Genomic DNA, 55,899 nt, shown 5'->3' with positions numbered 1-55,899 from the left:
CGGCTTTGGGGGCGCCCGGGGGGGCGCGGGGGCCCGCGTGCCATACATATTCTATGTCCACCCCCCCCCCCCACCGGGCGGGGGGGGGGGGGCGCCCCCCCCCCCCCCCACCCCCACCCCGCCCGCTTCACCCCTTCTTCATCCCTCATCAGCGACATCCCGTGCTCACGGAAACGGAGAACCCCCATGTTCACGAGCCCCTGGCAGCGTCCGCTCATCCTGGCGGCGGCCTCCCTGGCTTTCGTCACCGGTACGGCGTGCGCCGCGCAAGCTGCGCAGTCCCACAGCCCCGCAAGCTCCGTTTCCTCGGTCATGACCGGATCGCCCGCCCACTGCGGGCTCGGCGGCGAGGGCGGCGAGGGCGGCAAGGGTGGCGAGGGCGGCAAGGGCGGGGAACCCGGCAAGCCCGGTGAGCCCGGCAAGCCCGGCGGGGTCGGCTGCTTCCGGTTCGACGACCTGCCGGACAAGCCGAAGTCGGAGCTGACGGTGGTGGACAAGGTGCGCATCGTGGTGACCCTGCTGGCCGACGACTCCGACGAGACCAAGGAGAAGATCGCCAAGAAGTACAAGATCTCGGAACAGCAGATCGACTCCTGGAAGAAGAGCTACCTCGACGGCGACTGGCTCGCCCTGATGGGAAGCAACTCCCCCTTCTCCTCGCTCTCCTCCTGAGGAACGGGCCCGTCCGGCCCCCGGCCGGCCGGGTCCTTTTCCGTCAGAATCCGCAATTCACCGTTGGTCATTCATGATTCGTAATTCATCGTTCATCGTTCATCGTTCGCCACATCATCGGCAAGGAGAATCCCATGCGCGTGCATTCCTTGAAGTTCCGTATCGGTCTGCTCATCTCGTCGACGTTGGTCGGCGCCGGTGCGATGGCACCCGCGGCCATGGCGGCCCCGGCTCCCGCATCGGCCGTCCGGACGGCCCCGGCGTCCGGAGGCTGGGGCGGCTTCGACGGCGGTGACAGCAGACCGGGCACGAGCCGGCTCGCCGGCAAGGTCAAGGTCGGCAACGGCAGCGTCCGGGTCGGGGACCGGGTCTGCGCGGGCAACTGCAACGGAACGGTCAACGGCACCAACGGGGGCCGCGGCGGAATCTGCGCCGGGCTCTGCAACGGCAGCGCCAACGGCGGCAACGGCACCCAGGGCCTCCCCTCCGGCAACGGTACGAAGGGCGGCAACGGCGGGATCTGCGCCGGAGTGTGCGGCGGCAGCGTCAACGGCGGCAACGGAGGCAACGGCGGCAACGCGATCCCCGGCGGCGACGGGGGCAACGGCGGCAAGGGCGGCACCGGCGGCATCTGCATCGGTGTCGGCTGCGAAAGCAGCGGCCGCGGCGGCAACGGCGGAGCCGGCGGCGACGACGACTGACAGCCAGGACCTCCCGGACAGCCAGGATCTCCCGGACAGCCCGGACCTCCCCGACAGTCCGGACCTCCCGGCCGGGACACCCACCCGTGGGGCGAGCACCGCGCTCGCCCCACGGGCGTGCGTGTGGACCGCTGACTAGACTGGCCGAGGGAGGCGCCTGATGGGCACGGCAGCGAACCGGGGCCTTTATACGGGCCGCGCCTCCGGCCTGATCGGGCTCCAGATCGCCGGTTACCGGATCGAGCGCATCATCGGCCGGGGCGGCATGGCCGTCGTCTACCAGGCGAAGGACCTGCGCCTGGACCGTACGGTCGCGCTCAAGCTGATCGCCCCGGAACGCGTCCGGGACGAGGTCTTCCGGCGCCGCTTCGCCCACGAGTCCCGCGTCGCCGCGAGGATCGAGCACCCGCACATCGTGCCCGTCTTCGAAGCCGGGGAGACCGACGGGGTCCTCTACATCGCCATGCGGTACGTCGCCGGACCGGACCTGCGGATGCTGCTGGACCGGGAGGGACCGCTGCCGGTCGCGACCGCGCTGCGCATCGCCGGCCAGGTGGCATCGGCGCTCGACGCGGCCCATGAGCACGATCTGGTGCACCGGGACGTCAAACCCGCCAACATCCTGGTCGCCGAGGGCACCGACAGCGAGCACCCGGAGCACGTCTACCTCACGGACTTCGGGCTGACGAAGAAGTCGCTGGCGCTCACCGGGTTCACCACGGCGGGCGAGTTCGTCGGCACGGTCGACTACATGGCCCCGGAGCAGATCGCCGGGCGCCCGGTCGACGGCAGGTGCGATGTCTACAGCCTCGGCTGTGTCGTCTACGAGTCGCTCGCCGGCGAGCCGCCCTTCGTGCGGGACGACGCCCCCGCGCTGCTGTGGGCGCACCAATACGACAAGCCGCCTCCCCTGACGGAGAAGCGGCCCGATATCGCGCCGGCGGCCGGCGGGGTACTGGCGAAGGCTCTGGCGAAGGTCCCGGAGGACCGTTACGACTCCTGCCTGGAATTCGTGGCGGCGCTGCGTGCGGCCACGGCCGTGGCACCCGCCCGGCGAACCGCTCTGCGGTCCGGGAGCCCGGGGGACGGGGATCGGGAGGCCGGGGGCCGGAAGGACGGTGAACCCGGGGACGGGACGCCGCCCAGGGAGCCGCCGGACTGGGCCCGGCCGGTGTTCACAGTCCCATCGAGACGGCCAGGCGGGTCATCTCCGCCGTGGTGTTGATGCCCAGCTTGACGCGGATGCGGCGCAGGTAGGCGTCGACCGTGTGCTTGGAGAGTCCCATGGAGCGGGCCGTCTGTACGTAGGTGCACCCGGCGGCGATGTGACGCAGCGCCTCCTGCTCGCGCGGGGCGAGGACGGCTGCGGGGGTCTCGGCTTCGGTGTGCGGCGCGACCAGTGTGAGGCTCATGGGACTTCCTCCGCTTCGGCTCGGTCATCACGGCTGCTCGCACCTTTGAAAGCAGAGGACATGTCCACGAATGTGAATGTATGTCCGTGTTAAAGAGCCTGTGGGTGGGAGTTCATGAGCCTGTCCGTCCTGTGTCACGGGCGTGTCACAGGGGAGGGGAGAAGGTCCCGGGACCGCTAGAAATCGACGAGGGACTGCTCGGCCCAGATGGTCTTGCCGAAGAGGGTGTGCCGGGTGCCCCAGCGCTGGGTGAGCTGCGCGACCAGCAGCAGGCCGCGCCCTCCCTCGTCGAAGATCCGGGCGCGCCGCATGTGCGGGGCCGTACCGCTCGCGTCCGAGACCTCGCAGATCAGCGTCGAGCCCTCGTGGATCAGCCGGAGCTGTACGGGGGCCTCGCCGTAGCGGATGGCGTTGGTGACCAGCTCGCTCACCACCAGCTCCGTGACGAAGGCGGCCTCGTCGAGCCCCCAGACGGTCAGTTGGTCGGTGGCGTTGCGCCGGGCCTGCGCCACGAAGGAGGGGTCGGAGGGCAGGTCCCAGACGGCGACCTTGTCGGTGTGCAGGGCCCTGGTCCGGGCGACGAGCAGCGCCACGTCGTCCTCGGGACGGTGGGTCAGCAGGGCCGTCAGCACCCGGTCGCAGACGGTGTCCAGGGTGGAGGCGGGCAGGATCAGGGCCGCGAGCATGCTGTCCAGAGCCTCGTCGATGTCGTGGTCACGGGCCTGGAGGAGGCCGTCGGTGTAGAGCGCGAGGAGACTGCCCTCGGGAAGCTCCACCTCGACGGTCTCGAAGGGCAGGCCCCCCAGGCCCAGCGGCGGCCCCGCCGGGACGTCGAGCAGGTACGCGGAGCCCTCGGGGGAGACCACGGCGGGCGGCGGATGACCGGCCCGTGCGGCGGTGCACCGGCGGGTCACCGGGTCGTACACCACGTACAGGCAGGTGGTGCCGATGCCACTGGCGTCGTCCCCGCCCGTCTCCGAGGCCGACAGGTGGAGGATCAGGTCGTCGAGATGGGTGAGCAGCTCGTCGGGCGGCAGGTCCACGTCGGCCAGGGTGCGCACCGCGGTGCGCAGCCGGCCCATGGTGGCGGAGGCGCGCATGCCGTGGCCGACGACATCGCCCACGACCAGGGCCACCCGGGCCCCGGACAGCGGGATCACGTCGAACCAGTCGCCGCCCACCCCGGCATCGCCGGCGGCCGGCAAATAGCGGGAGGCGATCTCCAGCGCCGACTGCACGGGCAGCGTCTGGGGGAGCAGGCTGCGCTGCAGCGTCATGGTGCTGGTGTGTTCCCGGGAGGTCCGGCGCGCCCGGTGGATGCCGGTGGCCGCCCGGGCCGCGAGCTCCTCGGCCAGTCGCAGGTCCTCCGGGTCGAAGGGCTCCCGGTTCCGGTGACGGCTGAAGAAGGCCAGGCCGATGGTGGTGCCGCCGTCGCGCAGCGGCACCAGCATCATCGAATGGGTGCCGTACTCACCGATCCAGCTCGCCGCGGGATCCTGCGCGACCCACCGGGCGACGGCCGGGTCGGCGGTCCCGTACACGGCGCCCCGCCCCGCGGCCAGACACTCCGCGGGGGGCGACAGCGCCGGGTAGACGGTCGTCTCCCCGACCGCGAACCGGGACTCCTGGCTCCCGCCGAGCACCGACCGCACGGCGCTGCGGGACACCGAGACCGCGCCCGTCCCGGAACCGGGGGCCGGGCCCTCGCCGCGCGGGGAGGTCTCCAGCAGGTCGACGATCGCGAAGTCGGCGAGCCGGGGGACGGCCGCGTCGGCCAGTTCCTGCGCGGTGTGGGCACTGTCCGGGGCGGCGGTGATGATGCGGGCCCCGGCGAGGGTCGGCGGGAGCGCCGCCCGCGGGGCGGTGTCGGCCGCGGCCTTTTCGTGCGCGGTCAGGAACACGGCCCGCACCCGGCCGTCCGGACCCGGTACGGGGGCCAGCGAGGTCGCCCAGCCGGGCGCCGCGCCCCCGCCGGGCGGCCGGACGAGCCCGTCCACGGACTGCGGATCGCCGGTCTCCAGCACCCGGCGCATCCCCCGCTCGGTCTCCTCGCTCACCGCGTCGGGGGCGATCTCCGACAGGCGCAGCCCGCGCATCTGGGCCTCCTTGAGGGAGAGCGCGCGCCGCATGCCCGCGTTCGCCCGCACCAGCCGCAGGTCCTCGTCGAAGACCGCCAGGACGCAGGGGGACCGGTCGAAGGCCCAGTCGCCCAGGGCCCCGTCCCAGGGGGCCTCGGGCTCCCCGTCCGCGGCGGACATCACGAACCATTCGGCCGCCCCGTCGGCGGCCGGCCTGCGGTGCGCGAGGAGGACGGCCTCCAGCCGCCGGCCGTCCCGGTGGCGCAGCGCGACGGTGCCGCTCCACCGCTCCTGCCCGGGTGCGAGCGGCCGCGCCGCAGGGCCCGTACCGCCGGATCCCGGCGACGGTTCCGCTTGCTCCGGTCCCTCCGCCCGCCCGGACCCGTCGGGCCGGTCCGCGAGCAGCTCCGCGGCGGGCCGCCCCACGACCTCCGCGGGCGCGTAGCCGAGCAGCCGGCGGGCCTCCTCGCTCCACCCGGTCACGATGCCCTGTTCGCTGACGGTCGCCGTGGCCGTGGCCGTGTGCGCCGTCCGGGGGGAGGCGTGCGTGGTCCGGGCGGGCCGCTCACCGGGAGGGGTGGGAAGTTGCTCCATCGCCGCTCATCTCGCCTTCGCTGGCCAGGGGCTCCACTGACAAGCATCGTCCGGCGCGGCAAGGAGCACCAACGCGGGGAGAGGGCCGGGGTCGGGGCGAGACCGCCCCGGCGGGCCACGAGGAGGACGGCGCCCCCCTCGGCGGTGGGACGCGACCCGGTGCGATCGGCGGGGAGCCGGCCGGGTACGTGAAGGCAGCGGCCGGGGGCGGGTCAGGTGGCCCGGGCCTCAGCCGTCGCCGGCGCGGCCACGGCCGAGGTCCAGCAGCCGGCGGTCGCCCTCGGCGATCAGTGCGCGCGGGTCGACCGGGGCGCCCAGGACGGCGAGCCGGGCGAGTGCCAGGACGAAGGTGCGTCCGTCGTCCGGCACCTCCCCGGTGACGGGGACGACCTGGACGTCGCCGCGGCCGGCGAGGTTGCGCCGGACCGAGGTGAGGAGCGCGCTCCCGCCGCCCACCTGGAGGAAGACGCGGGCCCCCTGGTCGTAGGCGGTGCGGACGGCCTCGTCGAAGCGGACCGGCGCGGACGCGTGCCGGGCCCACAGGGCGCGCAGTTGCTCGGGGTCGGCGCAGACCTCCGCGTTCACGGAGGAGACGAACGGGACGGCGGGGGCTCCGATGCGGCGGGTGGCGAGGTCCGCGCGCATGACCTCCTCGGCGCGGGCCAGCCGAGGGGAGTGGAAGGCGTTGGACACGTCGAGGGCCGCCGTGACGATCCCGGCACCGGCGCAGGCCTCGCGCAGGGCGGCGAGACCCTCCGGGGTGCCGCTGACCACGATTTGCCGGGGCTGGTTGAAGCAGGCGAGCCACACGTCGTCGATGCCGTCGGCGAGCCGGCGGCAGGTCTCCTTGTCGGTCTGCACCGCCAGCATCCCGCCACGGAGCCCGGTCCCGGCCCGCCGCAGGGCCGCACCCCGGTGCACCAGCAGCCGTACGGCGTCCACGGGGGTGAGCGCCCCGGCCGCGGCGGCGGCCGCGAACTCCCCGGCGCTGTGGCCGAGGGCGAGGCCGGGGGTGACCCCGCAGTCGGCGAGGACCCGGGTGGCGGCGATCTGGACGGTGCCGAGCAGCGGCTGGCACACCTCGGTGGCGGCGAGCCTGCGCCCGAGCTCCCCGTTGTCCACGGGGAAGGCCCGGCCGGCCAGGTCGGCCCGGGGCACGGAGGCCTCGCCGTACAGCAGGTCGGCCAGGTCGAAGCCGAGGCCGGACCGGGCCACGGCGCTCAGGACGCAGACGGCGGAGCGGTAGGCGGGGAACCTCGCGTAGAGGTCCCGCATCATGCCCGGCTGCTGACTGCCCTGACCGGGGAAGAGGAAGGCGGTACGGCGCCGCGCGGCCGGCAGTGGGGCATCGGCGGCGAAGGCCCCGTCGCCGAGGTCGCCGCGCGCTCCGGCGAGGAGCTGCTCGCGGGCGTGGCGCAGCCGCTCGACGAAGGCCTCCGTACCGGTGGCCACGATCGCGAGCCGGGCCGGGAGCGGCGGCCGCGAGCCTAGGGTGTGGGCCAGGGCCGCCAGCGGCGTACGGTCCGCCGCGTCGAGTACGTCGAGAACCTCGCCGATGTGCTGGTCCAGCTGCTCGGGGTCGCCGGCCGAGAGGAAGAGGAGCTGGGGCCCGGCGTCACCGGTGCTCCCGGTGCTTTCGGCGCCTCCGGCGCTTCCGGTGTCCGCCGCGCGGTGCCGAGGCCGGGCACGGACCGGTTCGGGGCGCTCCTCCAGCACCACGTGGTCGGTGGCTCCGCCGGACCCGAACGAGCCGGAGGCGGCACGTCGCGGAGCGCCGCCGCCCGGAAAGGGCCGTGCGGTGTCGGAGAACCGCAGGCCCGCGGCGGCGTCCTCGTAGGCCCGCCGCACGGCGCGCAGCCGGCCCCGGCCTTCGGCGGTGGGGACCAGGGGGCCGGGGGAGGCGCCGTCGTCGGCCGAGCCGATGCCCTTGATCTCCGCGTGGACGCGGTCGCCGGCGGCGAGGGCGTCGGCGAGCGGCCGCAGCACGACGACACCGGCGCCCTGGCCGAGGACGAACCCGTCGGCCTCCGCGTCGAAGGGGCGGCACACCCCGCTGCGGGACAGGGCGCGGAGCCCGGAGAACCCGGCCAGGCCGTCGGGGGTGAGGTCGAGGTGGACGCCGCCGACGACGAGGGCGATGCGGCAGGTGCCCCGGCGCAGCCGGGCCATCGCCCGGTCGAGGGCGACCAGCGAGCCGCAGCACGCGGCGCCGACGGCGAAGCCGGGACCGCCCAGGTGGAACGGCCGGTCGCCGGGGGCGTGGACGGTCTCGTGGTTCCGGCGTTCCCCGGGCACGGCGCCGCACTGCCGTGCCCCGCAGAGCAGGAGGTTCCAGTGGCCGGTGACGTCGGTGACGTCGGGGGCGTCAGTGACGCCGGGGGCGCCGGGAAGGCGGCAGCCGGTTCCGATGATGGCGATGTCAGTCATGGCGGGTCTGCCTCCGGTCCGGGTGGCGCACGGTTCCTGCGGTGTGCAGGACGGTCGCTCTCCACCGTGCCCGGAGGCGGCGCGGGGCCGTAGACCCGGCTATTCGTTACTTGACAGGGCTCCGGCGATGGCACCCGCCCGCGGCAGGTGCGGTCCGGGACCGCGGCGTACGTTGGGAGGGGGGAGGGGAGAGGACAACGGCCGCTGCAGGAAGGGCTGACCCATGGCACACACGGCTGGCGCCCACGGCACGAACAAGGCGGCGCAGTTCCTGGAGAGCCCCTTCGTCGGGCTGTCCCCCTGGATCGTCTTCGCCTTCGTGGTGGGGCCCGGACGCTTCGAATGGGCGGTGGGGCTGGCCCTGGCCATCTCCGTCTGCCTCGTCGTCGGCAGCAGGATGGCCCGCCCAGGATCCTCCCTGAAGATCCTGGAACTCGCCGACGTCGTGTTCTTCGCGATCCTGACGGTGGTCGGGGCCTTCGCCAGTGCCGGCACGCGCCGCTGGCTGGAGACCTACGCGGGCGAGATCTCGAACATCGCCCTCTTCCTCATCGCCCTCGGCTCCATCCTGGCCGGGGTGCCGTTCACCCTGCAGTACGCCCGGGAGCAGGTGGACCGGAAGTTCTGGGACTCGCCCGTCTTCAAGCGGACGAACTACCTGATCACCGGGGTCTGGGGACTGGCCTTCCTGATCAACGCGCTCGTCGGGGCGTACGGGGACCTCGTGCTGCGCGACCCGGACAACATGTGGACCGGCTGGATCATCCAGGTCCTCACCATCATCGGAGCCGTGCGCTTCACCGAGAAGTATCCGGAGGTCGTACGGGCCCGGGTCCGGGCCGGCGCCGAAGGGCAGACGCCGGCCGGTTCCTGACCCCGGCCGGTCCCTGACCCCGGCCGGTCCCTGACCCCGGCCGGTCCTTGACCCCGGCCGGTCCCTGATCCCGGCCGGTTCCTGACGCCGACCGGTTTCCGGCCCCGAACGCACAGCGGGGGCCGCCGCGGACGACCGCGACGGCCCCCGCTGCCGCGAGGCGGTGGATCAGCCGGTGAAGCCGGCCGTGATGGAGGTGAACTGCCAGTCGCTCTGGGCGATGCCGGAGCAGGTCTCCTGCAGGCCGCCGCCGGGGCAGCCGCGGTCGCGGTTCACCGACCAGAAGGCGAGGCGCGCGATGTGGTGGGAGTTGGCCCAGTTGCGGATGTCGGTCCAGTTCTGGACGGTGGTGGTCTCCTGGGTGTCGCTGAGGCCGTTCATGCCCGAGATGCCGATGTGGGAGTACGCGGTCGCGTCGTCCCAGCCGTAGACGGACTTCAGCTTGGCCTTGAGGCCCTCGGTGGCGCTGACGGTGCTGGCGTACATGTCCGTCGAGGCGTTGCCGAAGTCGAAGGGCATGATCGTGAAGACGTCGATGCCGGCGTTCAGCGCCTTGGACTGCTCGATCAGGCGGTTGCCCCAGCTGGTCGGGCCGGTGGTGGCGGTGCCGAAGGTCAGGATGGTCTTCAGGCCGGGGTTGTTCTGCTTGACGATCTTGAGCGCGCCGAGGATGCGGTCCTGGACCACGGCGTTCTCGAACTCGTCGGTGTTCTCGATGTCCACGTCGATGGCCTTGAGGCCGTACGCGGAGATGACCTGCTGGTAGGCCCCCGCCAGAGCCTCGGCGCTGGAGCAGTTGGGGCCGAGCTTGTTGCCCTGCCAGCCGCCGATGGAGGGGACGATGTCGCCGCCCGCCGCGCGGATCGAGGCGATGGTGCTCTGGTCCACGCCGCCGGTCAGCGGGCGCTGTCCGTCCCAGGACGCGTTGCAGCCGCCGGAGGAGAGGATGAACGCCATGGTGAACCACTTGGTGCCGGTCGCGTTCATCACCGTGGTCGGGCTCGGCGGGTTGCCCCAGCCGAGGTAGAGGTACGGCGCGGCCTGCTTGAAGCCGGTCGGCGGCGTGGTCCCGGTGTCGGTGGTGACGTTGACGGTGTTCGAGGCCGCCGAGGTGTTCCCCGCGGCGTCGCGGGCCCGCACGGTGAAGGCGTAGGCGCTGCTGGGGGTCAGGCCGCTGACGGTCGCGCCGGTGGTGGCGGAGGTCGCGACCTTGGTGGCGCCCTGGTAGACGTCGTAGCCGCTCACGCCCACGTTGTCGGTGGAGGCGGTCCAGCTCAGGGAGGCGGTGGTGGAGGTCTTGCCGGTGGCGGTGAGGCTGCCGGGCACGGTGGGCGCCTGGGTGTCGGCGCTGCCGCCCGGGCCGTCCAGGGTGATGTCGTCGGCGTAGTAAGTGCCCTGTCCGTACCAGCCGTTGAGGTAGACCTCGGCGCTCGTCTGGGAGGCGCCGGTGGTGAAGGCGACGGTCAGCTTGGTGTACGCGGACGCCGAGGGGGTCCAGGTGGAGGTGCCGCCGGTGACCCCGAGGTAGACGTAGCTGCCGCGGACCCAGGCGGAGAGCGTGTAGCTGGTGTTGGGCTGGACGGCGACGGTCTGCACGCACTTGGCGTTGTCGCTCGCGCTGGCCGCGGCGGCCAGCGCCTTGCTCCCGCCGTGCACCGGCGAGGCGACCACGGAGCCCAGCCCGCCGGAACAGGACCAGCCGGCCGTGGTGCCGGACTCGAAGTCGCCGTTCGAGAGGATGTTGGCGCCGAAGGCGGCCCCGGGGGAGGTCAGCACCGCGGCGGCGCCGAGCAGCGTCGCGCCGAGGCCGCAGGCCAGCCGCGTACGGGTTCGGGTAGGGGTACGCAAGGAAGTGCCTCCAGTGGGAATGGGGGGACGGCATGGAGCGCGAAGCCTGGGCGTGCGGCCCGCCGGGGGCGTGTGGGGACGGGCGGCGGGCCCGTGGGTGGGGGGCCTGCGGCCGGGCGGGCGTGGGCAGTTGACGTCGTATCCGCTTCGTGTGCGCTCCGTGGCCGGGAACCTAATCCTCCGGAAGGACCGCCGTCAACAGGTCTGGACCAACTGATAGGTGGTTATCTCAATCGGAAGGTTTACTAACCTTGAAGCTTGACAAGCCTCCCGCCCCTTCGGAAGCATGTCGCGGTGCCAGCTCCCCGCCCCCACCACGTCGCCGTACTCGTCCTCGAAGGGGCGAAACCCCTCGACGTCGGCATCCCCGCCCAGGTGTTCACGACCCGCGCGAGCATGCCCTACGAGGTCCGGGTCTGCGGCGCCGCCCCGGGACTCGTGACCGGCGGTGACGGCCTCTCCTACTCCGTCGCCCACGGCCTCGAAGCCCTCGCCTGGGCCGACACCGTCTTCGTCCCCGGCTACCGCTTCCCCGACCGCGAGGACCCGCCGCGGGCCGTCGTCGACGCGCTGATCGCCGCCCACGAACGGGGAGCCCGGCTCGCGGCCATCTCCACGGGAGCCTTCGCACTCGCCGCCACGGGCCTGCTCGACGGCAAGCGCGCCACCACGCACTGGCACTACACCCGGGCGCTCGCGGCGAAGTGGCCCCTGGTCCGCGTCGACGAGAACGTCCTGTTCGTCGACGAGGGCTCCGTGCTTACCTCGGCCGGAGCCGCCTCCGGCATCGACCTGTGCCTGCACGTCCTGCGCAGCGACCTCGGAGTCGCCGCGTCCAACCACACCGCCCGCCGGCTGGTCGCGGCCCCCTACCGCAGCGGCGGCCAGGCGCAGTACGTCCAGCGCAGCGTGCCCGAACCGCTCGGCCCGCGCTTCGCCGCCACCCGCGAGTGGGCGCTGCACCGGCTCGGCGAACCCCTCACCCTGGAAACCCTCGCCCGGCACGCGGCGGTGTCCCCGCGCACGTTCTCGCGCCGCTTCGCCGAGGACACCGGCTACACGCCGATGCAGTGGGTGATGCGCGCCCGCATCGACGTGGCCCGCGAGCTCCTGGAGCGTTCGGAGCGCAGCGTGGAGCAGATCGCCGCGGACGTGGGCCTCGGCACCGGCGCCAACCTCCGCCTGCACTTCCAGCACATCCTGCGGACCACCCCGAGCGAGTACCGCCGCACCTTCGCCCGGGGCGAGTGAGCCCGGATCAGCCGCCGCGTGGCGCGATCCTTGCGGACCGTGGCGATCGCGCCGCTGTCGCGGACCCGCCGCGGAGGCGAACCTGGTGGTGAACCCAAGGGACAGGGAACAGGGAGACACCATGACTCGCATCGCCATCAACGGATTCGGCCGCATCGGACGCAACGTGCTCCGCGCACTGCTCGAACGCGACAGCAAGCTCGAGGTCGTCGCCGTCAACGACCTCACCGAGCCCGCCACCCTCGCGCGGCTGCTCGCGTACGACACCACCTCGGGCCGGCTCGGCCGCCCGGTGACCGTGGACGGGGACGTCCTCGTCGTCGACGGCCGCCGCATCAAGGTGCTGGCCGAGCGCGAGCCCTCGCAGCTGCCCTGGGCCGAGCTCGGCGTGGACATCGTGCTGGAGGCGACCGGCCGCTTCGCCACCGCCAAGGCCGCGAGCGCGCACATCGACGCCGGAGCCAAGAAGGTGCTCGTCAGCGCACCGGCGGACGGGGCCGACATCACCCTCGCGTTCGGCGTGAACAGCGACTCCTACGACCCGGCGCTGCACACCATCGTCTCCAACGCCTCGTGCACGACCAACGCGCTCGCGCCGCTGGCCGCCGTACTGGACGAACTCGCGGGCATCGAGCACGGGTTCATGACCACCGTGCACGCCTACACGCAGGAGCAGAACCTCCAGGACGGTCCGCACCGCGACCCCCGCCGCGCCCGCGCCGCCGCCGTGAACATCGTGCCGACCACGACGGGCGCCGCCAAGGCCATCGGCCTGGTCCTGCCGAACCTGGACGGCAAGCTGTCCGGCGACTCGATCCGCGTCCCCGTTCCGGTCGGTTCGATCGTCGAGCTGAACACCACCGTCGCCCGCGACGTGACCCGCGAGGACGTCCTGGCCGCCTACCGCGCCGCCGCCGAAGGGCCGCTCGCCGGCGTGCTGGAGTACTCGGACGACCCGCTGGTCTCCTCCGACATCACGGGCAACCCGGCCTCCTCCATCTTCGACTCGCAGCTCACCCGCGTCGAAGGTCGCCACATCAAGGTGGTGGCCTGGTACGACAACGAGTGGGGCTTCTCGAACCGGGTCATCGACACGCTCGAACTCCTCGCGAGCCGCTGACCCCGGCTCCCCCTCACAGGGCGCGGGGGCGGGGGGGGGGGGGGGGGGGGGGGGGGGGGGGGGGGGGGGGGGCCCCCCCCCGCCCCCCGCCCCCCCCCCCCCCCCCCCCCCCCCCCCCCCGCGGGGGGCGCCCCCCCCCCCCCCCCCCCGCTGCCTTTTACCGCCCCTTACCGGCCATGCGCAAGGCTTGAAACAGAAAATCCTTGATGTCGCACTAGACTGGCGGGTTGTTTGGCGCTGGACCGGAACAACCTGGGCAGACCCGGGCTCCGCCCGGCGCCCCGGAGGCTTCCGGGAACACGACGCGAGGGCCGATGGCAGCCACACCAGAGCACGGTGAAGTCACTCTGCTCGACGACGGGACCGGGCTCGGCGAAGGGCACGCGTCCGACGCCGGCGAAGGACACGCGTGCGTCCCCGGCGAAGGACACCCGTCCGACGCCGCAGACGGACCCGGGGAGTCCGGCAAATCGGCCCGGTTCTCCGCCGGACCCGCCGCCCCGGCGCGCACCCTGATCGACGTCTTCGAGGCCTCCGTACGGGCCCACCCCGACGAGCTCGCCCTGGACGACGGAGCCGTCCGGCTGACCTACCGGGCCCTCGCCGCCGAGGTGGAGCGCCGGCGCCGGGCCCTCGCGGCCGCCGGAGTGGGCCTCGGCGACCGGGTCGGCGTACGGGTCCCGTCCGGGACCAACGAGCTGTACGCCGGCATCCTGGCCGTCCTCGCGGCGGGCGCCGCCTACGTCCCCGTGGACGCCGAGGACCCGGACGAGCGGGCCGACCTGGTCTTCGGCGAGGCCGGAGTACGGGCCGTGCTGGGCGCCGACCAGCGGATCGAGGTCGCCGACCCGGGCAAGGACGCCGCCCCCGCAGGCGCCCCGGCCGCCCGCCCCGGCCCCGAACACGACGCGTGGATCATCTTCACCTCCGGCTCCACCGGCAAGCCCAAGGGCGTGGCCGTCAGCCACCGCAGCGCCGCCGCCTTCGTGGACGCCGAAGCCGCGCTGTTCCTCACCGAGGAGCCGATCGGCCCCGGCGACCGGGTCATGGCCGGACTGTCCGTGGCCTTCGACGCCTCCTGCGAGGAGATGTGGCTGGCCTGGCGCTACGGGGCCTGCCTCGTACCCGTGCCCCGCTCCCAGGTGCGCAGCGGCGCCGACCTCGGCCCCTGGCTGGCCGAGCAGGAGATCACCGTCGTCTCCACGGTGCCGACCCTGGCCGCGCTGTGGGAGCCCGAGACCCTCAACGAGGTCCGGCTGCTCATCTTCGGCGGCGAGGCCTGCCCGCCCGAACTCACCCAGCGGCTGGTCACCGAGGGCCGCGAGGTCTGGAACACCTACGGCCCCACCGAAGCCACCGTCGTCGCCTGCGCCTCCCTGCTGACCGGCGAGGAACCGATCCGCATCGGCCTCCCGCTGAACGGCTGGGAACTGGCCGTCGTCGACGAATCCGGCGAACCGGTGCCCATGGGCGGCAGCGGCCAGCTCGTCATCGGCGGCGTCGGCCTGGCCCGCTACCTCGACCCCGCGAAGGACGCCGAGAAGTACGCCCCGCTGGAATCCCTCGGCTGGGAGCGCGCCTACCGCAGCGGCGACCTGGTCCGCGCGGAGCCCGAGGGCCTGGTCTTCCTGGGCCGCGGCGACGAGCAGATCAAGCTCGGCGGCCGCCGGATCGAACTGGGCGAGGTGGACGCCGCCCTCCAGGCCCTGCCCGGGGTCGCCGGCGCGGCCGCCGCCGTCCGCACGGCCCGCAGCGGCAACCAGCTCCTCGTCGGCTACCTGGTCACCCAGGACGGCTGGGACCACGCGGCCGCCGTGACCCGGCTCCGCTCCGAGCTGCCCGCAGCCCTCGTACCGCTGCTCGCACCGGTCGGGGAACTGCCCACCCGCACCTCCGGCAAGGTCGACCGCAACGCACTGCCCTGGCCGCTCCCGGAACTGGAGACCAGCGGACCCACCGAGCAGCTCTACGGGACCGAGGCCTGGCTCGCCGAGCAGTGGAGCGAGACCCTGGGCGTGGCCGTCACCGGCGCCGCCGACGACTTCTTCGCGATCGGCGGCAGCAGTCTCGCCGCCGCCCAGCTCACCACCCGGCTGCGCACCCGCTATCCGAGCGCGGCCGTCCTCGACATCTACCAGCAGCCCACCCTGCGCAAGCTGGCCCGGCACCTGGAGAAGTCCGCGCAGGACGACGGCGCGGTCCGCACCATCGCGCCCGTGCCGCTGCGGACCAAGGTCGTCCAGACCCTGCTGCTGCTTCCGCTGTTCACCCTGGTCGGCCTGCGCTGGACGGTGGCCGTGCTGGCCCTCGGCAACGTACTGCACTGGTTCGGGGCCTACCCGTGGGCGCCGGCCGCCTCCTGGTGGCTCGTCGCCGCGGGCGCCGCACTGCTCTTCAGCCCGCCCGGCCGGCTCGCGATCGCGGCCGGCGGCGCCCGGCTGCTGCTGCGCGGGGTGAAGGCGGGGCGCCACCCGCGCGGCGGAAACGTTCACCTGCGGCTGTGGACGGCCGAGCGGCTCGCCGAATGCTCCGGCGCGACCTCGCTCACGGGCTCCTGGCTGGAGCGCTACGCGCGCGCCCTGGGCGCCAAGATCGGCCCCGAGGTGGACCTGCACTCTCTGCCGCCCGTCACGGGCATGCTCAAACTCGGCCGCGGCTGCGCCGTGGAGTCCGAGGTGGACCTCTCCGGCCACTGGCTGGACGGGGACCGGCTGGAGATCGGCGCCGTCAAGGTGGGCGCGGGCGCCGTCGTCGGCACCCGCAGCATCCTCTTCCCCGGTGCCCGGGTCGGCAAGCGGGCCGAGGTGGCCCCCGGCTCCGCCGTGGTCGGCCAGATCCCGACCGGCCAGCGCTGGGCCGGAGCCCCCGCCGGGAAACTCGGCAAGGCCAAGCGGAACTGGCCCAAGGAACGCCCGCCGCGCGGCCTGCCCTGGCGCGCCGCCTACGGGGCGGCCGGCTTCTGCCTCACCTCCCTGCCCGTGCTCGCGGCCCTGCCCGCCCTCCTCGTGGCCGGCCGGTTCGTGCCCGCCGACGCCGGGCTCGGCCGGGCCCTGGCCGGAGCACTGCTCGCCGTGGTGCCGGGTGCGCTCGCCTTCGGGTTCGCGTACGCGGCCCTGATCCTGGTCTCCGTACGCCTCCTCAGCCTCGGACTGCGCACGGGCGTCCATCCCACGCACAGCAGGATCGGCTGGCAGGCCTGGACGGTCACCCAGCTCATGGACCTCTCCCGGGAGACCCTCTTCCCCCTGTACGCCGGGCTGATCACCCCGGTGTGGCTGCGGCTGCTCGGCATGAAGATCGGCCGGGGCGCCGAGGTGTCCACCGTCCTCGCGCTGCCGAGCCTGACCACCGTCGGCGAGGGCGCCTTCCTCGCCGACGACACCCTGACCGCCCCCTACGAGCTGGGCGGCGGCTGGCTGCGGATCGGCCACTCCGAGATCGGCCGCCGGGCCTTCCTCGGCAACTCCGGCATGACCGCGCCGGGCCGCTCCGTGCCCGACGACGGGCTCGTCGGCGTCCTGTCCGCCACCCCGAAGAAGGCCAAGAAGGGCAGCTCCTACCTGGGCCTGCCGCCGGTCCGGCTGCCGCGGTCCACCGCCGACTCCGACCAGAGCCGGACCTACGATCCGCCCGCGCGGCTGCTGTGGGCGCGCGGGCTGGTCGAGCTGTGCCGGCTCGTCCCGGTGTTCTGCTCGGCCGCACTGGGCGTCCTCACCGTGGCGGCGTTCTGCGCACTGGCCGGGACGGACGGGCCCGGCGCGGGGGCGACGGCCCTGCTGTCCGGAGCGGTCCTGCTCACCGCCGGGGCGGCCGCGTGCGCGGTCGCGGCGGCCGCGAAATGGCTGCTGGTCGGCCGGCACCGGACGGGCGAGCACCCGCTGTGGAGCGGCTTCGTGTGGCGCAACGAACTGGCCGACACCTTCGTCGAGGTGCTGGCCGTGCCCTGGCTGGTCGGTTCGGTGCCCGGCACGCCGGTGCTGTCCCTGTGGCTGCGCGCGCTCGGTGCCCGGATCGGCCGGGGCGTGTGGTGCGAGAGCTACTGGCTGCCCGAGACCGACCTGGTCACGCTGGGCGACGCGGTCAGCGTGAACCGGGGCTGCGTGTTGCAGACGCACCTCTTCCACGACCGGATCTTGAGGACGGATACTGTGGTCCTGCGTGAGGGCGCCACCTTGGGCCCGGGCGGAATCGTCCTGCCCGGGAGCACGGTCGGGGCCCGCAGCACACTGGGTCCCGCCTCCCTCGTGATGGCCGGGGAATCCGTTCCCGCCGACACCCGCTGGCTGGGCAACCCGATCGAGGCGTGGCGGTCCTGAACGGCGGGTCCGGGCCCGGTACCGGGCTCCGGAGCCCGGCGCCACCAGCACGTCGTACGAGCACAACGCAGGGAGCGGAAGCGGCAGTGAACGGCCAGAAGACAGCGGCATCGGACCCGTATTTTCCGGCCAACGGCGACCCCCGTTACCGCGTGCACCGGTACGAACTCGCTCTGGAATACCGTCCCGGCCCCAACCGGCTCGCCGGGACGGCCCGGCTCAGCGCGATCGCCGGCCGGGCGCCGCTCACCGAGTTCCACCTCAACCTGGCCGAGTTCAAAATAGGCCGGGTCCTGGTGAACGGCCGGGCGCCGCACTACAGCCACCGCGGCGGCAAGCTCCGGATCCGGCCGCCCAAGCCGCTGCCCGCCGGCGCCGCCTTCACCGTGGAGGTGCACTGGGCCGGCAACCCCACCCCGGTGCGCAGCCCCTGGGGCGGGCTCGGCTGGGAGGAACTGACCGACGGCGCGCTGGTGGCCAGCCAGCCGGTCGGCGCCCCGTCCTGGTACCCGTGCAACGACCGGCCCGCGGACAAGGCCTCGTACCAGATCTCGGTCAACACACCCTCCGCCTACACGGTCGCCGCCGGGGGCCGCCTCCTCACGCGGACGACCCGCGCCTCCACGACCACCTGGGTGTACGAGCAGCCGGCGCCGACCTCCAGCTACCTGGTCGGCCTGTCCATCGGCATGTACCAGACGGTGCTGCTCGGCGACCCCGGGCTCGGCGGGGTCCCGCAGAGCGCCCACGTACCGGCGCACCTGCTGCCCCGCTTCTCCCGCGACTTCGCGCGGCAGCCCGCCATGATGCAGTTGTTCGAGGAGCTGTTCGGCCCGTACCCCTTCGGGGAGTACGCGGTGGTCGTCGCCGACGAGGAACTGGACGTGCCGGTGGAGGCCCAGGGGCTCTCCCTGTTCGGCGCCAACCACGTGGACGGCGTACGCGGCTCCGAGCGGCTCATCGCCCACGAGCTCGCGCACCAGTGGTTCGGCAACAGCGTGACCATCGCCGACTGGCGGCACATCTGGCTCAACGAGGGTTTCGCGAAGTACGCGGAATGGCTCTGGTCGGAGCGCTCCGGCGGCCGCACCGCCCACGAACTGGCCGCCGCCGCACACCGCCTGCTGTCCGGTCAGCCGCAGGACCTCCTGCTGGCCGACCCGGGCCGCAAGTTGATGTTCGACGACCGGCTCTACCAGCGCGGCGGCCTCGCCGTGCACGCGATCCGCTGCGCGCTCGGGGACGGCCCGTTCTTCCGCATGCTGCGTGAGTGGGCCACCGCGAACCGCCACGGCGTGGTCACCACGGCCGGTTTCACCGCCCACGTGGCCCGCTACGCGATGGCACCCCTGGATGACCTCTTCCGCGCCTGGCTCTCCGAACCGCCCCTCCCACCCCTGCCCGCACCGGCCGGGGCGCTGTAGAAACCCTTTGCCAGGGAGCCGCAGAACCGGTTACGTTCGCCCGAGCCGTCCGTGGTGATCAGGACAGGCCCCGTCGACGAGGAGGTGTGGAGCTCATGCGTACGAGTGCCCAGCAGGTGAGCCCGCGTACCGACTTCTGCCACCTCCTGACGACGGAGACACCTTGTCGCTTCGCATCACTCCACTGACCGACCCCGCTCACGGGGCACACAGCCGACGCCTCGCCTGGCTGGCGTCCGACGCCGATTCCGTCCCTCTGGGGACGGCCTTCCTGCGCCTCTTCGACGGCGGACAGGCGCACTTGGCCGAGCTGAGCCTCCAGGTCCATCCCACGGAGCGCCGCAAGGGCGTCGGCTCCCGGCTGCTCGACACGGCCGTGGCCGCCGCCCGGGACGAGGCCCGACGCTGCGTCAGCGCGCAGGCCGAGGCCGGATCGCCCGGTGATCTCTTCCTGCCGGCCCACGGCTTCCGCAAGGTGCTCACCTTGAGGTTCGCCCGCTTGCCGCTGGCCGGCGCGGACCTCACGGCTCTCGCCGGGATCATCGGGCGTCCGCACCCCGGCTACCGGCTGGCGTCATGGGAGGGGACCGTCCCCGACGAGCTCGCCAAGACGTTCGCCGACTCGTGCCGCGCCATGGACGACATGCCCATGGAAGACACCGACCACGGCACCACGCTCTGGGACGTGGACCGGGTCCGGGCCGCGGCGAAGGCCGTGCACGACCGCGGGGACCATCTCCACACGGTCGTCGCCCTCGACACGACCGACGGCTCGATCGCCGGGTTCACCGAACTCGTCGTCCCCGGCAACGGCAGGGGTGACGGCCAGCACTACGGCACCGGCGTCCTGCCGAAGCACCGCGGACACAGCCTCGGCCGGTGGATGAAGGCCGAGTCGATCCGCCGGGCCCGCGAGCACTATCCGGACCTCGGCGGCCTCCTGACCGACACCGCCGACAGCAACACGCACATGAGGCGGATCAGCGACAGCCTCGGCTACGTGCCCACGCACACGACGGTGCAGTACCAGCTCGACCTGTAGGACGAGCCAACGACGGGCCGGGCCGGGCATCAACCGGTCCGGCCCGTCGGCACGTTCACAGCTGGGCTGCTCCTAGAGCCAGCCCTTCTTCTTGACGAAGACGAAGGTGCCCAGCGAGGCGGCGAGGACGGTGCCGAGGAGGACCGGCAGGGCGAAGAAGTTGTCGAAGCCGTACTCGTTGAGGTGCTCGAAGTTGGCGCCCGGGATCGCGGCGAAGGTGGACGGAATGACGAACATGAGGGTCAGCGCCGTCAGCTTGCGGTTCTCCACGGTGGACTTGACCTGGTCCTCGGTCAGGGCGTTCAGGCGGTCCATGTCCCGGTTGAAGTCGCGCAGTTCGTCGCGGATCTCGTGCAGGACGGCCAGGGTCTGGGCCTGCTCTTCGGCGGACGCGGCGGCGCTCGCTGCGGCGGTCGTGGTGGTGATGGCGTGGGTGTTGATGGTCATGACAGTGCTTCCTTCTGTGGAAAGGGGAAAAGGGAAAAGGGTGTGCCGGAGCGCGAGACGTCGCGCGGACCGGACGGAGCGGCCTGTGGACGCCCCGGAAAGGGAGGGGTGGAGGAGCCCGGAGCATGCCGGACGAGCCCGCCGGAAGGGCAGGGCAGGGGGCGGCCGCGACGGGCCTGGGAAAGGTGTGATGACGGGCGGACGCGGAGCGCCGGCGGACCGCCGGGGGGTGGAGAGGGAGCTCTGGCTACGCGGAGGTGCGGCTCAGAGCGCGGCGGAGGTCGAGGCGACGCGGCTGGTCAGTGGACTCGGACTGTGATCCATGGGGCGATCGCCTCCTCTCGGCAGGGCGTATGTCATACGCGGTCGCGGCCATCGGCCATCGGATGGGCGAGCGCAGTGCACTCACGGGCGGCGACACCTCAACGCTAGCAGCAGCTCAGGGGCACAATGCGGGCCCTTGGTCCCACGGGCAGGGCCGAAGGTCCCGGCGGTGGCACGGGCCGGGTGGGCCGCGGCCGCCGCCCCGTACGGCGCAGCGCCCCGCCCGGCCCGCCGCGCCCGGGTCGGTATCCGGGGTGTCGCGGGGGCCGGGCGGGGCGTGCGGGGGGTGGGGGTCAGTACCGGGCGGAGGGTGGGGGTCAGTACCGGAGCGCGGTGCCGACGGTGGCGCGGACCTCGCCCGAGAGCTTGTGGGTGCTGCGCGCGGTCGCGTCCTTGGACTGGCCGGCGGGCACGTCGGAGACGGTGACCACCACGGTGTCCAGCGGATTGCCGGAGGCGTCCTTGTAGTCGACCTGGACGGCGAAGGACTTCGTCGACCCGTCGGTGTTGCGGGCCGTGACCGGCACGGCCGACAGGCCGTCCCCGTCGGTGGAGACGCTGCCGAGCGTCACCGCGTCCTTGGCGTCGACCCCGTCCTTGACCTCGTCCAGCTTCTTCTTCGCGGCAGCCGTGGCGGAGTCGACCGCGTCGGCGGCCTGCGACTGGACCGAGGCGGCGGCCGAGGCGGCCTTGGACACCCCGGTCGAGACGTCGCCGTCGGAGTCGGAGCAGCCGGCCGTCGTGGTGAGTACCGCCGCTGCGAGCAGGGCGCCGCAGGCGCCGCGGATCCTCTTGGGGGTCAGGGGCATGTGACGCCCGCCGAGGCCGCGACGAGGGTCTCGTCGAACTTCTGGATCTGGGGCTTCAGCTGGGTCAGGGCCGCGGACCCCGTGGTGTCGCCCGGCAGCTTCCCGAAGCCGGACTTGAGGTCGCCGACGGCGGATCCCACCGCCGACCTCTTCGCGGATTCCAGGTCCTTCAGGGAGGAGGAGACGTTGTCCCAGTCCGTCTGGACCGCGTCGACGGCGTCCTTGATCTGGTCCTTCGTCGCGGAAGCCGGGTCCAGCGCCGCCAGTTTGGCCTGGTCCGCCTTCAGGGTGGAGAGGCCGGTGCAGAGCTCCGAGGCGGCCTGGGTCGCCTGTGCCTTGGGGCTCGGGTCGTCCGAGGAGCAGCCGGTGAGGAGCAGGGCCGCGGCCGCGCCCAGGGCCGCCGCGATCGGGAGACGTTTCATGGAAATCCTTCCCATTTCGGAACTTCTGGATAAAACCTGACACACAAACTAATGGGCTGCATCCGGGGGGAGTTCGGGCTGCCCGGCTTCCGCCGCCGCCACGGCCTCGTCGACGGTGCGGTGCACCCCGCGCGCACCCAGGTGATCGCCGAGCGGGTGGCGGGCCAGCTCCGCGGCGGCCGGAGAGCGCAGCCGGGCCAGGTGCAGGGCGAGGCCCCGTCCGTCGAGTTCCTCGCGGAGTTCCTCGAGGGTGTCCAGGACGGGAACGCCGAGCTGGTAACAGGCGGTCAGGTCCAGCACGACGGCCCGGGGCGCCACCGGGGCCGTCCGCAGCTGCTCCAGTACGGCCAGCCGTACCCGGTTCACGTTGCCGAAGAAGAGGCTGCCGTCGGGGCGCACGACCAGGACGGCCGGGTCGACGGCGGCGTCCGCGTGGCCTGCCGTGTCCCCGTACAGCCGGCTCCCGGGCAGCCGGCCGAGGACGGCGACGTTGCGCCGGCTCGCGGCGGAGACGAACAGTGCGAGGGAGAGCGCGACGGCGAGCAGCAGTCCGGGCAGCAGGTCGAAGAGGAGCACGCCGAACAGGGAGGTGAGCGCCACCCACAGGCTGGGCCGGTCCAGGCGGAAGTACCGGCGCAGCTCGCCGACCCGCAGGAAGCCGCGTACGGCGAAGATGACGATGGCGCCGAGCACCGGCTCGGGCAGGTCCGTGAACAGCGGGGTGAGGAAGGCGCCGGTCAGCAGGATCAGCCCGGCCGCGATGAGCGAGACCATCGGGGTCCGGCCGCCCGCTCCGGCCGCGGCCGCGCTGCGGGAGGCGCTGCCGGAGACGACGAAGCCGCGGAAGAACCCGACGGCGATGTTGCTGAGGCCGACGGCGGCCATCTCCCGGTCGGCGTCCACCTCTTGGCCGTGCTCCCGGGCGAAGCGGTTGGCGATGCTGAAGGCCTCGGCGAAGACCACCAGGGCCACGCCCAGGGCGCCGCCGGACAGTGCGATCCAGTCGGCGGCCGGGATCCCCGGCAGGTGGGGGACCGGCACGGCCGAGGGGATGTGCCCGACGGTCTCGACGCCGTGGCGCTCCAGGTCGAGGGCCGCCGACAGGAGCAGGGCCGCCACCAGGACGATCAGGGAGGCGGGCAGGCGCGGTACGAAGCGCTCCAGCAGGAACAGCAGGGCGAGCGCGCCCGCCCCGACGGCCAGGGTCACCAGGGACCAGTGGGGGGCTCCGGACAGGACGGTCCACAGCCGCTCGAAGAAGCTGCCGTCACCGCCCGGCACGCCGACGAGCTTCGCGGCCTGCCGGACGACGATGGTCAGCGCCATGCCGAACAGGAAGCCGACCAGGGCCGGTTCGGCGAGGAAGTTGGTGAGGAACCCGAGCCGGGCCAGCCCGGCCGCCAGCAGCACCGCGCCGACGATCACCGCGAGGGCGGCCGACAGTCCGACGGCGTCCTGCGGGGAGGGGCTGACGGCCGAGACGGTGGCGGCCGACAGGACGGCCGCCGCCGAGGTGGCTCCGATGAGCAGGAAATGGGAACGGCCCAGCAGCGCGTACACGAGGAGGGCCACCGGGGCCGCGTAGAACGCGTTCTGCGGGGGGACCCCGGCGATCTGCGCGTAGGCCACGCACTCCGGCACGATCAGCGCCCACGCGGTGAGGGCCCCCAGCGTGTCGCCCCGCAGCCAACGGCCGCGGTAGCGGCGCAGCCAGGGGGGTACGAGGCCCGTCGCGGCCGCCTCGTCGTCGGGTCCTGCCGTCCGCGGAACGCTCACCGCGCGGGTCCTTTCCTCGGCTCGGGGGGCCCTCCGCACGGAGGCGGGGGTCGCACTGCCGCGGCCCGGGGCCGGGGGGAGTACCCCCCCGGCCCCGGGCCGCGGCGTCGGTTCGGGGCGCGGGGCCTCAGGCCGCGAAGACCTCGCGGAGCTGCTGCTCCTGCGCGCCGGAGAGGTTGGAACGGATCAGCTGCGCCCGTCCGCCGGGGAAGGCGCTGCGCACCCGCTCGACCACCGCGTCGGAGGAGAGCAGGAACAGGGCGGAAGTGCCGGGCTTCACCTCGGACTTCACCTCGTCGATGAACTGGTCGTCGATGCCGACGTCGGAGAGGGATCCGCCGATGGCTCCGGCCGCCGCGCCCACGGCGGCGCCGAGCAGCGGCACGAAGAACAGGAGACCGAAGAGCATCCCCCAGAAGGTGCCGGAGAGGGCGCCGGCTCCCGTGAGGCTGTTCAGCTGCTGGGTCCTCGGCTTCTTGGCGTCCTCGCGCCAGGTGACGACCGCCGCGTCGTGCACCTGTATCAGCTGCTCCTTCTGCAGGGCGAGCAGCGCGGACTCCGCCTGCTGCGCCCCCTCGGGAGTGGCGAACTTCCAGACGGTGAGAGTGGTGGATGCCACGTAACGCTCCAGTTCCTGGACGGTGTTGCCTGTCGTCCAGTACAACCCACAATCAGACAATTGACCACAATTAGCATAATCGTGACTCTTTGTCATGTGTCGACCCGTCAGCGTCATTCGCCCGTTCGGCCGTACTCGGCCGTCCGGGCGGGCGGCGAAGGTCCGCGCGTGTCCCATTTCACCGTCCGACATGTGGGAAGCCGTGCCCGTTCCCCGGGCGCCCGCCCTACTGTGGGCCTCGCAGCTGGTTCGCCCCCGTCCGCCAGGCGGGATGCGTCGTAAGAGGGAACCCGGTGGGAATCCGGGACTGCCCCGCAGCGGTGAGCGGGAACGACCGCCGTCATACGCACTGGGACCGGAACCGGTCCTGGGAAGCGACGGCCAGTAGGTGCGGACCTCTGGTCCGCGAGCCCGCGAGTCCGAAGACCTGCCCGTTGCCCGTGCGCGATCGACCGCGCACGGTTTCCCGGTGACCTCGTGGGCGGGTCGGCGTGCACCTCGGGCGGCTCCTGCCGTCGCGTACCCATGCGTACGCGACCCCGGCGGGCGGGCCGCCCGCTGCGGCACCCTTCGCCTCCGCGGCCCGTCACCGGGTTCATGGAGACACGCTCGCGAAGGAGAGTTCCGTGACCACCGAGTCCGCAGCCGCACCCGGGTCCGCAGCCGCACCCGTACGGGCCACCGTGTACGGCCACCCCCGCCAGGGACAGAACCGCGAACTGAAGAAGGCGATCGAGGGCTACTGGAAGGGCCGCGTCAGCGCCGAAGCCCTCCGGGACACCGCCCGCGACCTGCGCCGGACCCACTGGGCCCAGCTCGCCGGGGCCGGCATCACCGAGGTCCCGACCGGCGATTTCTCGTACTACGACCACGTCCTCGACACCACCGTCATGGTCGGCGCGATCCCCGACCGCCACCGCTCCGCCGTCGCGGCGGACGCCCTGGACGGCTACTTCGCGATGGCGCGCGGCACCCAGGACGTGGCCCCCCTCGAAATGACCAAGTGGTTCGACACCAACTACCACTACCTGGTCCCCGAACTCGGCCCCGACACCGTCTTCACCGCCGAACCCGCCCGGCAGGTCGCGCAGTTGAAGGAGGCCCTGGCCCTCGGCCACACGGCCCGCCCGGTCCTGGTCGGACCGGTGACCTACCTCCTCCTCGCCAAGCCCGCACCCGGCACGGCCGCCGGCTTCGAGCCGCTCGCCCTGCTCGACCGGCTGCTGCCCGTCTACGCCCGGGTCCTCGCGGAACTGCGCGCGGCGGGCGCCGCCTGGGTCCAGCTCGACGAACCGGCCCTGGTCCAGGATCGCACCCCGGCCGAACTGAACGCGGCGGCCCGCGCCTACCGCGAGCTCGGCGGCCTCACCGACCGCCCCAAGCTGCTCGTCGCCTCCTACTTCGACCGGCTCGGCGAGGCCCTGCCCGTCCTCGCCAAGGCCCCTGTGGAGGGACTCGCCCTCGACTTCACCGACCGGGCCGCCGCCAACCTCGACGACCTCGCCGCCGTCGGCGGAATCCCCGGCAAGCGCCTGGTCGCGGGCGTGGTCAACGGCCGCAACATCTGGATCAACGACTACCAGAAGTCGCTGACCACGCTCGGCACCCTGCTCGGCCTCGCGGACCGGGTCGACGTGGCCGCCTCCTGCTCCCTGCTGCACGTCCCGATCGACGCCGACGCCGAGCGGGACATCGATCCGCAGATCCGGCGCTGGCTCGCCTTCGCCCGCCAGAAGACCACCGAGATCAGCACGCTGGCCCGCGGACTGGCCCGGGGAACCGACGCGATCGCGGCCGAACTCGCCGCGAACCGGGCCGACCTGGCCTCCCGCACCGCCTCCCGGATCACCCACGACCCGGCCGTCCGCGCCCGCACCGCCGCGATCACCGAGGCCGACGGCCGCCGCGCCCAGCCCTACGCTGAACGGGCCGCCGCCCAGCGCACCCACCTCTCCCTGCCCCTGCTCCCCACCACCACCATCGGCTCCTTCCCGCAGACCACCGACCTGCGCACCGCCCGCGCCGACCTGCGTGCCGGACGCATCGGGACGGAGGCCTACGAGGAGCGCATCCGGGCCGAGATCCGCGAGGTCGTCTCCTTCCAGGAGAAGACCGGCCTCGACGTGCTCGTGCACGGGGAGCCCGAACGCAACGACATGGTCCAGTACTTCGCCGAGCAGCTCACCGGATACCTCGCCACGCAGCACGGCTGGGTCCAGTCCTACGGCACCCGCTACGTCCGCCCGCCCGTCCTCGCCGGGGACGTCTCCCGTCCCGACCCGATGACCGTCCGCTGGACCGCGTACGCCCAGGCTCAGACGGCCAAGCCGGTCAAGGGCATGCTCACCGGCCCGGTCACCATGCTTGCCTGGTCCTTCGTGCGCGACGACCAGCCCCTCGGCGAGACGGCGCGGCAGGTCGGGCTGGCCCTGCGCGACGAGGTCGAGGACCTGGAGGCGGCCGGCACGTCGGTCATCCAGGTCGACGAGCCGGCCCTGCGCGAAACGCTGCCGCTGCGCGCCGCCGACCACGCCGGCTACCTGGCGTGGGCCACCGAGTCCTTCCGCCTCACCACCAGCGGGGTCCGGCCGGACACCCAGATCCACACCCACATGTGCTACGCGGAGTTCGGGGACATCGTCGAGGCCATCGAGCAGCTCGACGCCGACGTCATCAGCCTGGAGGCGGCCCGCTCCCACATGCAGGTCGCCGACGAGCTGGCCGGCGCGGGCTATCCGCGCGAGGTCGGCCCCGGGGTCTGGGACATCCACTCGCCCCGCATCCCCTCGGCCGGGGAAGCGGCGGCCCTGCTGCGCAAGGGACTCGGGGCGATCCCCGCGGAACGGCTCTGGGTCAATCCCGACTGCGGTCTGAAGACCCGCGGCTGGCCCGAGACGAGGGCCTCCCTGGAGCACCTCGTCGAGGCGGCCCGCCGGGTGCGTGCGGAGCTCGCCCCGAACGGCTGATCCCCGCTGGGGGCAGGACGGTAGGAACCAGGACGGCCGGCACGCGGAGCGACCGCGTGCCGGCCGTCCGGCCGTCGGGCTGTGCGGCTGTCCGGCTGTCCGGCCTCAGTGCACGGGTACGGCGGCTGCGGGCTGCCCTTCCTGGATGTCGTCCTGCCCGGGGCGGCCGATGTGGTTGAAAGCGAGGTTGAGCAGGACCGCGGCGACGCAGCCGGTGCTGATGCCGGAGTCGAGGATGATGCGCATGCTCTCCGGGAAGCCGTGGTAGAAGCCCTCGCTGGCCATGGGGATCACGCCGATGCCGAGGCTGATGGCGACGATGAGGACGTTGTCACCGCGTTCGAGCCCCGCCTGGGCCAGGGTCTGGATTCCGCTGGCGGCCACCGTGCCGAACAGGGCGAGGCCGACGCCGCCGAGGACGGGCTGCGGCACCAGGGAGACGACCGAGGCGAGGAACGGGCAGAGCCCCAGCAGGATGAGGATGCCGCCGCTCGCGGCCACGACGTAGCGGCTGCGGACCTTGGTGATGGCGACCAGGCCGACGTTCTGTGCGAAGGCGCTGGCGGCGAAACCGTTGAAGAGCGGGCTCAGCGCCGTGCCCAGGCCGTCCGCGCGCAGCGCCGCGGCGAGGGTCTTCTCGTCCGCGGGCTTGTCGACGATCTGGCCGAGGGCGATCACGTCGGCCGTGCTCTCGGTCATCGACACGATCATCACGATCACCATGGACACGATCGCGGCTACGGTGAACTGCGGAGCACCGAAGTGGAAGGGCGTGGGGAAACCGATCACGTCGGCGTCGGCGACGGCGCTGAAGTCCGCGAGTCCGAGGGGGAGGGCGATCAGGGTGCCGGCGACGAGTCCGAGCAGGATGGAGATCTGCTTGAGGAACCCGCGCAGCACCCTGCGGAGCACCACGGTGATCAGCAGGGTCACCGCGGCGAGGCCGATGTACTTCACGTCCCCGTAGTCCTCGGCCCGCGCGTTGCCGCCCTGGGCCCAGTTGAAGGCCACGGGAAGCAGGGACAGGCCGATCAGGGTGATGACCGTGCCGGTGACCACGGGCGGGAAGAACCGGATGAGCTTGCAGAACCAGGGGGCGAGGAGGAAGCCGAACACCCCGGCCACGATCACGGCGCCGTAGATCACGGGCAGTGCGTCCTCGGGGCCCTCGGCCTTGGCGATGGCCAGCATCGGGGCCACGCCGGCGAAGGAGACGCCGTTGACGAAGGGGAGGCGCGCGCCGATGTTCCAGAAGCCGAGGGTCTGCAGGAGGGTGGCGATGCCGGCGGCGAAGAGGCTGGCGCTCATCAGGAACGCGATCTCGCCCTGGCTCAGTCCCACGCCGATGCCGACGACCAGGGGTGGGGCGACGACACCGGCGTACATGGCCGCCACGTGCTGGAGCCCGGCGCCGAGGAGCTTTCCGAACGGGAGGGTCTGGTCGACGGGATGCTTCGCGGCGGGGGCCGCGGCCGGGTCCGGGGCGGGGGGAAGCGGGGAACCGGGGGACGGCGAGCCGGCGGGCGGCGTGGAGCCGGGCGTGGCGGTGGGCGACATGGAAGGAACCTCCAGGACTGCTGTGGCACGGCGGTTGCCGGGCGGAGGGCGCGCCGAGGGGCGCGGCCGAAGCCTCGGGGGGCCGTGTGGACTGGTGCGATGCCGCAGTCGAGTTGGCGACAGGAGGGCCCGGGGGGCATGGAGGTGCCCTGGGAAACGGGACCGGGAGAGCTGCCCGAACCGGGGTGCCGCGGGGTGAGCGAGCCCCGACGGCCCTGCCGAAGACTGCATGAACGGATCGTCCACGATGCGGAAAGCAGTTTCCGTATGGCTGGGTGGCTCTAGTGCCTCACGCGGCGGGGGTCGTGTCAAGACCCGCGATCCGGGAGACGGGCGGGGTGGAGGCGGTCGGGGTGGAGGCGGTCGGGGTCAGGCTCCCTGCGGGCGCAGCCGCTGCCACAGCTGCTCGTCGATCCGGTCGAGGAAGGCCAGGGCCTCGCGCTCGACGGCTTCGGCGGCGGTGCCCGTCCGGCCGTGGTTGTCGATCCGCTGGTACTCCAGGTGGAGCTGCTCCAGGGCGCGTTGGACCTCCGCCGGCTCCACGGGCACGATCTTCGCGACGGGACGCACGTAGTTCGGCCACCACCCGGTGACCGCCTCGCGCAAGAGCACGCGCAGCTGCCCCGTCCTGCCGCACGCCCCGACGAAGCAGGCGGGCGGCGGTCGCAGCACCTCGAACAGCGCCTGGGTCTGCCGCCCCGAACCGCGCCAGCGGTTGCGCCGTTCCGACTCGGCGTAGCGGTCGCGGGTCATGCCGACACCCGTGGCCGCCTGCTCCACCGTCAGCCCGAGGAGCGTCCGGCACTGCAGGAGCGTGGCCGGTTCGCCGAGCAGATCGCCCGGCGCACACCACAACGCCGCGGCCAGCGCCTTGATCTGATGGGCGGTCGGTACGAGCGTCCCCTGCTCCCAGGCCGCGAGCGTGCCGGGGTGGAGCGGGTGGCCCTGGAAGGCCGAGACGGCCCAGGCGACCTGGCCGTGCGTGAGTCCGAGCCGCTCGCGCACCCGGGTGGCGCGGTGGGGGTCCAGCGGGGGATAGGGGGACATTTCGCCCGCGGAAGGTCTGTGGAGATCGTCTTGGGTCGGCATAGCCGCACACCGTAGGGCGGCGGGGCGCCCCAGCCAAGACCCGGAGGTTCCGCAACCGCCTCGGGGCCCCGCGGGCCCGCGCCGGAGGCCCTGGCCGGCGGGGGATTGTGCGTACATCCAAAGAATCGAAGGAATCGATTCGCTCCTCTGGAGGAGTTGACGGCCGGGGGGCCGGTTCGTAGGGTCGCAGTCGTCCACAGTGGAAAGTGAATTCCGCAATGAGGAATCTGGTCGTTCTCCCACCCCGAGAACCGGCACGATTCCCGTCTCCCTCCGGGCAAGTCCGTCCACTTGTCCGGCTCTTCCGGCCGTGCTTCGCCCCCGACCGTCCCCGCCGCCCGCCGGCCGGGCGGTCTCTCGGAGGGACTCTCCCCCTTGCATTCCCCTACGCTCTTCCCGCACGAACGCCCCGTTCCGCCCCTCCCCGTCCATCCCGCGGACGAAGTGCTGCCCGCGCGGCGGATGATCCCCGCCGCCCTGCAGCACGTGGCCAGCATGTACGCCGGCCTCGCCGCGCCGCCGCTGATCATCGGCGGCGCCCTCGGCCTGACGGCGGCGCAGCTCACCGCGCTGCTGGCCGCGAGCCTGCTCGTCGCGGGCCTGACCACCGTGGCCCAGACGCTCCGCTTCTGGGGTGTCGGGGCCGGGCTGCCCGTCACCAACGGCGTCTCCTTCGCCGTGGTGTCCCCGGTGCTGGCCGCCTCCGTGTCACGGGGGCAGGACACCCTGCCCCTGGTGTTCGGCGCCACCCTCGTCGCCGGGACCGTCTGCTTCCTCCTGGCCCCGGCCTTCTGCCGGCTCCTGCGCTTCTTCCCGCCCGTCGTCAGCGGCTCCGTCATCACGCTGGTCGGCCTGTCGCTGCTGCCGGTGGCCGGGGAATGGGCCCGGGGCGGCGCCCCCGCATCCCCCGGCTACGGCTCGCCGTCCAACCTGGCGCTCGCCGCCGGAACCCTCGCTTTCACACTGCTCCTCCACCGGCTCCTCAGCGGACGCTTCCTGCAGCGGGTGGCCATCCTGCTCGGCCTCATCGCCGGTACGGCCGCCGCGGCGGCGATGGGCAAGGTCGACTTCCACACCCTGTCCCAGGCACCGCTGTTCGCGCTCCCGGAACCCTTCGCCTTCGGCGCCCCGCGGTTCGAGGTGCCGGTCATCGCCACCATGCTCGTCATCATGCTCGTCTCCATGACGGAATCCACCGCCTCCCTGATCGCGGTGGGATCGGTCGTCGACCGCCCGGTCGACGCCCGCGTCATCGCCGGCAGCCTGCGCGCCCAGGGGCTGGGCACCGCACTCGGCGGCGCCCTGGGCGGCTTCGCGAGCACCGCCTACGCGCAGAACGTCGGGCTCGTCGCGATCAGCCGCATCCGCAGCCGGTACGCGGTCACCCTGTGCGGAGCGATCCTGGTCCTCATGAGCCTCGTACCGGTCCTGGGCTCCCTCGTCGCGCTGGTACCGCTGCCCGTGCTCGGCGGAGCGGCGGTCGTCTTCTTCGGCTCGATCACCGTCGCCGGGATCCGGACCCTGACCAAGGCCTCCCTGGCCACCGGGCACAACGGCATCATCGTGTCCGTCGCCCTCGCCTTCGGACTCTTCCCCGTCGCATCGGCCGATTTCTACGAGCGCCTCCCCGCGCCCGTCGCCATGGTGCTGGGGTCGGGCATCACGGCGGGATGCCTCGTCGCCGTCCTGCTCAACCTGCTCCTCAACCACTTCGGCCGGGGCAGCGAGGCCAACGAGAGCCACGTCCCCGCCGCCCATGTCAACGCCTTCGACGGCATCGGCAGCGCACACGCGACGCGGGGCGGATCGCCCCGTACCTCCGGGTGAAGCCGCCTTCGTCGGGGCGCCGGTTGCTGCTGCTCCGGGTGTTCCCGCTGCTCCGGCTGATCCCGGTGGTCCGGCCGGTCAGCCGGCTTCGGGCGGGGGCCAGGTGAGCGGGTACCGCTCGCGGCCGGACCTGTCCACCCAGTGGAGCCGGTCCCGTACGACCCGGCGCCGGCTCTCCGGGGCCCGCTCTGCCAGCCTGCCCAGCAGATCGTGCATCCTGCGCAGGGCCATCGGGGAGCCGGCGGCGGCGTAGAGGAGTTCGTCCACGGCCGTGCGCAGGAACCGCTCCCAGTCCGGCACGGGGACGGTCACCCGCAACCGGCCGGACTCGTCGGTGAAGTGACCGACGCTCAGCTCGCGGCCGGCGAGGAGGGTCAGCAGGTCTTCGATGCGGTCCAGGCTCTCCACCGCCGTGGCCGGATCGTTGACGGCCGGGGACAGGGCGCGCAGCGCGATGTCGGCCAGCAGTCTGAAGGGCAGGTCGGGGTCCTGGGGGAAGGTGCGCTCGACCCCGGTCTCCAGCGCGCCGCGCAGGACCGCCTCGGGCACGTCGCCGCCGGTCACCTCGGCGAGCGCCATGCCCCGCGACACGGTCGTTCCCGGCGGGACGAGGAAGGCGAGGGAGCAGTCGCGCTCCCTCGCCACGGCGACCAGGGCGCGCACGTCGATCTGCTGCACGACCACGGCCGGCCCGGTCCACAGGACGGCGGTCCCGGCCGCCGCGGGCGGCGGGGCCGCGTCCGCGCCCGGCTCGTACGGCCGTACGTACACGTCCTCGAACAGCCGGTGCGCGCGGGTGGCGATCGCGGTCAGGGAATGGCCGAGCTGGATCGACCGGAACGCCCCCGTCTGCAGCGACCGCATGAGGGCGAGCGCGATCAGGGTGAGCACCATGCCGGTACCGGGTACGAGGGTCGACACGGTCGTCCTGCGCGCACCGACGGCCAGCCCCGAGGTGATGCTGAAGACGAACACGCCGATGGTGAAGGCGAACGTGCGCCACACGATCGGGTCGTCCCGGAAGAGGCCGAGGCGCGGGGTGAAGCTGGTGGCGGAGAACTGGACGACCAGGAACAGCATCGAATAGATGATGCTCACCAGACTGATGACACCGAATCCGAGGGTGAACAGGAGCGTCACCACGGGTCCGGCGTCCACCTGAGGACCCAGCGAGATCGGGGGACCAGCACCCCCAGGGCCAGCCCGGCGACCGCGCAGACCAGTTGGGCCAGATCCCTGCGCATCGCGCGCTGGGGGCGGTGGAGCGACGAGCCCCGCCGGCGCCGCCGTTCCCGTGCCCGGATGTGCCCGGGGTCGCCAGCCGAGCCGGACATCCAGCCACCTCCAGGTCCCGGTCCCACGCCTCCCGTGGTTGCACCCTTCCGCTGAGGATGCAACCACGGGAGGCGTGGGACCGGGCGGCGAAATGCCGGATGTATTCCATTTCTGGGAGTGGGCGGCCTGGGAGCGGCGACGGGCCGAGGGCCCCGCACCCGGGGGTGCGGGGCCCCGTCGTTCACGCCCCGCGGAGGGCGGAGCGGCCCGCGAAGCGCGCCGAGGAGCCCAGCTCCTCCTCGATCCGGATCAGCTGGTTGTACTTGGCCGTCCGGTCGGAGCGGGAGAGCGAGCCGGTCTTGATCTGCCCGCAGCCGGTCGCCACCGCCAGATCCGCGATGGTGGTGTCCTCCGTCTCGCCCGAGCGGTGCGACATGACGGCCGTCCAGCCCGCCTGGTGGGCCGTGGCGACGGCGGCCAGTGCCTCGGTCAGGGTGCCGATCTGGTTGACCTTGATCAGGATCGAGTTGCCGGCACCGGTGGCGATGCCCTCGCGCAGCAGCGTCTCGCTGGTGCAGAACAGGTCGTCGCCGGTGAGCTGGCAGCGGTCGCCGACGCGGGCGGTCAGCTCGCGCCAGCCCTCCCAGTCGTTCTCCGCCATCGGGTCCTCGATGGAGAGGACGGGGTAGGAGTCGATCAGCTTGACCAGGTAGTCGACGTTCTCCGAGGGGGTGCGCCGCACCCCCTCGCCCGCGTAGTCGTAGACCCCGTCGCGGAAGAACTCGGAGGACGCCGGGTCCATGATCAGACCGATGTCGGTGCCGGGACGGTAGCCGGTGCGCTCGATGGCGGCCATCACGAAGTCGAGTGCCTCTTCGGCGGTGCGCAGCGCGGGCGCGAAGCCGCCCTCGTCGCCCACCCCGGTGGAGTGGCCGGCGGCCAGGAGGTCGCGGCGCAGGGTGTGGAAGACCTCGCTGCCCATGCGGACGGCTTCGGCGAAGGTGTCCGCACCCACCGGCGCGATCATGAACTCCTGGAAGTCCAGCGGATTGTCGGCGTGGGCACCGCCGTTGACGATGTTCATCATCGGCAGCGGCAGGAGGTGCGCGCCGTCGCCGCCGAGGTAGCGGTAGAGGGGCAGGCGGTGGGCCGCCGCGGCGGCCTTGGCGGCGGCGAGGGAGACGCCGAGGACGGCATTGGCGCCGAGCCGGGACTTCGTGGCGGTGCCGTCCAGGGCGACCAGGGCGGCGTCGAGGCCGGCCTGGTCCGATGCGTCCCGGCCGCGCACGGACGCCGCGATCTCCCCGTTGACGTGGGCCACGGCCTGGTCGACGCCCTTGCCGTGCCAGCGCGTGGAGTCCCCGTCGCGCAGTTCCACGGCCTCCCGGGCGCCGGTGGAGGCGCCGGAGGGAACGGCCGCGCGGCCCAGGGAACCGTCCGTCAGGACCACGTCGACCTCGACGGTGGGGTTGCCCCGGCTGTCGATGATCCGGCGGGCGGTGACGGTCTCGATGGTGGCGTCGATGGGTCCGACTGCCTGTGCGGACATGGTGGTTCCTCCCCGTTCGAGCGTGCCGTGGCCCCGGCTGCGACAGCGCTGGCGCTGAGCCCGACACGGCAAACCCTACAGCAATGCTGTTCAGTTTGGCTGAACAGCATTGCTGTGCTGGTCGCCGGCGGCGTCCATGCTGATCAGCGGGGTAAAGTGCCTCATGCCCACCTCGGAAGCCGCCGCCATCGCCGCAGAACTGCGTACTGCGATGGGCAAGCTGTCCCGGCGCGTCAAGCACGAGGACCGGATCCCGCTGGGCCAGGTCGCCGTGCTCGGCGCCCTCGACCGCGACGGCGCCATGACCACCAGCGACCTCGCCGCCGACCAGCGCGTACGCCCCCAGTCGATGGCCCGCGCGGTGGGACTCCTCCTGGACCAGAACCTGATCACGCGCCGGGCGCACCCCACGGACGGCCGCAAGTCGCTGGTCGAGCTCTCGGAAGCGGGCCGGGCCGCCCTCGAAGCGGAACGCGGCCGCCGCGCGGGCTGGCTGGCCCAGGCCATCGAGGCCGAACTCACCGAGGAGGAGCGCACGATCCTGGCCCGAAGCGCCACCTTGCTGGAACGCCTCGCCACCCGCTAGACATTCTCGGACGGGCGTCGCGACCCGGACCCTGGCGGAGCGTAGAAGCCGGACTTTCCGTCCGTGAAGGCATCCTCGTTCTGTTACTGAGCTTGCAGGCGTGGTGTCGGCAGTGTGAGTCCGGTACCGGTGAGGCATCCGTCGATGATGTCGCTGCGGTACTGGATCCGGCGGAGCCCGTGTCGCAGCCGGCGGATGAGGTGCTCGGGATCGGTGAAGGCGGTGTTGGCCTGGCTGGTCCGGCGGAGGATCGACCAGATGCTTTCCACCGGGTTGAAGTCGGGTGCGTAGGGCGGCAGGTGGTAGGCGTTGATCCAGTCGTGTGCATCGATGAAGGCCCGCATGCGGCGGTCTTTGTGGACGTTCAAGTTGTCCCAGATAAGGACGATCGGCCCGCCCAGCTGCTGGTGGGCGGCGATGAGGAGGTCGCGGTACTCGGTCCAGGCGAAGCTCTTACGGCCGCCGCTCTTGTGATCGGTATGCCGTTTGGGCCGGTAGATCAGGCGGGACCGTTCGCCGGGTTTGTAGCAGCACAGGGCCGCGATGGAGAAACGGCGCTGAGAACGGCCTCTCACCCGGATGACCGGAGTGGAACCCCGCCTGCCCCACGTGCGGGAGGTCGGCGGCGTCATCGAGAATCCTGCCTCGTCCTCGAAGACGAGCCAGGCCCCGAGCGACGCCGCGGTGGTTCCAGGTGCGGCCACACCTCCTTCACCCAGCCGGCCACCGCCGCCTCGTCACGCTCGACCGCCCGACGGGCCGGAACCTGATGGCTCCAGCCACGACGCCGGAGCATCTGCGAGATCCCCGACAACGTCATGCTCTTGTGGAACCGTCGGCCGATCAGCGTCTTGATCCTGGCCAGCGTCCATCGCTGATCCGGCCAGCCGTGCGCGATCGGGCCTTTGGCCAACTCCTCCTCGAGCAAGGCGAACAGCCCATCGCTCAGCTTCGGACGCGACGCCGGGCCACGGGAACGAACCGCGTCATGGCCGTTCTCCCGCCAGGCCCGCCGCCACCTCTGGACGGACCGGACACTGACCCGTAACTCCTTCGCTATCTCCGTGCTGCCCCGCCCATCGGCGAACATCGCGACCGCTTCCATCCGGACCCGCTCACGGAACGCTTGCCTCTCCGCGGTCAGACCCCCACCCTGCGGATACCTCATACCTCCGGCATACCGCGAGGATCACCAACCGTCAGCCCCTACGACAAGACGACTTCAAGGTCAGTAGTCCTACGTGGTGAGGTCTTTCTAGAACACCGGTACATCCTCGCCGCGCCGCTTTCTTGGAGCCCCCTGGGCCGAGGGTGGCGGCAGTGGGACGGGCGTGGACGGAATCTGTCGTTCCGACAGGAAGCGTGCGGCGCCGCCGTGGTGACGGATCGTCAGGTTCGGCGGGGCTCGCGTCGTGCGGGGGAGTCAGGACTTCGGCACGGTGTTGATGTGGTTGGTTCCGGCGCTGTAGAAGCCGTCCACCGATTTCTGGACGTCCGCCTGGGAAACGGCCTCACCGGCCTTGTAGTAGAACCAGTTGACTTTCATGTTCCACGTGCGTGAACCGCCGGTGAAGGGGAGGTCGATGAACCAGTTGCTGAAATGCATGTCCACCTTCTCGCGCGGGACGTATTTCCCGGAGCTGGTGAACAGGTCCTTTCCGTCCAGTGAATAGGTGGCCTTTCCGTTCATGAAGGTGATCATCATGATGTGCCAGCCCTCGAGGCGCTGCTTCTTGAGCGCGTGGGTGACGCGGTCCGGCGGATCGGCCTTGAACCAGCTCGTGGTGTCGAGCTGCGGACCCACCGAACCCCAGCCGCCGTTGGGCAGGTACTCGTAGTCGAGCTCGCTGTAGTTCTCCGAGGAGTCCGAGGCGGAGATGGGGAAGAAGGTCTCGACGACGTGGTCGCCGTTGCGGCCGCTGACGGGCTTGTCGCTCAGGTAGACCCGGGCGGCGTAGGTGCCCGTGAAGAGGGGGGTGCCGGTGGTCTGCACCTCGACCTGCTTCGTGCCCTGCTTGGTGCCGTCGGTGGAAGACTGCAGCTGGAGGGCCCTGCCGCCCTGGGCGCTCGCGTCCTCGGGGAAGGTGGCGCCGGCGGCGGTCCAGGTGTCCTTGATGCCCGGGCCGCCCACACCGGTGCGGACCTCCCAGCCGTTGGCGTCGAGGGCGGGGTCGTCGGAGCCGGTGTAGTGGAAGTTGTCGAACAGGGTCCCCGGCGGTCCGGACGGAGTCGGCGAGGCGCTCCGGGCGGGCGCGGCGTCATCGCTGCCGGCGCCGCCGGAGCTGCCGGAGCAGGCGGCGAGCACGCACAGGAGGGCGGGCAGCGTGAGCGCGGTCCACGCGCGGCGACGAGAGGTGCGGCGGGGCTGACTCACACGGGCTCCTTGGACGTAGGGGCGGTGCCTGAACACGCCCTTACATGAAGATCAATCAAATGCTGATCGCACGAAGTGGTCATCCTAAGGTTCGACTCGGCCTCCGCGGCCACGGCCTCCGCCACCACGCCCTCCGGGGCCGTGGCGGTCGCGGTTCCGGCGAAACGGCCCGGACCGAAACCGGGAAGAGGGGCGTCCGCAACCGTACGTAAACCGTGCGTACAGACTTACCGACTGGTACCGCTAATTGGTATTCCAATCCGATTACGAAGCCGGAGCAGATCGCTCCAAACGTGCACATCGGGCCCAAGTCGATTCGGACGGGTGCACTAGCGTTCGCCCTGCCATCCCATGGTCTACGTAGCCTGCCCTGAAAGGCCCTGCAAGGTGCGCTCAGTCATCAGTTCCCTTGAACACAGATCGGCGCACCAGGAAGAGCCTGAAATGTCCGGGTCGAACCACGGGGCGAGCTACGAGTCGGGCTTGGAAGAGCCCCTTCCCGACCCGGTCTTCGTCGACCAGTCAGGTCTGCGCGGCCGTCTGCTGCGAGGTCTCGGCTGGCCGGTCTCCGTGGTCGGCGCGGTCCTGGCCGTCGCCATGGGCAGCAGCCTGGTCGGCCTGCAGGCCGACGCTCCGGCGATGGGCATACCCGCACACCCCTCGCTGTCGCCCGGCCTCCGGCCGTCACCCGCGGCGGCACCCGGATCCCCGGTGCCACCGGCCGCACCGGGGTCTTCCCCGTCCAAGGCGGCCACACCGTCCGCGACGTCCCAGACGAAGGCCCCGGCCACCCCGGCGAAGCCGTCGGGCAGCACGCCGAAGCCCTCGGCCGCGGCGTCCAAGTCCGCGGTGGCCACGCCGAAACCGTCGGCCGGCAAACCGAAGCCCACGGGCAGCACGGTCAAACCCATGGCCGACCCGGCGGCCCCCACGGCCGGCGGGCCCGCCGGCGCCGGCCCGTCGCGTCTTTCGCGCCCTTCGAGCCCTTCGCGCCCTTCGGTCCCGACCCCCTGATCGTCCGCACCACCCATCTCACAGGAGCGTCATTGTCCCGCCATCAGCGCCGCCGCCGGCAGTCCCTGCTGAGGCCGCGCCGACTGGCCGCGCCGCCGCTGCGCTTCGTCATGCCGCTGTCCTTGCTGGCGTGCCTGCTTGCGCTTCTCGTACTGCGCGGCCTCGCCACCAACGAGGCCTTCCACGACGCCCGGGTCGCGGACTCGGTCGACAAGACGACGGTGCCGGCCGACCTGCTCGAAGGCGGTCCGATCATCGACGCGCGCGGCAGCAAGAACGCGCACCCCGTGAGCTACCGGATCCCCGACCACACCGTGGTGCTGAGCTTCGACGACGGTCCCTCGCCGGAGTGGACCCCGAAGATCCTGGACGTGCTCGCGGCCCGCAAGATCCGCGCGGACTTCTTCGTCACCGGCGCCATGACCGCGCGCAACCCGGACCTGATCCGGCAGATCGTCGCGGGCGGCCACGAACTGGGCGTGCACACCTTCACGCACGCCGACATGGCCCTGCAGTCCCACGGCCGGGTCGGCTGGGAGCTGGCGCAGACGCAGCTGGCACTCGCCGGAGTCGCGGGCGTCCACAGCGCGCTGTTCCGCCCGCCGTATTCCTCCAACGCCGCGGCGATGGACGACTGGAACTATCCGGTCATCAAGTACGTGGGCGCGCACGGCTACCTCACCGCGTTCATCGACCGGGACACCGACGACTGGATGCGTCCCGGTGTCGAGGAGATCGTCAAGGCGGCCATGCCGGAGACGCCCGGTGCGGGCGAGATGATCCTGCTGCACGACGCGGGTGGCGACCGGGCCCAGACCGTTGCCGCGCTCGAGCAGATCATCGACCAACTGCAGGCGCAGGGATACCGGTTCACCACCATCTCCGAGGCGCTCGGCGCCACCAGTGCCACGGTGCCGGTGACCGGATTCCAGCTGTGGGCGGGCAAGGGATACATCTGGGCCACCCAGTTCGCCGTGCACACCCTGCCGGTGATGATCGGGCTGCTGGCCCTCGTCGGCTTCCTCAACTTCGGCCGGTTCGGGCTGATGCTGATCCTGGCACCGATGCACGCCCGCCGCGCCAAGCGCCGCGACACCTGGGGACGGCCCGTCACCGAAAAGGTCACGGTACTGGTCCCCGCGTACAACGAGCGCGAGTGCATAGCCAACACCCTCAACTCCCTGGCCGTCAGCGACCAGCCGATCGAAGTCATCGTCATCGACGACGGCTCCAGCGACGGCACCGCGGACATAGTCGAGGCGATGAACCTGCCGTTCGTCCGGCTGATCCGCAAGGCCAACGGAGGCAAGTCCAGCGCCCTCAACACCGGTATCGCGGCCGCCTCGCACGAGATCATCGTGATGATGGACGGCGACACCGTCTTCGAACCGTCCACCGTGCGCGAGCTGGTCCAGCCCTTCGGCGACCCGGGGATCGGCGCGGTCGCGGGCAACGCCAAGGTCGGCAACCGCGACAGCCTGATCGGCGCCTGGCAGCACATCGAGTACGTCCTCGGCCACAACCTGGACCGCCGCATGTACGACATGCTGGGCGTCATCCAGACCATCCCCGGGGCGGTCGGCGCCTTCCGCAAGGAAGCCCTGCGCAGGGTCGGCGGGATGAGCGACGACACCCTCGCCGAGGACACCGACATCACCATCGCGGTGCTCTGCGACGGCTGGCGGATCGTCTACGCCGAGCACGCCCGGGCCTGGACCGAGGCTCCCGCCAGCCTCCAGCAGCTCTGGTCCCAGCGGTACCGCTGGAGCTACGGCTCCATGCAGGCGATGTGGAAGCACCGCGCCGCGGTGACCTCCCGCGGCCCGGCCGGGCGCTTCGGCCGGATCGGGCTGCCGCTCGTCGTGCTGTTCGGCGTGGTCGCCCCGCTGCTGGCGCCGCTGGTCGACATGTTCCTGATATACGGCGTGTTCTTCGGGGACGCCGCGATCACCCTGACCGGCTGGGGCGGCTTCATCCTGCTCCAGGCGGTGCTGTCCTGGTACGCCTTCCATCTCGACCGCGAGAAGCCCTGGTACCTGATCAGCCTGCCGATCCAGCAGGTGGTCTACCGGCAGCTCATGTACATCGTCCTGCTGCAGTCCGCGATCACGGCGATGACCGGTGGCCGCCTGCGCTGGCAGAAGCTCCGGCGCACCGGCGAGGTCGCTGTACCCGTGGAGGTCTGACCATGACCGGATACACCAACCTCGGGCGCCATCAGGACACCGTCCAGTTGAGGGTCCCCGAACTCCTGCGACAGCGGTGGGAGCAGGACTGGGAGCCGGAGCCGCAGTCGGCGCCCGAGCCGGAGCAGCAGCCGGAGTCCGAGGCGCCGGCCCCGCGCAAGGGCGGCCGCGACCGCTACCTCGACCTGCTGCGCGCGCTGGCCCTCGTGCGCGTGATGGTCTACCACAACTTCGGCTGGTTCTGGCTGCCCCTCGTCTTCCCGTCGATGGGCGTGATGTTCGCGCTGGCCGGCTCGCTGATGGCCCGCTCGCTCAGCCGCCCCGCCCTCGGCGTGATCCGCGGGCGACTGCGCCGTCTGCTGCCGCCGATGTGGCTGTTCGGCGCGATCATGATCACGCTGCAGATCATCGACGGCTGGGGCCCCGACTCCGAGGGCCACCCCACCTGGTGGTGGGGCAAGCTGGCGTTCTGGATCCTGCCGCTGAGCACTCCGCCGTTCTCCGAGGACCTGCCCGGCTTCGGCCTGACGGACAGCACCTGGGCCAGCCAGATCATCGTCCCGCTCTGGTACCTCCGGGCGTACCTGTGGTTCGTCCTGTTCTCGCCGCTGATGCTCCGGGCGCTGCGGCGGCTTCCCTGGGTGACGCTGTTCAGCCCCCTCGCGGTGCTGATCGTCATGAACCAGTTCTTCGCCGACCAGGATTTCATCTACGGACGGATCTGGGAGACCGCCAACGACTTCGCCATGTTCGGCTCCTGCTGGATCCTCGGCATGGCCCACCAGGAGGGGATCCTCAAGAGGATCCCGCAGTACGTCGTGCCGTCCATCGCGCCGCTGCTCATGGTGGCCGGCCTCTGGTACCTGGGGACCCGGCCGGTCGACCCGACCGTGCAGACCGATATCGAGTCCTGGCCGATCGCCCAGGCCCTGTGGTCGCTGGGCTTCGTCGCCATCCTGCTCCACGTCAGCCCGTCCTGGGAGCAGTGGCCCAGGGCGCTCGAACGCTGGAACGGCCTGGTCAGCCTGCTCAACGCGCGCGCCGTCAGCGTCTACCTGTGGCACCAGACCGCGCTGGTGATCGCCGTCCCGCTGATCGACCTCCTCTGGGGCGTCCACTTCTTCTACGCGAACCTCCAATGGCTGCTGACCAGCCAGTGGTTCGCGCTCCTGGTGGCCATCCCGCTGGTCGGCCTGCTGGTGCTGACCTTCGGCTGGATCGAGGACGTGGCCGCCAAACGCTCGCCGCGGCTCCTGCCCTACCCGAGACGCCAGCGCGGCAGGCGCCGGTCCGCCGACTGACGGGGGAGCGCGGCCCGCGTCAGCGGGCGGCGCCCCGGGGGACGGCGAAGCCGGTCAGCCGGGCCGAACCCGGCGCGAGCTCCCGCCAGGGGCCGGGGCAGGTGAGCACCGCGATCGCGGAGGTCGGGAACTTCGCCGACAGCCGCTCCATCGCCGCGGCCTCCGCGGCGTCCCCGGCCTCCCGTGCGAGGCCGACGGCCAGCTCCTCCAGACCCGGGTTGTGCCCGACGAGCAGCAGCGTCCGTACCTCGTCGGGGACTTCGGACACCACCGCCAGCAATTCCTCCGGCTCGGCCGCGTACACCCGTTCGTCGAAGCGCACCGGAACCGCGGCGCCGAGCTCCGCGGCCGCCAGGGCCCAGGTCTCGCGCGTCCGCCGGGAGGTGGAACAGAGCACCAGCGCGGGCAGACACCCGGCATCGCGCAGCCAGCGGCCCGCCGCTGGCGCGTCCCGCAGCCCGCGGGGGCCCAGCGGCCGTTCGCGGTCCGCGACGTCGGGCCAGGCGGACTTGGCGTGGCGCAGCAGCACCAGACGGGCGGCGGACCGCGTGCTCTCGCCGTCCGCGTTCTTGCTCTCCGACTTGCTCTCCGGCTTGCTCACCGCGTTCATGCTCTGGGCCCCATGGCCCCACCCTCCCACGGTCCGCCGGACCGGGCCCAGGGCGGTGCGTCGAGCTCCGCCCACACGCACTTTCCGCCCTCCGCCGGCTCCGAGCCCCACGTGCGGGCCAGCCGGTCCACGATGACCAGCCCGTGGCCCCCGGGCCGCGCCGGGTCCGGCGGGTGCCGGAGGAACGGGGCGTCCGGACTCGCGTCCGTGACCTCGATGCGCAGCCCCCCGGCGGTGCGGCGCAGGAGGAGCGAGCTCGGCCCGCCCCCGTGCAGTCGGGCGTTGGCCACGATCTCGGAGACCACCAGCAGGGCGTCGTCCGCGATCCCGGCCCCGAGGCCCTCGTCGTGAAGGCCCTGGTCGTGGTGGTTCCCGGCTTCGGGCAGCCACTGCCACTCGGTCAGCGCGGCGCGGGCGAAGTCGCGGCACCTGCTGACGACATCGGTGCTGCCGTGCAGCACCAGACGCCGGGTCCGCTCCGGTGACCCGCGCTCGCTCATGGTGGTTCCTCACACGGTTGCGCATCCGTATCCGGACACGCCCCGCGCCTACCCGACCACACGCCGCGGAACCGTGGCAGCGTCACGGGTGTCGCCGGACCGGTTCATCTCCGGCTGCATTCCCCGGCTGCATTCACCGGTTACATGGGGTCCATGGTTCCGCTGCCGGGCCCGTTCTCCTGCTCGCTCTTGCGCCGGATGTGCAGGGCCTTCTCGATGAGCCGCTGCCGCTCGGCCGGATCCGCGGCGCGCTGCGCCGCCTGCTCCAGTTCCTGGGCCTTGTCACGCATCTGCCGGGCCCGCAGGCTCGGCTGGCTCTCGTTGCTCATGACCGGTCCTCGGTTCGGGGGGAGTGCCGTACCCCCCAGCCAATCAGCACCGAACCACCCCCGCCACCGCGCCCGGCACCGGCTCTCCCCGCAGGGATTGAGCCGGGCCGGGGTGGGCAGGCGCGCGGCGTACCCGATCGATTGGAGCAGCCATGGGAACCCCACCCAACGATCCCGTCCCGCCCAGCCCCACCCCGGTGCCCGGACCGGGACCCGGGCCGCAGCCCGGGCCGCTCCCCGGACCCGTACCGGTACCCGGGCCCGACCCCGTACCCCCGGCTCCGCCGCAGCCCGGACCCGATCCCGTGCCGCCGCCCGCCCCGGGGCCCGAGCCGCACCCGCAGCCGGGGCCGCTGCCCGGCCCCGTCCCGGCGCCGGAGCCCCTCACCTGAGGCGGCGCCGGGCGGCCCCGCCGCAGGGCCGTCCGGTGGCGCCGGCCGCCGAACCGGTCGATAGGCCCGGCCGTCCACCGGGCCACGGCTAGGGGGTGTCTTGTCGATCAGGCCGGGCTCGCGGGGGCTGGCACCGCGCCTCGCCGCGTTGTCGTCACTCGCCGACTTCCCCAAGCTCTCGGCTTCGCTCGAGCAGGGGAGACCCCATTCGCGTCGACTCTTTCCTCCGCCTTGCGATGCACGGCACCAGCCCCCGCTCCCTGATCCGGCCTGATCGACAAGACACCCCCTAGCGCTGTGACCGGGGCCGTCGGGCGTCAGGGCCGCCGGCCGGGATCGCGCCCGCTCAGGCCGACCGCCCGGTCCAGCAGCGGGGTCCCGTCCGGCACGGGGACGACGGGGCCGAAGATGTCCCCGGCGCCCCCTTCCTCCCCGGTCGCGGCCACGAGGAAGGTGTACGAGGTGTCCAGCGCGGCCGGGTCGGGTGCGTACTCCTGGCCGGTGGCCCGGGCCAGGTCCCAGCCGTGGACGACCAGTTCGTTGACGGCCACCAGCCCCGCGATCTCGCCCGGCAGGTCCACACCGCCCGCGCGGGTCATGCCGGTCCAGGCGGCCGGATCCGTCCAGGCCTCGGCCAGTTCGCCGAGGACCCGCGGGAGCTCCGCGCGCCAGTCGGCGGGGAGGACCGGCAGGGCGGTGGTGGGGGCCGTGTCCGTCGTGGGGCCCAGTTCCTTGCGGGCGGCGTCGCGGAAGGCGGCGGCCAGGCCGGTGAGGTGGCCCAGCAGGGTGCCGACCGTGTAGTCGGGGCACGGTGTCGGGCCGGAGAGCCCGGCGTCCGGGACGCCTTCCGCGAGGCGGGCCACGATCCGGGCCTGCGGTCCGAGGTCGAGCATCGTCGTATCGGTCATTGCCGCTCCTTCGGGGCCAGGGGTCTGGAGGGTAGACCGGCGGCGACGCCCGGACTCATCGCAGCTCGGGCTCATCGCAGCTCGGGCTCATTGCCGCCAGGGCGGAACGGGGTGTGAGTGGATCATGGGCGTACGGACACCCCGGGCGCGCCGGGGAGAGCAGGCAGCAGCTTCCTGCCGGACGTGCGCCGGGCGGCCGAGGCGCGGACCTCGATGGGCCCTTTGACCGCGGGGATCCACCCCTGTGGGCGAACCGGGGGATCAGGTTCCGCCGCGGCGATGAGTTTGCGGAGGTCCGGGGGTCTACCCCTGTGACACGGACGACCGACTCACCGGGAGCAGACCATGGGCCTCATCCAGATCGAGATGTTCGCGACCCTCGACCTCGTCGGGCAGGCGCCCGGCGGCCCCGACGAGGATCCGGCGGGGTTCCCGTACGGCGGCTGGCAGGCGCCCCTGATCGACGAGGTCGCCGGGGAGCAGATCGGCGCCGCGTACGAGGGCACGGACGCCCTCCTGCTCGGACGGCGGACGTACGACATCTTCGCCGCCTACTGGCCCCACCAGAAGGGCGGCGAGGACGAGGGGATCGCCGCGCTGTTCAACGGCGTCCCGAAGTACGTGGCCTCCCGGGGCAAGCCCGACCTCTCCTGGGCCGGATCCACGCAGCTGGGCCCGGACCTCGCCGCAGCGGTGCGCGAGATCCGCGAGCGGCACGAGCACGTGAAGGTCGTCGGGAGCCTGAACCTCGTGCAGACCCTGCTGCGCGAGAAGCTCTTCGACCGCCTCGACCTCTGGGTGCACCCGATCGTGCTCGGGGTCGGGAAGAAGGTGTTCGACGACGGCGCGGTCCCCACCAGCCTCACCCTGCTCGCACCCCCGGAGGCCAGCCCGAAGGGCACCGTGTACCTGCGCTACGGGCTTGCCGACGGCATTCCCGCGACGGGCGACATGAGCGCCCCCGACCGCGGAGTTGCCGACGCCGGCTGAGTCCGTCCGCGCCCGGGGGGACGGGCGGCACGGCAGGCGGGAGGGCGGGCGACAGGGCGGGGCCCGCCCCTCGCCGGAGCGCTGTATCCCCCGTGCGCGGATACCCTGAGAGGTGTGATCGAGTCCGGACGGTCGCGGCTCCGCAGGCGCCGCGGCCAGGGAAGACTTGTGCGGCTGTCGCCGGTCTTCCTGACCGTCGTCATAGCCAGCCTCGCCTACACCACCCCGCCGGACATGGCCTTCAGCCGCCTCCTGCCCGCGGCGCCGGCCCTCGCCGCGGCCATGTGGCCGGTGCTCCCCACCGTCCTGCTCGGCACGGTCTGCCTCCTCCTGATGATCGGCCTCAGCCTCGTCTTCCCCGATCTGGGGACCTGGTGGACGGCCTCGGGCATCATCGCGGTGACCGTGGCCGCCGCCTACGGAAGCCACGTCCGGCTCCAGCGGGAGCGCACCCTCTTCCAGGTGAGGCTCGTGGCCGACGCCGCGCAGCAGGTGGTGCTGAGCCCCATGCCGCGCCGCTTCGGCGCCATCGAGATCGAGGCGCTGTACCTCGCGGCCGCGGCGGAGGCCCGCATCGGCGGGGACTTCTACGAGGTGGTCGACACTCCGTTCGGGGTCAGGCTGCTCATCGGGGATGTACGGGGCAAGGGACTGCCCGCCGTGGGGGCGGCCGCGGCGATCGTCAACGCCTTCCGCGAGGCGGCCTACGGAGAGGGCGACCTGGTCGACGTCGCCCGCAGACTGGACGCCAGCAGCACCCGCTACAACGCCGCCTTTCCCCCCGAGGGGCCGATGGAGCGCTTCGCCACGGCCCTCCTCGTCCAGATCCCGCACGGGGGCAGCCGCATCGACATCCTCAACTGCGGACACCCCCCGCCGCTGGTCCTGAACCGCGGGAGGGTCCGCATCCTCGACGCGGCCATTCCGTCCCCGCTGCTCAGCCTGGCGGAGCTGATCGGTGACCACTACACCGTCGACAGCTTCGGCTTCGCCCCCGACGACGTGCTGCTCCTCTACACCGACGGGATCGCCGAAGCCCGCGCCCGCGACGGCGAGTTCTTCCCGCTGACCACCTGGATGCGCCGCCAGCCGGCCGCGCCGCCCCGCGATCTCCTCAAGGCCCTCCACCGCGATCTGCTCCGCTACAGCAGAGGCCGCCTCGACGACGACATCGCCGCCCTGGCCGTGCGGTGGGGCCCGTCCTGAGGGGCGGAACCCGCGCTGTGCGTAGAGGTCGCCGAAGTAGGACTGCTCGACGAACGACCGGAAGGAGGCGCCCTGCTGTGCCAGGAGGAAGCACAGGGAGGTCGAGTCCATGCCGCCCGACAGGTCCGCGGAGAGTCCGCCGGCCGTGGCGATCCGCACGGCCACCGCCTCCTCCAGTGCGGCCCGCGCCCTCGGAGCGCCTTCGGCGAGCGGCAGCGCCGGCGCCGGGGATGCCACCAGGTGGTGGACTCGGCCCGGTCGGCGGTTATGCGCAGCCGCTGGTCGGCGGGCAGCCGGTGGACTCCGTGCCACTAAGTGCCGCGGGTCAGGCCGTAGTCGAAGCCGGGGTGCAGCATGCCCCAGGCGGCCATCTCGATGCGCGGGGTGGCCCCGCTGAGCCCGGGCCGGCGGTTCGACCGCGTCGGAAGCGGCGTGGGAGCCGTCCCGGCACCGGGCGTAGAACACCTGGCGCAGTCCGGACGCGGTCCCCTGGATGTAGGTGGAGCGGCCGTCGGTGTAGAGGATGTGATCGGCGGTATTTCGGGCGCCTCGTATGCGACAACCTCGTGGTCGTTCATTTGTGTCACCGCCTTCCGCTCGATTGATGTTCAACCTGACAAGCGGGAGCGGGGAGTATGTACTGGTCTCCTGGTGGATCAGGCGTGGGTCGCGGCACCCCGGGCGCGCGGCACCGGTGCACCGGTGAGCGGACTCGAATGGCCGGAACAGGCCCTCTTGACTGTGAAGTGCACTTGGAGCACCCCGGTCCACACGAGCGCCGAGCCCAGCAGGTGGAGCATCACGAGCAGGGCCGGCAGGGCCGTCAGCGACTGCACCAGCCCCACGAGGCCCTGTCCCAGGAGCACGGCCAGGAAGGCGGCCGCCTTGCGGCGCGCGGCTCCGAAGCCGTCCTTGGGCAGTGCGGAGAACAGGAGCAGGGCCAGGACCAGGACCGATGCGGCCAGCACACCGTGCACGACCGTCACGGCCGTCCAGTCGAAGGGCATCCGCGTCACGTCGGAGGAGTCGCCCGCGTGCGGACCGGAGCCGGTGGCGAGCGTGCCCACGAAGACCAGCAGGCCCGTCACCGCGACCAGGGCCACCGACAGCGAGCGGATCCGCGCGACGGACGCCGGCGCGGGAGGGACGGGTGGGGCGGGCGTGACGTCACCGTCGGTGGCGCCCTCGGCATCGGCGCCGGCATCGGCGTACGCCGCGTGCCAGGTGAACACCGCGGCGGTGAGCAGCAGCGTGGCGGCGAGGAAGTGCGCGGCGACGATGTACGGGCTCAGCCGCATCCAGACGGTCACTCCGCCGACGACCGCGTTGAGCACGACGATCCAGAACTGCGCCCAACCGCCGCGCAGCACCGCGGGCATGGGCTTTTCCTGGAGGCGCGCGGTAATGATGACCCAGCCCACCACGGCGCACAGCGCACCGGTGAGGAGTCGGTTCCCGAATTCGATGGCGCCGTGCATCCCCATTTCCGCGGTGGGGGCCAGCGTCTCTCCCGTGCACATGGGCCAATCGGTACAGCCGAGACCGGATCCGGTGACACGGACGATTCCGCCGGTCACGATGATCGCGATGCTTGCCACGACCGAACCGAGTGCCGCCGCTCTGACGCTTCTCGCTCCGAGTGAGTACCTGTCGGCGAGCCATGAGAGGGGAGTGCGCACGATCGGCCTTTCCTTAAGTCGCTTTTACGCGCCCGCGGTAGCGGGACCTCAGCGTACGCCGCGCGTTTGCCCCGGCCTGACGGGGCGTCGCACATGCGGGGAAGCGGCGCAATGGCGTGCTCCGGGGCGGCCTCAGACCACGGAGAGCAGGTCGACCACGAAGACGAGCGTGGAGCCGGCCGGGATCAACGGCGAGGGCGACTGCTTGCCGTAGCCCAGGCGCGGGGGAACGATGATCTCGCGGCGGCCGCCGACCTTCATCCCCCGGATGCCCCGGTCCCAGCCCTTGATGGCCCGGCCGCCGCCCACGGCGAACTTGAACGGCTCGCCCCGGTCCCAGGAGGCGTCGAACTCCTTGCCGGACGCGAAGGTCACCCCGACGTAGTGCACCCGTACGACCCGTCCCGGCTTCGCCTCGGCCCCGTCCCCGACGACCAGGTCCCGGATCGTCAGCTCCTCCGGAGCCTCGCCCTGCGGACGCTCGACCTCGGGCTTCGTCAGTTCGCTCATCGCTTCCTCATCACTCTGCGCCGGTTCCCCCGTACGGAACCCATTAAATGCCTCGACACCGGGCGGGGTGATCCGGGAGGCTTCGCGCGATGACAAGAACAGACGACATACCGCCCGCGTGGGACGAGCGCACTCAGCTCACCACGTTCCTCGACTATGCACGTGACACCGCCCGCGCCAAGTGCGAGGGCCTCTCCGCGGAGAACGCCCGCACGGCGCTCCTGCCGGGCTCGCCGCTGATGACCGTGAGCGGATTGATCAACCACCTCCGCTGGGTCGAGTACTACTGGTTCCAGGTGGTCTTCCTCGGCGAGGAGGACCAGGGTCCCTGGACCGACGAGGACCCCGACCGCGAGATGCGCATCGCCGTCGACTTCCCGCTTGGGCAGTTGCTCGACGAGTACGCCGCGCAGAGCGCCCGGTACCGCGAACTGGTCGCCGGCCACGGCCTGGACGAGCAGGCGCGGCGTGAGCGCAAGGGTCCGCGTGTCGACCTGCGCTGGATCCTGCTCCACCTCACCGAGGAGACGGCCCGCCACAACGGCCACCTGGACATCCTGCGCGAGCTGCTCGACGGCACGACCGGAGACTAGGAACGGCGCGGCCGGCGCCGGCCCTGACGGGCGGACGCCGGCCGGTGACCCCGCCTACAGGCGCGGCGTGCGCGGCGGCACCGTGCGGCGGGTGCCGGTGCTTTCGAAGGCCGCGGCCAGGGTCAGCAGGGCGTTGTCGTCGTGGGCGCGGCCCGCGAAGGTCAGGCCGACGGGCATGCCCGTGTCCGCCATGGTGCCCATGGGCACGGTCACGGTCGGGATGCCGAGGTGGCGGGGGACCAGGTTGCCGTTCGCCACCCAGACGCCGTTGCGCCAGCCGAGGTCGGCGGACTCCACGCGGACGTCCATGTCCGCGGGGCCCACGTCCGCGACGGCGGGGAAGACCACCGCGTCCAGGCCCAGCCCGTCCATCCACAGTTCCAGGTCGACCCGGCGCGTCTCCTCGAGCCCGCGCAGCCCCTCTTCGAGGAGCGGCATGTCGGCGAGGGAGGCGTACGGGCGCTCGCGCACGAAGCGCGGGTAGTCGCCGATGGTGTCGTCGAAGCCCTCGTAGCGGTCGGGCAGTTCGCCCTGCTGCTTGGGCCAGATGCGGCCGGCGTCGACCTCGGCCAGGGTGGAGAGGGCCGGGTCGCCGTTGGCGCGCAGGAAGTCGTCCCAGGCCCAGGCGGACAGGTCCTCGATCTCGAAGGTGAGGAACTCGCGGCCGACCAGTCCGCGGGTGAACAGCGAGGGTGCGCCGGGGCGGTCGGACTCGTAGTTCGACACGACGGGGAAGTCGACCTCGACGACCTCGGCGCCGGCGGCCTCCAGGTCGCGGCGGGCGGCTTCCCACAGCTCGATGACCGAGGGGCGGGTGTCGACGGGCTGCCCGGTCTGGCCGCCGATGCCCCCGTCGGGGTTCGTCCCGGCTTCGGGGTCGGCGTTGATGTACATCCGGGGCACGCCGACGCGCTTGCCGGCGAGCAGGTCGCGGGCGGCCTCGGCGTCGGCCGGTGCGAGCGCCGGGTAGGAGGCGGGGCGCACCTGCGAGGCGGAGGGCAGGGCCACCCACGGCTGTGCGCGCCACAGGTCCCCGCGGGTGTCGGGGTCGTCGGCGACGACGACGTCGAGCAGTTCGAGCAGGTCGGCCATGGTGCGCGTGTGCGGGACGACGACGTCCATGGTCGGTACGAGCGGCCAGTTGCCGCGGACCGAGATCACGCCGCGGCTGGGCGTGTAGGCGCACAGCGCGTTGTTCGAGGCCGGCGCGCGGCCCGAGGACCAGGTCTCCTCGCCGAGGCCGAACGCGCCGAACGAGGCCGCCGTCGCGGTGCCGGAGCCGTTGGAGGAGCCGGAGCCGTAGGCGCTGGTGAGCCAGTCGGCGCTGTACGGGCTTTCCGCGCGGCCGTACACGCCCCGCTGCATCCCGCCGTTCGCCATCGGCGGCATGTTGGTCAGGCCGATGAGGACGGCCCCGCCCGCGCGCAGCCGCTCGATGGCGAAGGCGTCGCGCTGGGCGACGAGGTGCTCGAAGGCGGGGGAGCCGGACGCGGCCGTCAGGCCCTTCGCGAGGTAGCTGTCCTTCGCGGTGTACGGGATGCCGTCCAGCGGGCCGAGCGCGGCGCCGCGTGCGCGGCGTGCGTCGGAGGCCTCCGCTTCGGCACGGGCGTCCGGGTTCATCACGACCATCGCGTTCAGGGCGGTGGCCGTACCGGGCCGGTCGTACGCCTCGATCCGCGCGAGGTAGGCGTCGAGCAGGCCGACGGCGGTGGTCTCGCCCTTCTCCAGCGCCGTGCGCAGGTCGGCGACAGAGGTCTCCACAACATCGAATCCGCGCGTCATACGGGTCTCTCCTGGATGGCCGGGGTCGGGCATATGGGGCGCCGGTGCGTCGGGCCGGCCGACGGGCGTCACGCTCCTCGCCGCACTGACTAGATTTTCAGTCTAGAGTAAGAATCTAAACTTCCGGAACCGAGGTGAGCGATGTCGACGTCAGAGAACGGGACGGCGGGCGCCGGGGCAGGGGCCGATGCGGCCGGCGCCGGGGCCGGCTACCGTTCCGCGGCCCGGTCCCCGGCCGACCGCAAGCGACAGCCCAGCGGGGACGAGGCGCGGGCGCGGGCGATGCGGGCGGCCATCAGCGTCATCGCCGAGAAGGGCACGGCGGCCCTGCGGATGTCGGACATCGCCGCACGGGCCGGGATGAGCACCGGGCACATCCTCTACCACTTCGGCAAGAAGGACCGGCTCCTGCTCGAAGTCCTCGCCTGGAGCCAGGCGGACCTCTGGACCCGTCTCCAGGAGGCCGCCGACCGGGCCGGATCCCCGGCCGAGAAGCTGGACCTGTTCGTCCGCTTCTACCTGCCCCGCCACCCGGGCGACGAACGCTACGCGCTGTGGACGCAGGTACTGGCCCGGCGCCACGACGAGGCGGGCCGGCAGATCCTCACCGCCCTGCTGGACGGCTGGGACGAGCGGCTGGAAGCCATCGTCCGTGAGGGCCGGGACCTGGGGGTCTTCGCCGAGGTGGACCTTCCCGAGTTCACCGTCCGGGCCGTGGCCATGCTGAGCGGTCTCTCCGAGGACGTGATGTTCGGACGCTCCCGCTGGCAGGACACCTCCGCGCACGCTTTCGCCCTGTCCGCCCTGGAACGCGAACTGCGGCCGAGCACCCGGACGTGACGAAGCCCGCACCCGTCCGGGGGGACGGGTGCGGGCTTCGGCGCCGGGACCGGGACCGGGACCGGGCGGGTCCCGTCAGCCGGAGGCCGAGTCGGGGAGCGGCTGCGCCGCGGCGAAGGCCCCGTCGTGGTGGACCAGGGCGGTCGCGTCCTGGTCGACCGAGCCGGACTCCACCTCACCGACGACCAGCAGGTGGTCACCGATCTGCTGGCGCAGGGTGATGCGGGCCGTCAGGTGGGCGGGAACCCCGTCCAGCAGCGGAAGGCCGTCCTCGGTCCGGGTCCACGCCACGCCGTCGAAGCGGTCGATGCCGCTGCGCGCGAACTGTCGCGCCAGATCCGTGTTCCCGGTGCCGAGGAGATGGACGGCGAACCGGTCCGCGGCGTGCACGGCGGGCGCGGTGGAGGCGCTCTGGCCCAGGTAGAAGGCCACCAGGGGCGGCCGGAGGGACACGGAAGTGAAGGAGGTGGCGGTGAAGCCCGCGGGCCCGGGGACGGTGATCACGGTGACCCCGGCGGCGTGGCGGCGCAGGGTGCGGCGAAGCACCTCGTCGGCGGAGAGCGCGGAGGCGGGCGCGGCGGGCTGGGCGGCGGGCGCGGAGGCCGCGGCGGGCTGGGGGGCGGATGTCGTGGAGATGGTCATGCCGGTTCCCTTCGGCGGGTGGTGCGGAACGTGTACGGGCGGGCGGCGTACGGCGTCACCAGGCGCTCGACTCCACTGCGATCAGCGGTACCAGGCCGTCCCGCAGGGCCTCCAGGAACGTGACGACCTCGGCCGCCACGGACCGGTGCTGCACGTCGTTGAGGACGTCGTGGTGGGCGCCGCGGACCACCGACAGCCGGGCCCGGGGCAGTGATTTGGCGGTGCGGGCGAGACCCTCGCGGTCGGCGAGCGGGTCGGCGTCCCCGACGAGGAGCAGCGCCGGCACCTCCGAGGTGCTCTCGTACGCGGCCTCCAGGAGGGCGTCCGGCACCGGGTCGCTCAGCGACCCCCGGCGGACCAGGGCGTCGTCGGTGAGTACGCCCCGGTGGGTGGGGCAGGACGTGCGCACGTCGAGCTCCTCCTCCCAGGCCTCCACCGTCGCGGCGGTGGACCCGGGGAGCCCGGCGAGGACGACGCCGTCCGGCCGTACGGCCTCCTCTCCCGGTTCCCGGGCGAGGAGGGCCGCGACCGCGGCGGCGCCGGCGTCGGCCCCCACCAGGACGAGCGGCCGGGCCAGGCCGTCCGGGCCCGCGGCGCCCCGGACCGCCTCCGCCAGCCGGTCGGCGAAGGCGTCCGACGCGGCGGCGGAGGAGCCGGCTCCGGCCTCGTCACCGCTTCGCGGCAGGTCGAGGACCCGGACGCGGTAGGCGTCCGAGGCGAGCCGCCTGCCGAAGCGGGCGTAGGTCGCCGGGGTCTCGCCCCGCCCGGGCACCACGACGACCGTGCCGCGCGTGAGCAGGCCCTCGGGGGCGAAGTGGTCGGCGTGATCGGTGTGGTCGGTGCCGTCTGCGCCCTCGGCGGGCCGGGTGTTCAAGGTCATCTCATACTCCTGCGGTCGTGATGTGCGCTACGGGGTGGAGCCCGGAGTCCGGGGCGCCGTGACCCAGTACGTGGTCCAGCACGGCGGCAGCGCCGCCTTCGGGAAGGGCGGCCGCGCGCCAGGCGACGTGCTGGTCCGGCCGTACGAGGACATGGCCGGTGCCGTACACGGCGCGGGCCCCGGGATCGGTCAGGTGGATCACCGTGAAGGGCAGCGCCCGGGCCGCCGCCTCCGCGACGAAGGCGTGCTCGACGGTGCGGTCCGCGGTGAGGACGAGCAGGGCGAAGGAGGCGCCGACGCGGTCGTGCAGCGTGCTGCCGTACGGGTCGATGGCTCCGTCGGGAGCGCGGTGGCCCGGCCGCGGGTCGTCCTCGTAGACGTCCGCGCGCCAGCGGGGCTCCGAGCCGAGCTGGTCCGGCTCGTACCAGATCACCGACGAGGCGTCGTAGCGCTCGTCGAAGGCCACGCCCGCCGCGTCGAGGTGGTCGCGGCGCAGCCGTTCGCCGATCTCCGCGCGCCGCCGGACGGCTTCGCCGCTGCGGTCCGCGTCCTCGGGGATGCCGCCGCGGCGGATCTCGGCGAGCGTGCTCTGCGAGCGCCGCGCGCGTTCCAGGGCGTGCTCGGCGACGCGTTGGTTGTGCGGGCGCCGCTCCTCGCCGTAGGAGTCGAGGAGGGACTCGGGGGCCTGGCCGGCCAGTACGGCGGCCAGTTTCCAGCCGAGGTTGACCACGTCCCCGATGCCCTCGCCGAGGTTGCCGCCGGGGGTGCGGACGTGCGCGGCGTCGCCGGCGAGCAGGATCCGCCCGCGGCGGAACGACTCGGCGATCCGGGTGGCGTGGTAGAAGGTCGTCGCCGAGACGAGTTCGAGGTCGGGGTCGAACCCGAAGGCGGCCCGGGCGATGTCCAGGAGCTCGGCCTCCGCGGGCTCGTACGCGAGCGGGTACGGCCCGGCGTACACCCGCCATTCGCGGGTGCTCACCGCGGCCAGGAACCCGGACGCCTTCTGGTTGACCACGATGTTGCTGCCGTGGGGCGCGGCCCCGACCCGCTCGGATATGTCGCCGGTGCGCACGATCAGACGCAGCCGCTTCTCGGTGGCGTGCTCCCCCTCGCGCCCGATGCCGGCCAGCCGGCGGGTGGTGCTGGAGCCCCCGTCGGTGCCCAGGAGGTACGCCGCCCGGACGGTGCGGGCCTCGCCCGAGTCGACGTCGACGAGCTCGGCGCGGACGCCGTCGCCGTCCTCGTGCAGGGCCCGCAGTTCCCAGCCCCCGGCGACGCTCGCCCCGCGCTCCGCGAGATGGTCGAGGAAGACCTGCTGGAGCACCGTCTGGGGCCGGCGCAGTGCCTCCTGGGCCCTGGGCCGGGAGCCGCCGGGACCGGGGAAGGCCCCCTTGAACGACGGGCCCGGCGCGGGCACCAGCTCGTGACCGGCGAGCGAGGTGACCAGCCTGGTGCCCCGGTTCCACTCCGGGGGGTAGGTCCAGGCGTCACGGATGCGCCGGAGCAGGCCCCAGCGCCGGAAGTGCTCCACGGTGCGCGCGGTGTGGCCCATGGCCCCGGCCCGGACCAGGGTCGCGGTGCGGGCGCGGTCGACGACGGCGATCCGGACGCCGTGCGCGGTCAGTTCCACGGCCGCGGCCAGGCCGACGGGGCCCGCGCCGACGATCAGTACGTCGGCCTCGGCGGGCGGGGTGGCGACCGGGAACCGGACGGTGTGGACGTCGCGCCCACCCGTCGCCGGAAATTCGCTCATGGCCCCGCCCTCAGCCGTTCAGGAGCTGCGGTACGCGGGTGCTGCGGTTGCCCGGGACCGGCAGGCCCAGGTTGCCGCGCAGGGTGTCGGCCTGGTACTCGGTGCGGAACAGGCCGCGCTTCTGCAGCAGGGGGACGACTCCGTCCACGAAGAGTTCGAGGTCGTCGCCGGTGCGGAAGGCCAGGTTGATGCCGTCGAAGGTGCCGGCCTCGAACCACCGCTCGATGGTGTCGGCGACGGTGTCCGGGGCGCCGACGAAGGGGGAGCGGTGGAACTCGTTGACGAGCTCGCCGACCTGGCGGAGCGTCAGGTTCTCGGTCCGGGCCCGCTCGATGAGCTTGGCCGCGCCCGTGCGGCCGCCCTTCTCGGCGAGGTGCGCGACGTCGGGGAAGGGCGCGTCGAGGT

46 protein-coding genes, 1 pseudogene and 1 riboswitch (1 of these 48 only partly in view) are annotated in these 55,899 nt (G+C 72.7%); of the genes and pseudogenes, 19 read left to right on the top strand and 28 right to left on the bottom strand.

Features of this window, described 5'->3' with window-relative positions:
• Positions 1 to 186: 186 nt before the first annotated feature.
• From ACIA8F_RS25165 to ACIA8F_RS25155, 3 genes are all read left to right on the top strand, one after another.
• A complete protein-coding gene (locus ACIA8F_RS25165) occupies positions 187 to 672 on the top strand; it encodes a hypothetical protein (RefSeq protein ID WP_399382013.1) in 486 nt (161 codons plus the stop codon).
• Positions 673 to 806: 134 nt separating this feature from the next.
• Positions 807 to 1,373, top strand: coding sequence for a hypothetical protein (locus tag ACIA8F_RS25160; RefSeq protein WP_399382012.1), 567 nt, complete (start codon positions 807 to 809; stop codon positions 1,371 to 1,373).
• A 160-nt stretch (positions 1,374 to 1,533) separates the two neighbouring features.
• Positions 1,534 to 2,598: a serine/threonine-protein kinase gene (locus tag ACIA8F_RS25155; RefSeq protein ID WP_399382010.1), complete on the top strand. Its 1,065-nt coding sequence runs from the start codon at positions 1,534 to 1,536 to the stop codon at positions 2,596 to 2,598.
• On the opposite strand, the gene ACIA8F_RS25150 is transcribed toward ACIA8F_RS25155, so the two are convergent.
• The 3 genes from ACIA8F_RS25150 to ACIA8F_RS25140 form a co-directional block, all read right to left on the bottom strand.
• Positions 2,549 to 2,785, bottom strand: a complete 237-nt coding sequence (locus ACIA8F_RS25150; protein WP_399382008.1) for a response regulator transcription factor — start codon at positions 2,783 to 2,785, stop codon at positions 2,549 to 2,551. The two genes, ACIA8F_RS25155 and ACIA8F_RS25150, sit on opposite strands and share 50 nt — an antisense overlap.
• 176 nt (positions 2,786 to 2,961) lie before the next feature.
• Complete coding sequence (locus ACIA8F_RS25145) at positions 2,962 to 5,457, bottom strand: SpoIIE family protein phosphatase (RefSeq protein ID WP_399382007.1); 2,496 nt, start codon at positions 5,455 to 5,457, stop codon at positions 2,962 to 2,964.
• Between the two features lie 228 nt (positions 5,458 to 5,685).
• The gene (locus ACIA8F_RS25140; RefSeq protein ID WP_399382005.1) at positions 5,686 to 7,884 is read right to left on the bottom strand and encodes an acyltransferase domain-containing protein; all 2,199 of its coding nucleotides are present in this window, start codon (positions 7,882 to 7,884) and stop codon (positions 5,686 to 5,688) included.
• Positions 7,885 to 8,107: 223 nt separating this feature from the next.
• Between ACIA8F_RS25140 and ACIA8F_RS25135 the strand changes: the two genes are divergently transcribed.
• Positions 8,108 to 8,758 carry a hypothetical protein gene (locus ACIA8F_RS25135; protein WP_399382003.1) on the top strand — a complete coding sequence of 217 codons (651 nt, stop codon included), beginning with the start codon at positions 8,108 to 8,110 and terminating at the stop codon, positions 8,756 to 8,758.
• A 168-nt stretch (positions 8,759 to 8,926) separates the two neighbouring features.
• On the opposite strand, the gene ACIA8F_RS25130 is transcribed toward ACIA8F_RS25135, so the two are convergent.
• Positions 8,927 to 10,606 carry a carbohydrate binding domain-containing protein gene (locus ACIA8F_RS25130; RefSeq protein WP_399382001.1) on the bottom strand — a complete coding sequence of 560 codons (1,680 nt, stop codon included), beginning with the start codon at positions 10,604 to 10,606 and terminating at the stop codon, positions 8,927 to 8,929.
• Positions 10,607 to 10,900: 294 nt separating this feature from the next.
• Between ACIA8F_RS25130 and ACIA8F_RS25125 the strand changes: the two genes are divergently transcribed.
• From ACIA8F_RS25125 to ACIA8F_RS25105, 5 genes are all read left to right on the top strand, one after another.
• Positions 10,901 to 11,857, top strand: a complete 957-nt coding sequence (locus ACIA8F_RS25125) for a GlxA family transcriptional regulator (RefSeq protein WP_399381999.1) — start codon at positions 10,901 to 10,903, stop codon at positions 11,855 to 11,857.
• A gap of 121 nt (positions 11,858 to 11,978) precedes the next feature.
• Positions 11,979 to 12,977 (top strand): type I glyceraldehyde-3-phosphate dehydrogenase, encoded by a 999-nt coding sequence (gene gap, locus ACIA8F_RS25120; RefSeq protein ID WP_383954724.1) that lies wholly within the window; start codon positions 11,979 to 11,981, stop codon positions 12,975 to 12,977.
• Between the two features lie 314 nt (positions 12,978 to 13,291).
• Positions 13,292 to 17,293 carry a Pls/PosA family non-ribosomal peptide synthetase gene (locus ACIA8F_RS25115; RefSeq protein ID WP_399381997.1) on the top strand — a complete coding sequence of 1,334 codons (4,002 nt, stop codon included), beginning with the start codon at positions 13,292 to 13,294 and terminating at the stop codon, positions 17,291 to 17,293.
• A gap of 86 nt (positions 17,294 to 17,379) precedes the next feature.
• Positions 17,380 to 18,717, top strand: a complete 1,338-nt coding sequence (locus tag ACIA8F_RS25110; protein ID WP_399381995.1) for a M1 family metallopeptidase — start codon at positions 17,380 to 17,382, stop codon at positions 18,715 to 18,717.
• A 163-nt stretch (positions 18,718 to 18,880) separates the two neighbouring features.
• Positions 18,881 to 19,759, top strand: a complete 879-nt coding sequence (locus tag ACIA8F_RS25105; protein WP_399381994.1) for a GNAT family N-acetyltransferase — start codon at positions 18,881 to 18,883, stop codon at positions 19,757 to 19,759.
• Between the two features lie 72 nt (positions 19,760 to 19,831).
• Here ACIA8F_RS25105 and ACIA8F_RS25100 read toward each other — a convergent pair whose 3' ends face one another.
• The 5 genes from ACIA8F_RS25100 to ACIA8F_RS25080 form a co-directional block, all read right to left on the bottom strand.
• Positions 19,832 to 20,206: a hypothetical protein gene (locus ACIA8F_RS25100; protein WP_399381992.1), complete on the bottom strand. Its 375-nt coding sequence runs from the start codon at positions 20,204 to 20,206 to the stop codon at positions 19,832 to 19,834.
• Between the two features lie 641 nt (positions 20,207 to 20,847).
• Positions 20,848 to 21,339, bottom strand: a complete 492-nt coding sequence (locus ACIA8F_RS25095) for a hypothetical protein (RefSeq protein ID WP_399381990.1) — start codon at positions 21,337 to 21,339, stop codon at positions 20,848 to 20,850.
• Positions 21,330 to 21,761 (bottom strand): hypothetical protein, encoded by a 432-nt coding sequence (locus ACIA8F_RS25090; protein WP_399381988.1) that lies wholly within the window; start codon positions 21,759 to 21,761, stop codon positions 21,330 to 21,332. Before ACIA8F_RS25090 ends, ACIA8F_RS25095 begins: the two co-directional genes overlap by 10 nt.
• A gap of 48 nt (positions 21,762 to 21,809) precedes the next feature.
• Complete coding sequence (locus ACIA8F_RS25085; RefSeq protein WP_399381986.1) at positions 21,810 to 23,537, bottom strand: SulP family inorganic anion transporter; 1,728 nt, start codon at positions 23,535 to 23,537, stop codon at positions 21,810 to 21,812.
• 127 nt (positions 23,538 to 23,664) lie between these two features.
• Entirely contained in the window at positions 23,665 to 24,156 is a 492-nt protein-coding gene (locus ACIA8F_RS25080) for a DUF1269 domain-containing protein (protein ID WP_399381984.1), read from the bottom strand.
• Between the two features lie 228 nt (positions 24,157 to 24,384).
• Positions 24,385 to 24,606, top strand: a riboswitch (cobalamin riboswitch).
• A 176-nt stretch (positions 24,607 to 24,782) separates the two neighbouring features.
• Here ACIA8F_RS25080 and metE point away from each other — a divergent pair.
• Positions 24,783 to 27,122 carry a 5-methyltetrahydropteroyltriglutamate--homocysteine S-methyltransferase gene (metE, locus tag ACIA8F_RS25075; protein WP_399381982.1) on the top strand — a complete coding sequence of 780 codons (2,340 nt, stop codon included), beginning with the start codon at positions 24,783 to 24,785 and terminating at the stop codon, positions 27,120 to 27,122.
• Between the two features lie 105 nt (positions 27,123 to 27,227).
• Here the strand turns inward: metE and ACIA8F_RS25070 are convergent, their stop codons facing one another.
• Positions 27,228 to 28,679 (bottom strand): nucleobase:cation symporter-2 family protein, encoded by a 1,452-nt coding sequence (locus tag ACIA8F_RS25070; protein ID WP_399381981.1) that lies wholly within the window; start codon positions 28,677 to 28,679, stop codon positions 27,228 to 27,230.
• Between the two features lie 369 nt (positions 28,680 to 29,048).
• Positions 29,049 to 29,726 (bottom strand): helix-turn-helix domain-containing protein, encoded by a 678-nt coding sequence (locus ACIA8F_RS25065; RefSeq protein WP_399381979.1) that lies wholly within the window; start codon positions 29,724 to 29,726, stop codon positions 29,049 to 29,051.
• A 417-nt stretch (positions 29,727 to 30,143) separates the two neighbouring features.
• Here ACIA8F_RS25065 and ACIA8F_RS25060 point away from each other — a divergent pair, with 417 nt between their 5' ends.
• A complete protein-coding gene (locus tag ACIA8F_RS25060; protein ID WP_399381978.1) occupies positions 30,144 to 31,595 on the top strand; it encodes a nucleobase:cation symporter-2 family protein in 1,452 nt (483 codons plus the stop codon).
• 78 nt (positions 31,596 to 31,673) lie between these two features.
• Here ACIA8F_RS25060 and ACIA8F_RS25055 read toward each other — a convergent pair whose 3' ends face one another.
• Both ACIA8F_RS25055 and eno read right to left on the bottom strand, forming a co-directional pair.
• A complete protein-coding gene (locus tag ACIA8F_RS25055) occupies positions 31,674 to 32,735 on the bottom strand; it encodes a DUF2254 family protein (RefSeq protein WP_399382056.1) in 1,062 nt (353 codons plus the stop codon).
• A gap of 376 nt (positions 32,736 to 33,111) precedes the next feature.
• Positions 33,112 to 34,419 carry a phosphopyruvate hydratase gene (eno, locus tag ACIA8F_RS25050; protein WP_399381976.1) on the bottom strand — a complete coding sequence of 436 codons (1,308 nt, stop codon included), beginning with the start codon at positions 34,417 to 34,419 and terminating at the stop codon, positions 33,112 to 33,114.
• Positions 34,420 to 34,582: 163 nt separating this feature from the next.
• Here eno and ACIA8F_RS25045 point away from each other — a divergent pair, with 163 nt between their 5' ends.
• The gene (locus ACIA8F_RS25045; protein WP_399381975.1) at positions 34,583 to 35,005 is read left to right on the top strand and encodes a MarR family winged helix-turn-helix transcriptional regulator; all 423 of its coding nucleotides are present in this window, start codon (positions 34,583 to 34,585) and stop codon (positions 35,003 to 35,005) included.
• Between the two features lie 83 nt (positions 35,006 to 35,088).
• On the opposite strand, the gene ACIA8F_RS25040 is transcribed toward ACIA8F_RS25045, so the two are convergent.
• The 3 genes from ACIA8F_RS25040 to ACIA8F_RS25030 all read right to left on the bottom strand — a co-directional run bounded on the left by ACIA8F_RS25040 (position 35,089) and on the right by ACIA8F_RS25030 (position 37,379).
• On the bottom strand, positions 35,089 to 35,637 hold the full coding sequence (locus ACIA8F_RS25040) for a transposase (protein ID WP_399381973.1): 549 nt from the start codon (positions 35,635 to 35,637) through the stop codon (positions 35,089 to 35,091).
• On the bottom strand, positions 35,634 to 36,173 hold the full coding sequence (locus ACIA8F_RS25035) for a winged helix-turn-helix domain-containing protein (protein WP_399381971.1): 540 nt from the start codon (positions 36,171 to 36,173) through the stop codon (positions 35,634 to 35,636). Before ACIA8F_RS25035 ends, ACIA8F_RS25040 begins: the two co-directional genes overlap by 4 nt.
• Before the next feature lie 255 nt (positions 36,174 to 36,428).
• On the bottom strand, positions 36,429 to 37,379 hold the full coding sequence (locus ACIA8F_RS25030; protein ID WP_399381970.1) for a glycoside hydrolase family 16 protein: 951 nt from the start codon (positions 37,377 to 37,379) through the stop codon (positions 36,429 to 36,431).
• A 444-nt stretch (positions 37,380 to 37,823) separates the two neighbouring features.
• On the opposite strand from ACIA8F_RS25030, the gene ACIA8F_RS25025 reads away from it, so the two are divergent.
• The 3 genes from ACIA8F_RS25025 (at position 37,824) to ACIA8F_RS25015 (ending at position 41,880) form a co-directional block, all read left to right on the top strand.
• Positions 37,824 to 38,393 carry a hypothetical protein gene (locus ACIA8F_RS25025; protein ID WP_399381969.1) on the top strand — a complete coding sequence of 190 codons (570 nt, stop codon included), beginning with the start codon at positions 37,824 to 37,826 and terminating at the stop codon, positions 38,391 to 38,393.
• Positions 38,394 to 38,491: 98 nt separating this feature from the next.
• The gene (locus ACIA8F_RS25020) at positions 38,492 to 40,579 is read left to right on the top strand and encodes a bifunctional polysaccharide deacetylase/glycosyltransferase family 2 protein (RefSeq protein ID WP_399382054.1); all 2,088 of its coding nucleotides are present in this window, start codon (positions 38,492 to 38,494) and stop codon (positions 40,577 to 40,579) included.
• 2 nt (positions 40,580 to 40,581) lie between these two features.
• Entirely contained in the window at positions 40,582 to 41,880 is a 1,299-nt protein-coding gene (locus tag ACIA8F_RS25015; protein ID WP_399381967.1) for an acyltransferase family protein, read from the top strand.
• A 19-nt stretch (positions 41,881 to 41,899) separates the two neighbouring features.
• Here the strand turns inward: ACIA8F_RS25015 and ACIA8F_RS25010 are convergent, their stop codons facing one another.
• From ACIA8F_RS25010 to ACIA8F_RS24995, 4 genes are all read right to left on the bottom strand, one after another.
• A complete protein-coding gene (locus tag ACIA8F_RS25010) occupies positions 41,900 to 42,490 on the bottom strand; it encodes a SixA phosphatase family protein (RefSeq protein ID WP_399381966.1) in 591 nt (196 codons plus the stop codon).
• Positions 42,487 to 42,990, bottom strand: a complete 504-nt coding sequence (locus tag ACIA8F_RS25005; protein WP_399381964.1) for an ATP-binding protein — start codon at positions 42,988 to 42,990, stop codon at positions 42,487 to 42,489. The genes ACIA8F_RS25010 and ACIA8F_RS25005 overlap by 4 nt, the downstream gene beginning before the upstream one ends.
• 140 nt (positions 42,991 to 43,130) lie before the next feature.
• The gene (locus tag ACIA8F_RS25000; RefSeq protein ID WP_399381962.1) at positions 43,131 to 43,319 is read right to left on the bottom strand and encodes a DUF6381 family protein; all 189 of its coding nucleotides are present in this window, start codon (positions 43,317 to 43,319) and stop codon (positions 43,131 to 43,133) included.
• 709 nt (positions 43,320 to 44,028) lie between these two features.
• The gene (locus ACIA8F_RS24995; RefSeq protein ID WP_399381961.1) at positions 44,029 to 44,619 is read right to left on the bottom strand and encodes a TIGR03086 family metal-binding protein; all 591 of its coding nucleotides are present in this window, start codon (positions 44,617 to 44,619) and stop codon (positions 44,029 to 44,031) included.
• A gap of 345 nt (positions 44,620 to 44,964) precedes the next feature.
• Here ACIA8F_RS24995 and ACIA8F_RS24990 point away from each other — a divergent pair, with 345 nt between their 5' ends.
• Positions 44,965 to 45,609 carry a dihydrofolate reductase family protein gene (locus ACIA8F_RS24990; RefSeq protein WP_399381960.1) on the top strand — a complete coding sequence of 215 codons (645 nt, stop codon included), beginning with the start codon at positions 44,965 to 44,967 and terminating at the stop codon, positions 45,607 to 45,609.
• A 114-nt stretch (positions 45,610 to 45,723) separates the two neighbouring features.
• The gene (locus ACIA8F_RS24985) at positions 45,724 to 46,815 is read left to right on the top strand and encodes a PP2C family protein-serine/threonine phosphatase (RefSeq protein ID WP_399381959.1); all 1,092 of its coding nucleotides are present in this window, start codon (positions 45,724 to 45,726) and stop codon (positions 46,813 to 46,815) included.
• A 63-nt stretch (positions 46,816 to 46,878) separates the two neighbouring features.
• Here the strand turns inward: ACIA8F_RS24985 and ACIA8F_RS24980 are convergent.
• The 3 genes and pseudogenes from ACIA8F_RS24980 to ACIA8F_RS24970 form a co-directional block, all read right to left on the bottom strand.
• Positions 46,879 to 47,052: pseudogene (locus ACIA8F_RS24980) on the bottom strand (asparagine synthase-related protein); the annotation flags it as partial.
• Positions 47,053 to 47,471: 419 nt separating this feature from the next.
• Positions 47,472 to 48,494 carry a heme A synthase gene (locus ACIA8F_RS24975; RefSeq protein ID WP_399381958.1) on the bottom strand — a complete coding sequence of 341 codons (1,023 nt, stop codon included), beginning with the start codon at positions 48,492 to 48,494 and terminating at the stop codon, positions 47,472 to 47,474.
• A gap of 132 nt (positions 48,495 to 48,626) precedes the next feature.
• Complete coding sequence (locus ACIA8F_RS24970) at positions 48,627 to 49,004, bottom strand: FKBP-type peptidyl-prolyl cis-trans isomerase (protein WP_399381956.1); 378 nt, start codon at positions 49,002 to 49,004, stop codon at positions 48,627 to 48,629.
• Positions 49,005 to 49,093: 89 nt separating this feature from the next.
• Here ACIA8F_RS24970 and ACIA8F_RS24965 point away from each other — a divergent pair, with 89 nt between their 5' ends.
• Complete coding sequence (locus ACIA8F_RS24965) at positions 49,094 to 49,597, top strand: DinB family protein (RefSeq protein WP_399381955.1); 504 nt, start codon at positions 49,094 to 49,096, stop codon at positions 49,595 to 49,597.
• A 54-nt stretch (positions 49,598 to 49,651) separates the two neighbouring features.
• Here ACIA8F_RS24965 and ACIA8F_RS24960 read toward each other — a convergent pair whose 3' ends face one another.
• Positions 49,652 to 51,379 (bottom strand): amidase, encoded by a 1,728-nt coding sequence (locus tag ACIA8F_RS24960; protein ID WP_399381953.1) that lies wholly within the window; start codon positions 51,377 to 51,379, stop codon positions 49,652 to 49,654.
• 141 nt (positions 51,380 to 51,520) lie between these two features.
• On the opposite strand from ACIA8F_RS24960, the gene ACIA8F_RS24955 reads away from it, so the two are divergent.
• Entirely contained in the window at positions 51,521 to 52,219 is a 699-nt protein-coding gene (locus tag ACIA8F_RS24955) for a TetR/AcrR family transcriptional regulator (protein ID WP_399381951.1), read from the top strand.
• A gap of 75 nt (positions 52,220 to 52,294) precedes the next feature.
• Here ACIA8F_RS24955 and ACIA8F_RS24950 read toward each other — a convergent pair whose 3' ends face one another.
• The 4 genes in view from ACIA8F_RS24950 to ACIA8F_RS24935 are tightly spaced (at most 55 nt apart) and all read right to left on the bottom strand, a layout consistent with a single transcriptional unit that may run on beyond the window.
• The gene (locus tag ACIA8F_RS24950; protein WP_399381950.1) at positions 52,295 to 52,861 is read right to left on the bottom strand and encodes a flavin reductase family protein; all 567 of its coding nucleotides are present in this window, start codon (positions 52,859 to 52,861) and stop codon (positions 52,295 to 52,297) included.
• 55 nt (positions 52,862 to 52,916) lie between these two features.
• The gene (locus ACIA8F_RS24945) at positions 52,917 to 53,741 is read right to left on the bottom strand and encodes an alpha/beta hydrolase (protein ID WP_399381948.1); all 825 of its coding nucleotides are present in this window, start codon (positions 53,739 to 53,741) and stop codon (positions 52,917 to 52,919) included.
• A gap of 1 nt (position 53,742) precedes the next feature.
• A complete protein-coding gene (locus ACIA8F_RS24940; protein WP_399381947.1) occupies positions 53,743 to 55,494 on the bottom strand; it encodes an FAD-dependent monooxygenase in 1,752 nt (583 codons plus the stop codon).
• A gap of 10 nt (positions 55,495 to 55,504) precedes the next feature.
• On the bottom strand, positions 55,505 to 55,899 hold the 3' portion of the coding sequence (locus ACIA8F_RS24935; RefSeq protein WP_399381945.1) for an NtaA/DmoA family FMN-dependent monooxygenase. It continues 946 nt past the right edge of the window; 395 of the gene's 1,341 nt are visible here — the last part of the coding sequence; the start codon falls outside the window, past its right edge; it ends in the stop codon at positions 55,505 to 55,507.

Source organism: Streptomyces sp. NPDC051563, assembly GCF_044454225.1.
Classification (GTDB): domain Bacteria; phylum Actinomycetota; class Actinomycetes; order Streptomycetales; family Streptomycetaceae; genus Streptomyces.
This window is presented reverse-complemented; position numbering and strand designations above follow the sequence as displayed.

Coding starts and splice junctions, on each gene's coding strand:
- ACIA8F_RS25165 (WP_399382013.1), top strand. CDS start 187: ATGTTCACGAGCCCCTGGCAGCGTCCGCTCATCCTGGCGGCGGCCTCC.
- ACIA8F_RS25160 (WP_399382012.1), top strand. CDS start 807: ATGCGCGTGCATTCCTTGAAGTTCCGTATCGGTCTGCTCATCTCGTCG.
- ACIA8F_RS25155 (WP_399382010.1), top strand. CDS start 1,534: ATGGGCACGGCAGCGAACCGGGGCCTTTATACGGGCCGCGCCTCCGGC.
- ACIA8F_RS25150 (WP_399382008.1), bottom strand. CDS start 2,785: ATGAGCCTCACACTGGTCGCGCCGCACACCGAAGCCGAGACCCCCGCA.
- ACIA8F_RS25145 (WP_399382007.1), bottom strand. CDS start 5,457: ATGGAGCAACTTCCCACCCCTCCCGGTGAGCGGCCCGCCCGGACCACG.
- ACIA8F_RS25140 (WP_399382005.1), bottom strand. CDS start 7,884: ATGACTGACATCGCCATCATCGGAACCGGCTGCCGCCTTCCCGGCGCC.
- ACIA8F_RS25135 (WP_399382003.1), top strand. CDS start 8,108: ATGGCACACACGGCTGGCGCCCACGGCACGAACAAGGCGGCGCAGTTC.
- gap (WP_383954724.1), top strand. CDS start 11,979: ATGACTCGCATCGCCATCAACGGATTCGGCCGCATCGGACGCAACGTG.
- ACIA8F_RS25115 (WP_399381997.1), top strand. CDS start 13,292: ATGGCAGCCACACCAGAGCACGGTGAAGTCACTCTGCTCGACGACGGG.
- ACIA8F_RS25100 (WP_399381992.1), bottom strand. CDS start 20,206: ATGACCATCAACACCCACGCCATCACCACCACGACCGCCGCAGCGAGC.
- ACIA8F_RS25095 (WP_399381990.1), bottom strand. CDS start 21,339: ATGCCCCTGACCCCCAAGAGGATCCGCGGCGCCTGCGGCGCCCTGCTC.
- ACIA8F_RS25090 (WP_399381988.1), bottom strand. CDS start 21,761: ATGAAACGTCTCCCGATCGCGGCGGCCCTGGGCGCGGCCGCGGCCCTG.
- ACIA8F_RS25070 (WP_399381981.1), bottom strand. CDS start 28,679: ATGTCGCCCACCGCCACGCCCGGCTCCACGCCGCCCGCCGGCTCGCCG.
- ACIA8F_RS25065 (WP_399381979.1), bottom strand. CDS start 29,726: ATGTCCCCCTATCCCCCGCTGGACCCCCACCGCGCCACCCGGGTGCGC.
- eno (WP_399381976.1), bottom strand. CDS start 34,419: ATGTCCGCACAGGCAGTCGGACCCATCGACGCCACCATCGAGACCGTC.
- ACIA8F_RS25045 (WP_399381975.1), top strand. CDS start 34,583: ATGCCCACCTCGGAAGCCGCCGCCATCGCCGCAGAACTGCGTACTGCG.
- ACIA8F_RS25040 (WP_399381973.1), bottom strand. CDS start 35,637: ATGACGCCGCCGACCTCCCGCACGTGGGGCAGGCGGGGTTCCACTCCG.
- ACIA8F_RS25035 (WP_399381971.1), bottom strand. CDS start 36,173: ATGAGGTATCCGCAGGGTGGGGGTCTGACCGCGGAGAGGCAAGCGTTC.
- ACIA8F_RS25025 (WP_399381969.1), top strand. CDS start 37,824: ATGTCCGGGTCGAACCACGGGGCGAGCTACGAGTCGGGCTTGGAAGAG.
- ACIA8F_RS25015 (WP_399381967.1), top strand. CDS start 40,582: ATGACCGGATACACCAACCTCGGGCGCCATCAGGACACCGTCCAGTTG.
- ACIA8F_RS25010 (WP_399381966.1), bottom strand. CDS start 42,490: ATGAACGCGGTGAGCAAGCCGGAGAGCAAGTCGGAGAGCAAGAACGCG.
- ACIA8F_RS25005 (WP_399381964.1), bottom strand. CDS start 42,990: ATGAGCGAGCGCGGGTCACCGGAGCGGACCCGGCGTCTGGTGCTGCAC.
- ACIA8F_RS25000 (WP_399381962.1), bottom strand. CDS start 43,319: ATGAGCAACGAGAGCCAGCCGAGCCTGCGGGCCCGGCAGATGCGTGAC.
- ACIA8F_RS24995 (WP_399381961.1), bottom strand. CDS start 44,619: ATGACCGATACGACGATGCTCGACCTCGGACCGCAGGCCCGGATCGTG.
- ACIA8F_RS24990 (WP_399381960.1), top strand. CDS start 44,965: ATGGGCCTCATCCAGATCGAGATGTTCGCGACCCTCGACCTCGTCGGG.
- ACIA8F_RS24970 (WP_399381956.1), bottom strand. CDS start 49,004: ATGAGCGAACTGACGAAGCCCGAGGTCGAGCGTCCGCAGGGCGAGGCT.
- ACIA8F_RS24965 (WP_399381955.1), top strand. CDS start 49,094: ATGACAAGAACAGACGACATACCGCCCGCGTGGGACGAGCGCACTCAG.
- ACIA8F_RS24960 (WP_399381953.1), bottom strand. CDS start 51,379: ATGACGCGCGGATTCGATGTTGTGGAGACCTCTGTCGCCGACCTGCGC.
- ACIA8F_RS24955 (WP_399381951.1), top strand. CDS start 51,521: ATGTCGACGTCAGAGAACGGGACGGCGGGCGCCGGGGCAGGGGCCGAT.
- ACIA8F_RS24950 (WP_399381950.1), bottom strand. CDS start 52,861: ATGACCATCTCCACGACATCCGCCCCCCAGCCCGCCGCGGCCTCCGCG.
- ACIA8F_RS24945 (WP_399381948.1), bottom strand. CDS start 53,741: ATGACCTTGAACACCCGGCCCGCCGAGGGCGCAGACGGCACCGACCAC.
- ACIA8F_RS24940 (WP_399381947.1), bottom strand. CDS start 55,494: ATGAGCGAATTTCCGGCGACGGGTGGGCGCGACGTCCACACCGTCCGG.